The following is a 55,336-nucleotide window of genomic DNA, read 5'->3' as shown; positions in this document are numbered from 1 at the left end:
CGGATCCACGACGATCACCATGCGCGCATCGAGGTCGTTGGGCACCTTGGCGTAATACTGCACGGGCTGAAGCGTGTCGGGATCGCGGTAAAGGCCCAGGAAGCCCACGCGTGCCGCCGGGATCAGTTCCAGGATCCCGTCCAGCAGCCCGTTGCCCGCCCGCAGGATCGAGATCAGCGCGAGCTTCTTTCCTTCAAGCACGGGCGCGTCCATCTCGCACAGCGGCGTCTGGATGCGGGTGGTAGTCAGTTCAAGGTCGCGCGTGACCTCATAGGCCAGAAGCAGGCTGATCTCGCGCAGGAGGCGGCGGAAGCTGTTGGTCGAGGTCACGTGGTTGCGCATGATCGTCAGCTTGTGCTGCACCAGCGGGTGATCGACGATCGTGAGGTTGGGAAACTGGGTCATCGGAGGTCCGGAGTTCAGGGGCGGTTCAGTCTTTGGAAGGGATTTCATGCGATGACCATGGGGCATGGACGCGAATCAGCAGGCAGGAGGATGCAACAAGGTTCAACGGCGATCCCCCAGCCTTTCCGTCCTCAGCCCATATGGCCGACCTCGAAGCGACCCGGCAGCAGCTCGGCTACCGTTGTGGCCAGGGTCTCGCCGTCCACGGTCGCCAGCAGGACGGGGGTTTCGCCGCGGGCGAACTCGGCCAGCTTCTGGCGGCAGCCGCCGCAGGGGGGCGTCGGGCGGGCGCTGCCGGCGATCACGCAGACCTCGGTGATCTCGGTTTCGCCCGCCGCCACCATGGCCGCGATGGCGCCGGCCTCGGCGCAGGTGCCCTCGGGATAGGCCACGTTCTCGACGTTGCAGCCGGCGTAGATCGCGCCCGAGGCGCCGCGCACCGCCGCGCCGACCTTGAAGCCGGAATAAGGGGCATAGGCGGCCTCTCGCACGCGGCGGGCGGCGTCGATCAGGGACATGGGGCACCTTCGGGCAGTTTGCGGCATAATCCGCCCCGCGGCGGACCTGCGCAACCCTGCGCTTTTCGTCAGGCGCAAAGCTTGAGGACCGCCGCTTGTGACGCCGCGTCGCCGCGACTAGGACGAAAGGGCGAACTTACGGGAGGCAGGGCATGGAAGATCGGCGGCAGGACAATGCGCGGCAGGCGGCGCTGCGGTATCACGAGCTTCCGCGGCCCGGCAAGCTCGAGATCCGGGCAACGAAGCCCCTGGCGAACGGACGCGACCTCAGCCTCGCCTATTCGCCGGGCGTGGCCGAGGCCTGCCTCGAGATCCAGGCCGATCCGGCCTGCGCGGCGCGCTATACGGCACGCGGCAACTTGGTGGCGGTCGTGTCGAACGGGACGGCGGTGCTGGGTCTGGGCAACATCGGCGCACGCGCCTCCAAGCCGGTGATGGAGGGCAAGGCGGTCCTTTTCAAGAAGTTCGCCAACATCGACTGCTTCGACATCGAGGTGGACGAGACCGATCCGGTGAAGCTGGCCGCCATCGTCCGCGCACTGGAACCCACCTTCGGCGCGATCAACCTTGAGGACATCAAGGCCCCTGAGTGTTTCGTGGTGGAAAAGCTCTGCCGCGAATCGATGAACATCCCCGTCTTCCACGACGACCAGCACGGCACCGCCATCGTCGTGGGCGCGGCCGCCACCAACGCGCTGCGGGTGACGGGCCGGCGGTTCGAGGACATCAAGGTCGTGTCCACCGGCGGGGGCGCGGCAGGCATCGCCTGCCTCAACATGCTGCTGAAGCTGGGCGTCAGGCGCGAGAACATCTGGCTCTGCGACATCCACGGGCTGGTCCACGAGGGCCGCAACGAGGACATGAATCCGCAGAAGGCCGCCTTTGCGCAGGCCACCGACCTGCGGACACTCGGCGAAGTGATCGACGGAGCGGACCTGTTCCTCGGCCTGTCCGGCCCCGGCGTGCTGAAACCCGAGATGGTGGCGCGCATGGCCCGCCGCCCCATCGTCTTCGCGCTGGCGAACCCCACGCCCGAGATCCTGCCCGAGGAGGTGCGCGAAGCCGCGCCCGACGCGCTGATCGCCACGGGGCGCAGCGACTATCCCAACCAGGTCAACAACGTCCTCTGCTTCCCCTTCATCTTCCGCGGGGCGCTGGACGTGGGCGCGACCGAGATCAACGACGCCATGCAGCTGGCCTGCATCGAGGGGATCGCGGCGCTCGCCCGCGCCACCACCAGCGCCGAGGCCGCCGCCGCCTATCGCGGCGAGACGCTGACCTTCGGGCCGAACTACCTGATCCCCAAGCCCTTCGACCCGCGCCTGATGGGGGTGGTCGCCACCGCCGTCGCCCGCGCCGCGATGGAATCGGGCGTGGCGACCCGGCCGCTGGCCGACATCCATGCCTACAAGCGGCACCTCGACGGCTCGGTCTTCCGCTCGGCCCTCATCATGCGCCCGGTCTTCGAGGCCTCGGCCACCGCCGCGCGCCGCATCGTCTTCGCCGAAGGCGAGGACGAGCGCGTCCTGCGCGCCGCGAACGCCATGCTGGAGGACACCAACGACGTGCCGATCCTCATCGGCCGCCCCGAGGTGATCGAGATGCGGGCCGAACGGGCGGGCCTGCCCATCCGCCCGAACGTCGATTTCGAGATCGTGAACCCCGAGGACGATCCCCGCTACCGCGAGTATTGGGAAACCTACCACTCGCTGATGGCGCGGCGCGGCGTGACGCCCGACATCGCCCGCGCGATCATGCGCACCAACACCACCGCCATCGGCGCGGTGATGGTCCATCGGAACGAGGCCGACAGCCTGATCTGCGGCTGCTTCGGGCAGTACACGTGGCACCTGCGCTATGTGCGCGAGATCCTGGCGCGGGGCGGGCTGCACCCGGTGGGCGCCCTGTCCATGATGATCCAGGAAGAAGGCCCCCTGTTCATCGCGGACACCCAGGTCCACCACGACCCGACGCCGGCCGAGGTCGCGGAAACCGCCCTGGGCTGCGCGCGCCATGTCCGCCGCTTCGGCCTCGTGCCGCGCATCGCGCTTTGCAGCCATTCCCAGTTCGGCAACCTCGACACCGACTCGGGCCGCAAGATGCGCCAGGCGATGGACATCCTGGCCGAGCGCGAGGTCGATTTCGTCTACGACGGCGAGATGCACGTGGACGCCGCCCTGGACCCTGCGGTGCGCGCCCGGCTGATGCCCCGGTCCCGCCTGGGGGACGAACCCGCGAACGTGCTGGTCTTCGCGGGCACCGACGCGGCCTCGGCGGTGCGCAACATCCTCAAGACCCGCGCACAGGGGCTTGAGGTCGGGCCGATCCTGATGGGGATGGGCAACAAGGCGCATATCGTCACGCCCTCGATCACGGCGCGCGGTCTGCTGAACATCAGCGCACTGGCCGGGACGCCCGTCACCCATTACGGCTGAGGCGATTCGCCCCGTGCCGGGTGGGTTTTTGCAAAGATCGGCGGGCCTTGCACGGCCCGCCGCAAAAGCTGCCGGAGGTTTGCAAAGCCCGAGGCTCCTTGGCTGAGGCAATCCGCCACATGAGCGGGGCCTTCCGGCCAATCCTGTTGATCTGCCCGTGCCCTCGCTTCTAGGAGTTACGCAGAACGTCGAGGGGGAGAGACGGGCATGGGCTACCAGGACATCTACGCCGCGTGGAAGAACGATCCCGAGGGCTTCTGGATGAAGGCCGCTCAGGACATCGATTGGGTCAAACCTCCCAGCCGGGCCTATTTCGACCAGGGCCCCGCAGGCGAGTGGTTCGCCGACGCTCTGGTCAACGCCTGCTGGAACGCCGTGGACCGCCATGTCGAGGCGGGCCGGGGCGATCAGTTGGCCATCATCCATGACAGCCCTATCACCCATTCCTATCGCGGCATCACCTATCGCGAGTTGCGCGACCGGGTGGCCCGCCTTGCCGGCGCCCTGCGCGACAAGGGCGTCGGCAAGGGCGACCGCGTCATCATCTACATGCCGATGGTGCCCGAGGCGCTGGAGGCGATGCTGGCCTGCTCGCGCCTGGGCGCAATCCACTCGGTCGTCTTCGGCGGCTTCGCCGCGCACGAACTGGCGGTCCGCATCGACGACTGCACCCCCAAGGCGATCATCGCGGCCTCCTGCGGTCTGGAGCCGGGCCGCGTGGTCCACTACAAGCCGCTGCTGGACCGCGCGATCGAGGAAGCGACGCACAAGCCCGAGTTCTGCGTGATCTTCCAGCGCGAGCAGGAGGTGGCCGAGCTGATCGAGGGCCGCGACTACGCCTGGCACAGCTTCCAGTATGGCGTGGAACCGGCGGACTGCGTCCCGGTCGAGGGCAACCACCCGCATTACATCCTGTATACCTCGGGCACGACCGGCCAGCCCAAGGGCGTCATCCGCCACACGGCGGGCCATATCGTCGCGTTGAACTGGACGATGAAGAACATCTACGGGATCAACGCGGGGGATGTCTTCTGGGCGGCGTCCGACGTGGGCTGGGTCGTGGGCCACAGCTACATCTGCTACGGTCCCCTGCTGGCGGGCGCGACGACCATCGTCTTCGAGGGCAAGCCCGTGGGCACCCCCGACCCCGGCATCTTCGGCCGCATCATCCAGAACCACAAGGTCAAGGTCTTCTTCACCGCGCCGACGGCCATCCGCGCCGTCAAGCGCGAGGACCCGGCCTGCCTGTATATCCGCGACTACAGCCTCAAGTCGCTGCGGGCCGTGTTCCTTGCGGGCGAACGGGCGGACCCCGACACGGTGCAATGGGTGGAACAGAACCTCAACGTGCCTGTCATCGACCACTGGTGGCAGACGGAAACGGGCTGGGCCATCGCCGCGAACCCCTTCGGGATCGAGAGCCTGCTGGTCAAATACGGCAGCCCCTCGGTGCCGATGCCCGGCTACGACGTGCAGGTTCTGGACGAGGCGGGCCATCCCGTGCCGCCCGGCACGCTGGGCGCGGTTGCGGTCAAGCTGCCCCTGCCCCCCGGCACGCTGCCGACGCTGTGGAAGGCGGACGAGCGGTTCCGCAAGTCCTACCTGACGAACTTCCCCGGCTATTATGAAACCGGCGACGCGGGCTACATCGACGAGGACGGATACCTTTACATCATGGCCCGCACCGACGACGTCATCAACGTCGCGGGGCACCGCCTGTCCACCGGCGCGATGGAGGAGGTGCTGTCCTCGCACCCCGCCGTCGCGGAATGCGCCGTGATCGGCGTGGCGGACCCGCTGAAGGGCCAGACCCCGCTGGGGTTCCTGTGCCTGAAGAAAGGCGTCGAGATCGGTCCCGAGCAGATCGGCCGCGAGGTCGTGCAGATGGTCCGCGACCGCATCGGCCCGGTTGCCGCCTTCCGCAACACGGTCGTGGTGGACCGCCTGCCCAAGACCCGATCCGGTAAGATCCTGCGCGCGACCATGGCCAAGATCGCGGATGGCGAGGAGTTCAAGATGCCCGCCACCATCGACGACCCCGCGATCCTGGACGAGATCCGCGAGGCGCTGCACAAGGCCGGCCACATGGCGGCGACCGCCTGAGTTGACAGGCGAAGGGGCCGCCCCTTGCCGCGGCGGCCCCGCGGCTTTCGGGCGAATGGCGCCCGAAAACCGGCAGGCGCTCGGACTTCAGCCGATCCGTGCGCCCAGCCGCGTCATCAGCGGCACGAAGTCCGGGAAGCTCGTCGCGATCGGTCCCGCGTCATCCACGCTGATCGGCTGGTCCGAGGCAAGGCCCGCGACCAGGAAGGACATGGCGATGCGGTGATCGAGATGCGTGGCGCAGGCCGCCCCGCCTGCAAGCCCGCCCGTGCCGTGGACCGTCAGGCTGTCGCGCGTTTCCTCGACGCGGGCGCCGTTCGCTTCCAGTCCCCGCGCCATCGCGTCGATGCGGTCGCTTTCCTTGACGCGCAACTCGGCCACACCGTTCATCACGGTGGTCCCTTCCGCAAAGGCGGCGACGACGGACAGGATCGGGAACTCGTCGATCATGCTGGCGGCGCGCTCGGCGGGAACGGTCACGCCGCGCAGGGGGCCATGGCGCACGATCAGGTCGGCCACCGGCTCGCCACCCTCCTCGCGCTGGTTTTCCCAAGTCAGGTCGGCGCCCATCTCCTCGAGCGTGACATAAAGCCCGTTGCGGGTCGGGTTGCGGCTGACGCCGGGCACGCGGATCTCGGACCCCGGCACGATCAGGGCAGCGGCGACCGGGAAGGCGGCCGAGCTTGGGTCGCGCGGCACGGCGACCGCGCAGGGACGCAGCTCGGGCCGGCCGGTCAGGGTGATGACGCGGCCCTCGGCGGTCACCTCGGTGGTCACGGTCGCCCCGAAGCCCGCGAGCATCCGCTCGGTATGGTCGCGGGTCGGCTCGGACTCGATCACCACCGTCTGGCCCGGCGCATTGAGGCCCGCCAGCAGCACCGCCGACTTGATCTGGGCGCTGGCCACGGGGGTGCGATAAAGCACCGGCACCGGGTCCGCCGCGCCCCGGATCGTCACGGGCAGCAGCCCGCCCTCGCGCGCGGTGACCTGCGCGCCGAACAGCTCCAGCGGGTCTGTGATGCGCCGCATGGGACGGCGCGACAGGCTCGGATCGCCGGTGAAGGTCGCGGTGACGGGCGTCGTCGCCATCGCGCCCATGATCAGGCGGACGCCCGTGCCCGAGTTGCCGCAGTCGATCACGCCCTCGGGCTCGGCAAAGCCGCCGACGCCCACACCATGGACGATCCACTCGCCCTCGCTCACGCGCTGCACCTGCGCGCCGAAGGCCTGCATCGCCTTGGCCGTGTCCAGCACGTCCTGCCCTTCCAGCAGGCCCGTGATGCGCGTCTCGCCCACGGCCAGCGCGCCCAGGATCAGCGCGCGGTGGCTGACGGACTTGTCGCCGGGCACCTGCGCCTCGCCCTTCAGCGGGCCCGAGCGTCGGGCGGACATCGGCAGGGGTTCGGCGCTGTGCGACATGGGGCTCTCCTTCAACCGGGCGGGACCTTAGCGCGGGGTGCGCGGCCCTGCCATCTTCTGTGCGAAAATATCCCCGCCCGAGGCGCGGACGGCGTCAGCGTCGGAAGGTGGCGTAATGCGGCACGCGGCCCTCGCGCAGGGCCTTCTGCTCGTAGCGGGTGGAGTGCCAGTCGTCCCACGGCTCCGGCCCCTCGTGGACAAGGGTGAAGCCGGCCTTCGGGACCTCCTCCAGTGCCTGGCGCATGTAGTCGGGGATGTCGGTCGCGACGCGGAACTCGGCGCCGGGGGCCATGATGCGGTGCAGCGGGATCAGATGCTCGGGGGTGACGAAGCGGCGGCGGTGGTGGCGCGCCTTGGGCCAGGGATCGGGATAGTTGAGAAAGGCCTTGCTGATCGAGGCGTCGGGCAGCACGTCCATGAGGTCGCGCGCGTCGCCCGGATGGACGCTGAGGTTGGACACGCCCGCCGCCCGGATCTTGCCCAGCAGCATGGCGACGCCGTTGATGAAGGGCTCGCAGCCGATGATGCCGATCCCGGGGTAACGGGCCGCCATGGCGACCATGTGCTCGCCGCCGCCGAAGCCGACCTCGAGCCAGACGAGACGGGCGTCGCCGAAGATCGCGGCGGGGTCGATCGGGGAGCGGTCCGGGTTCTCCTCGACCGTGATGCCACGCGGGCGCAGGCTGCCCAGGTCCTCGGACAGGTAGCCCTTCTGGCTTTGGCGCAGGGTCTTGCCGTGGCGCCGGCCGTAGAAGTTGCGGTGCGTGGGTGCGGGATCGAACTCGGTCATGCGAGGGCGATGCCAAGGCGGCGTCGGAAGGTCAAGCGGCAAGGCCGGACGGGGGCGCTGCCCCCGCCGCGCTGCGCGCGCCCCCGGGATATTTTCCCGAAGAAGAAGACAGGGCGCCGGGATGCGGCGCCCTGCTGTCAATCGGCGGCTAGGCGGCTGATGATGACCTTGACCTCGGGCTTCTTGCCGATCTCCTCCATCGAGACTTGGCGGACGATGCGGCGGATGCCTTCGTCCAGCTTCTTGTCGTCCATCACCGTGGCGTCGTCCACGCGGTCGAGGTAGTCGGCAAGTTCGCTTTCGATGTGGCGCGAAAGCGGCACGCCGGCGCGGCCATGCGCGGCCAGGCCCATGGTTTCCACCCAGGCGTCCGGCAGGACCTCGTCGTTCTCGTCCACGATGACGGACACGGTCGCGTGGCCGTTCAGCGCCATGCGGATGCGGTCGCGCACCACGCCGTCCATCGCCCCGATCAGCACGTTGCCATCCAGGTAGATGCGGCCGGTCTCAACCTCGTCCACCACGCGGGGACGGTCGCCGGCCAGGTCGATCATGGTGCCGTTCGTCACGATCTCGGAGATCATGCCCTTGGCCTTGGCCAGCTTGGCGTGTTCGCGCAGGTGCATGTGCTCGCCATGCATGGGGATCACGATACGGGGCTTGAGCAGGTCATGGACCGCTTCCAGGTCGGGGCGGTTGGCGTGGCCCGAGACGTGATAAAGGCCCGCGTCGGCATCGAACACGTTCACGCCCAGGCGGCTGAGGTTGTTCATGATGCGTCCGACCGGGCGCTCGTTCCCCGGGATCGTGCGGCTGGAGAAAAGGAAGCTGTCGCCTTCCTTCAGCTGGATGCCCAGATAGCGGCCCATCGAAAGCTGCATGGACGCCGCGCGGCGTTCGCCCTGGCTGCCGGTGACGATCAGCAACACCTTGTCGCGCGGCAGGTCGGCGGCTTCCTCGGGTCCGATCACGCGGGGGAAGTCGCGCAGGATGCCGGTTTCCACGGCGGCCGTCACCATCTTGCGCATGGCCCGGCCCAGCAGGCAGACCTGCCGCCCGGCCGCCGTCCCGGCATCCGCCAGGGTCTTGAGCCGCGCGATGTTGGAGGCGAAGGTCGTCGCCACCACCATCTGCTTCTGCGTCACGACCCAGTCCAGCAGCGGGTTCGCCAGCACGGCCTCGGACCGGCCGGGATGGGTACTGAAGACGTTGGTCGAATCGCACATCAGCGCCGTGATCGGTGTTTCGCCCGCGATCTCGTGCCACAGGATCGGATCGAAGGCCTCGCCCACGACGGGGGTGCCGTCCAGCTTGAAGTCGCCGGAATGGACGATACGGCCCGCGGGCGTGTCGATGATCAGCGCCGCGCTTTCGGGGATCGAGTGGCTCACGGGCACGAACTGGACGCGGAAGGGTCCGGCCTCGACCACCTCGGGGCGGGCGCTCACGATGCGCAGCTTGTCGACGGGCTGGCCCGCTTCCTCCATCTTCATGCGCGCGAGCGCACCCGTGAAGCGGCGGGTATAGACCGGCGCGCGCAGGCGGTTCCACAACAGGCCCAGGGCGCTGACGTGATCCTCGTGCCCGTGGGTGATGAAGATGGCCTCCAGCCTGTCTCGGTTGTCCTCCAGCCAGCGGACATCGGGCATGATGAGGTCGATGCCCGGCGCGCTGTCCATGTCGCCGAAGGTCACGCCCAGGTCGACAAGGATCAGGCGTTCCCGACCCGGCTGGCCATAGCCGTAAACATAGGCGTTCATGCCGATTTCGCCCGCGCCGCCCAGCGGCAGATAGATCAGGCGTTCAGACATTGCCCATCTCCTTGTTGTAATCGTGGATGAGCCGCAGCCCGTGCATTGTCAGATCGTCGTCCCAGCGGTCGAACAGATCCTCGATCTGGTCGAACAGCGCGGCCAGCCCTCCGGTTGCAATCACCTTCATCGGACGGCCGCGTTCGGCGGCGATGCGCGCGCAGATCTCGCGCACGAGACCCGCGTAGCCCCAGAAGACGCCGGACTGGATGCATTCGACGGTGTTCGTGCCGATGACCTGCGCGGGCCGGGAAATGTCGACATGCGGCAGCGAGGCCGCGCCCATGTGCAGGGCTTCCAGCGACAGGTTCACGCCGGGCGAGATCACGCCGCCGACATAGGCGCCGTCATCGCCGACCACGTCGAAGGTCGTGGCGGTGCCGAAATCGACCACCACGAGGTCCGGGCCGTAGCGGTCGAAGGCCGCCCAGGTGTTCACGATGCGGTCGGGCCCGACCACGGTGCCGGCATCGACCCGCGGGGGGGCGGGCAGCAGGCAGTCGGGTTTGCCCACGACCAGCGGCCGGGTGTCGAAATAGCGGTTGCAGAGGACGCGCAGGTTGAACACCACGCGCGGCACGGTCGAGCTGATGATGCAGCCGTCCACCGCGACGTCGAGCTTGCTCAGCGACATCAGCGAGCGCAGCCAGACGAAATATTCGTCGGCGGTGCGGCGATGGTCGGTGGCGATGCGCCAGTGGGACAGGAAGCGCTCGCCGTCCCAGATCGAGAACAGCGTGTTGGTGTTGCCGGTGTCGATGCAGAGCAGCATCAGGCGACCTCGTCGAAGAAGACCTCGGCAGCGGGGATGACCTCGCGTCCGGCGGCGGTGGTCAGGAGAAGGGCGCCGGTGTCGTCGATCCCCTCGAACCGCCCGGTGCGGCTGGCGGTCCCGGTCCGCGCCGTGATCGTCTGGCCCAGCCGCGCGGCGCGGGCCGTCCAGGCCGTGCGGATCGGGCCGAAGCCGAAGGTGGCAAGCTGCTGCTGCCAGCGCGCGAAGGCGGGGGCGAGCAGGTCCAGGAACTCCTCGGGCGCAACGGCATGGCCGGTTTCGCCCAGGACCGAGACGGGCGGCACCGCGCCGGATTCCAGCGCGGCGGGATCGGGGGCCGCGGCAAGGTTGACGCCGATGCCCACGGCCAGCAGGGTCACGTCGCGCCCCTGCCCCGCGCTTTCCAGCAGGATGCCCGCGACCTTGCCGCCGTTCAGCAGGACATCGTTCGGCCACTTGATCGCAAGCCGGGCGGCGGGACCGCAGACGGCCGACAGCGCCTCGTGCAGCGCAAGGGCCGCGACAAAGCTGTAAAGGGACACGTCGGCAGGCGAGCCCTGCGGGCGCAGCGACAGGGTGGCGGCGAAGTTGCCCGGGGGCATGGACCAGGACCGGCCACGGCGACCGCGTCCGGCGTCCTGCCGGTGCGTCATGATCCAGACGGGCCCTGCCAGCGACGTGCCGAGGCGGACCGCCTCGGCATTCGTGCTGTCGGTCTGCTCAAGGATCAGGCGGCCCACGCCCTGCGGCCAGGACGCCGACGGCGGCAGGCTGGACTCAGTCAACGGGTGCAGTCGCGACGGCGACCGGGTCCGGGATGACGACGGAGTTCTCGCCGACCAGCGACAGCGCCGCGCGCTCGGCCGCGGCCTCGGTGCCGAACAGGGTGAAGGCCCCGATGATCATCGCGGCGGCCGAGCCCATCAGCGCAAGCCACTGCGCGCCGCCCATCCGGCTTTCGACCGGGGTGTCGCGCTGAGTGCCGAAGTACATGTAGTAGACGATCCGCAGGTAATAATAGGCGCCGATCACCGAGGCGATCACGCCCAGCACGGACAGCCAGCCCATCTGCACGTCCACGGCGGCCTTCAGGACGCCGAACTTGGCGAAGAAGCCCAGCATCGGCGGCACGCCCGTCAGGCTGAACAGCAGCACGGTCATGGCCAGCGCCTTCAGCGGCTCGGCCCGCGCCAGCAGGTTCAGGTCGTCGATGGCGGTGACCGGACGGCCGTTGCGTTCCATCGACAGGATGAAGGCAAAGGTGCCGACGTTCATGACCGCATAGACGGCCATGTAGATCAGCGTGGACTGGACGCCGAAGACGGTGCCCGCCGCAAGCCCGATCAGGGCGAAGCCGACATGGGCGATCGAGGAATAGGCCATCAGGCGCTTGATGTCGCGCTGCCCGATCCCGGCGATCGAGCCCAGGAACATCGACAGCACCGCCATCACCGCGATCACCTGCGTCCACTCGCCCGGCACGCCGCCGAAGGCGCCCCACATCAGCCGGGCGATCATCGCCATGGCGGCCACCTTGGGGGCGGTGGCGAAGAAGGCCGTCACCGGGGTGGGTGAACCCTCGTAAACGTCGGGCGTCCACATGTGGAAGGGCACCGCCGAGACCTTGAAGGCCAGACCCACCAGCAGGAACACGAGGCCGAAGAGCAGGCCGACCGACAGCCGGTCGGTCGTGATCGCCTGCATCACCGCCGCGAGGTTGGTCGTCCCGGCATAGCCATAGACCAGCGAGGCGCCGTAAAGCAGCATCCCCGAGCTGAGCGAGCCGAGCACGAAGTACTTCAGCCCCGCCTCGGACGAGCGCGCGCTTTCGCGCCGCATGGCCGCGACCACGTAAAGCGCCATCGATTGCAGCTCGAGCCCCATGTAGAGCGTCAGCAGGTCGCCGGCCGAGACCATGACCATCATGCCGATCACCGCCAGCACCACCAGCACCGGCAGCTCGAAGCGCATCAGTCCGTGACGGGTCAGGTAGGCCGCGCTCATGGCGAGGACGGCGGCGGCGGACAGCAGGATCGTCACCTTGGCGAAGCGGGCGAAGGCATCGTCGATGAACATGCCGAAGAAGGCCTGCGAATCCGCGCGCACGCCCCAGCCGATGGCGACGGCCGCAGCCAGCAGGGCGATCACCGACAGCCACAGCACGGGGCCGGCCACCCGGTCCTTGCCGAAGAAGGCGCCGAACATCAGCGCGACCAGCGCAAAGATCGACAGCGCCACCTCGGGCATGAGGGTGTAAAGGTCCAGAGACGTCATCATGACGGAATGCCCCTTAGTGGCCGTCTGCGGGCGCGGCAGCGACCTGGGTCGCGGCGTCAGCGGCAGGCAGGCTGGCGTGATAGTCGTTCAGAAGGGCGGCAACCGAGGGCCCGGTGATGTCGGTGACGGCCCGCGGATAGACGCCCAAGAGGATCGTCATGGCGATCAGAGGCACGAAGATCCAGCGCTCGCGCGGGGTCATCTCGGTGATGGACCGCAAGCCGGCGCGGACCAGCTGCCCCAGCGTGACGCGGCGGTACAGCCACAGCGCATAGGCGGCCGAAAGGATCACGCCCGAGGTCGCGACAAAGGCCACCCAGGTGTTGACGCGGAAGGCGGCCATGAGCGTCAGGAACTCGCCCACGAAGCCCGAGGTGCCGGGCAGGCCCACGTTCGCCATGGTGAAGAACAGGAAGATCAGGGCGTAGATCGGCATCCGGTTCACGAGGCCGCCATAGGCGTCGATCTCGCGCGTGTGCATCCGGTCGTAGATCACGCCGACCAGAAGGAACAGCGCGCCCGAGATGAAGCCGTGCGACAGCATCTGGAAGATCGCGCCCTGCACGCCCTGCTCGCTGGCCGCGAAGGTGCCAAGCGTCACGAAGCCCATGTGCGCGACCGAGGAATAGGCGATCAGCTTCTTCATGTCGGACTGCGCCAGCGCGACAAGGCTGGTGTAGACGATGGCGATGGCCGACAGCCAGAAGATCGGGCCCTGCGCGATGGCCGAGGCTTCGGGGAACATCGGCAGCGAGAAGCGCAGGAAGCCGTAGCCCCCCATCTTCAGCAGCACCGCCGCCAGCAGCACCGAGGCCGCGGTCGGCGCCTGCACGTGCGCATCGGGCAGCCAGGTGTGGACCGGCCACATCGGCATCTTGACCGCGAAGCTGGCGAAGAAGGCGAGGAACAGCAGCATCTGCGTGCCGCCCGCCAGGCTCCACCCGAAGATGGTGAACGGATCGCTCGGGAAGTCGAAGCCCAGCAGCGTCGGGATGTCGGTGGTGCCCGCCATGCGGTACATCACGATCATCGCGATCAGCATGAAGACCGACCCGAGGAAGGTATAAAGGAAGAACTTGAAGGCCGCGTAGATGCGGTCCTTGCCGCCCCAGATCCCGATGATCAGGAACATGGGGATCAGCCCTGCCTCGAAGAACAGGTAGAACAGCACCAGGTCCAGCGCGACGAAGACGCCGATCATCAGCCCTTCCAGCACCAGGAAGGCGATCATGTAGTCCTTGGCGCGGTCGGTCATCTCCCAGGTGGAGAGGATCACCAGCGGCATCAGGAAGGTCGTCAGCATCACGAAAAGGATCGAGATGCCGTCCACGCCCAGCTTGTAGCGCAGGCCCATGATCCAGGGCTGGTCTTCCACGAACTGGAAGGCCGTGTTCTGCGGGTCGAAGCCCGCCAGCACCACGCAGGAGACCGCGAAGGTGGCCACAGTTGCCACCACCGCCAGCCACTTGGCGTTGCGGGCCGCGCCCTCGTCCTCGCCACGCAGGAACAGCGCGAGGATCAGCGCCGCGACGATCGGCAGGAAGGTGATGATCGAAAGAAGCGGATAGGTCGTCATCTCAGCTCATGCTCCGCGCCATCACCCAGATCAGCAGGGCGACGAGGCCCAGCACCATCCCGAAGGCGTAGTGGAAAAGGTAGCCCGACTGCACGCGGCCGGCGAAGCGGGTCATGCGCGGGATCAGGCCCATCGCCAAGCCGTTGATCGCGCCGTCGATGGTGCGGCGGTCGCCCCCCTGCCACAGCGCGCGGCCGATCCAGCGGGCGGGACGCACGAAGACCGCGTCATACAGCTCGTCGAAATACCACTTGTTCAGCAGGAAGCGGTACAGCGGGCGCTGCGTCTCGGCCAGACGGGCGGGCGCGGCCGGGTTGCGGATGTACATCGCCCAGGCAAGGCCGAGGCCGATCAGCATGGCGATGAAGGGCGAGACCTTCACCCAGGCGGGCGAGTGGTGCGCCTCGTCCATCACGTGGTTGTCGGGGTGCATGTAGATCGCGCCTCCGACCGGGGCGGCGACGGCGGCATGGGCCTCGCCCTCGCCCTCTGCGGCGGCGGGTGCCGGGGCGTGATCGGCGGGCTCGGCCGTCTCGGCGGGCGCGGTGGCGTGGTCGGCCGGTTCCGTGCCGTGGTCCGCCGCGGCGGCCACATGGGGCATGTGGAAGAACTGGCTGACGCGGTCGTGGTCGCCGAAGAAGGGCGCATACCAGATCATGCCCGCGAAGATCGCGCCGAGGCCCAGCACCCCCAGGGGCACCAGCATCACGGACGGGCTTTCATGCGCGTGCTCGTAGGCGTGCAAGCCGTCGTGGTGATCATGGCCGTGATGGCCGTGGCCGTGGTGGTCATGGTCGCCGTGGCCATGCGCGACCGGCTCGGCGGCGGCGGCGGTCTGGATCTCTTCCTCTTCCTTGATGGCGGGATCCCAGACCTTCTGCGGGCGCGGCTCGCCCCAGAAGGTCAGGAACATCAGCCGCCAGGAATAGAAGCTGGTGAAGCAGGCGGCGATGACCAGCAGCCAGAAGGCATAAGCGTTGCCCGAGGCATAGGCGCTTTCGATCACGGCGTCCTTGGACAGGAAGCCCGCGAAGCCGATGGTGGTCAGCGGGATGCCGACGCCGGTGATGGCCAGGGTGCCGACCAGCATGGCGTAGAAGGTGTAGGGGATCTTCTTCCGCAGCCCGCCGTAGTTCCGCAGATCCTGCTCATGGTGCATCGCGTGGATGACCGAGCCCGCGCCGAGGAACAGCATGGCCTTGAAGAAGGCATGCGTGAACAGGTGGAACATCGCCACCGAATAGACGCCGACGCCCGCCGCCACGAACATGTAGCCCAGCTGCGAACAGGTCGAATAGGCGATCACGCGCTTGATGTCGTTCTGCACCAGGCCCACGGTCGCCGCAAAGAAGGCGGTGGCCGAGCCGATCAGCACGATGAACTGCTTGGCCTCGGGCGCGAACTCATACAGCGGCGACATCCGGCAGACGAGGAACACGCCCGCCGTCACCATGGTCGCGGCATGGATCAGGGCGGACACCGGCGTCGGACCCTCCATCGCGTCGGGCAGCCAGGTGTGCAGGCCGAGCTGCGCGGACTTGCCCATCGCACCGATGAACAGCAGCACGCCTAGCAGGTTCGCGGCGTTCCACGAGGTCCAGAGGAACGGCACCTCGGTCGTGGCGAGGGTCGGAACCTGTGCGAAGATCTCGTCGAAGCGGATCGAGCCGGTCAGCCACCAGAGCCCGAAGATCCCCAGCAGGAAGCCGAAGTCGCCCACGCGGTTGACGATGAAGGCCTTCATCTGCGCGTCCAAGGCGCTCGGTTTCTTGTAGTAGAAGCCGATCAGCAGGTACGAGGCGAGGCCCACACCCTCCCACCCGAAGAACATCTGCAGCAGGTTGTCGGCCGTCACCAGCGCTAGCATGGTGAAGGTGAAGAAGGACAGATAGGCGAAGAAGCGCGCCTTGTAGGGCTCGTCCTCGGTCCAGTTGTCGTCATGGGCCATGTAGCCCATCGAATACAGGTGCACGAGCGCAGAAACGGTCGTCACCACGATCAGCATGATCAGCGTCAGCCGGTCGATGCGGATCGCCCATTCGGCGGCAAAGTCGCCCGCCGTGATCCAGTCCATCAGGTGGACCTTGTAGGGCTGCCCGTCGAAGCCGAAGAACAGCGTCCAGCTGAGCGCGGCGCAGATGAACAGGACGCCCGTGGTCAGGATCTGCGCGCCGCGTTCGGAAATCACCCGCCAGCCGAAACCCGCGACGATCGCGGCAACCAGGGGGGCAAGAAGGATGAACTGTTCCATTGTCGCCTCAGCCCTTCATCACGTTGGCGTCTTCGACCTCGATGGTGCCGCGGTTGCGGAAGAACACCACGAGGATGGCCAGGCCGATCGCCGCCTCGGCCGCGGCGACCGTCAGCACGAACATGGTGAAGACCTGCCCCGCGAGATCGCCCAGATGCGCCGAGAAGGCGACGAAGTTGATGTTGGCCGACAACAGGATCAGCTCGATCGACATCAGGATGACGATGACGTTCTTGCGGTTCACGAAGATGCCGAACACGCCGGTGACGAACAGGATCGCCCCCACGACCAGGTAATGTGTCAGTCCGATCATCTGCCTTCGTCCCTTCCGGTTCGTGGGTCCGGTCTTCTTGCGCGCGACTCTCTCGCGCTGCTGTTTAGATCACGCGCGCGCGAGTGAACAGCGCCCGCGCGTGTGGAATGGCCGGCGCCCCTGCACCGGCCCCGTGCCTTACTGCAGCCCCTGCCCCGGCTTGGGGTTCGTCATCCGCATGGCCTTGGCCGGATCGCGCCACATCTGCTGCAGCACGTCCTGGCGCTTGATGTCGCGGCGGTGGCGCAGGGTCAGAAGGATCGCGCCGATCATGGCGACCAGCAGGATCAGCCCGGCCAGCTGGAAGGGCAGCAGGTAGCGGTCGTAAAGGATCAGCCCCAGCGCATGGGTGTTCAGCGTGTTTTCCACGATGGGCGCGACGCGGGCAGCCTCGGCCGTCGCGGCGGATTCCCAGATTCCGAAGGCGATGCCCAGCTGCGCCATCATCACCAGCGCGATCAACAGCCCCAGCGGAAGATAGCGCGCGAGTTCCCCCTTGAGCGCGGCGAAGTCGATGTCGAGCATCATGACCACGAACAGGAACAGCACGGCCACGGCGCCGACATAGACGATCACCAGCAGCATGGCGACGAACTCGGCGCCTTGCAGGACGAACAGTCCCGCGGCCGAGATGAAGGCCAGGATCAGCCACAGCACCGAATGGACGGGGTTGCGCGAGATCACGACCATGAAGCCCGAGACCACGACGCTCAGCGCGAACAGGTAGAAGGCGAAGGTCATCATTTCTCGTCTTCCTCCTCGGCAAAGACCGACTGCGCCAATTCCAGCGCCTTCTGCATGGCGGGCAGGCCGCCGAACATGCTCATCTGCCAGATCGTTTCGGCGATCTCGCGCTGGGTGGCGCCGGCGGCGCGCGCGTGGCGGACGGCCAGGCGCAGCTGCGGCTCGGCGATGGCGCCCTGGACGGTCAGCGCGCCGATGGTCAGCAGCAGGCGGGTCTTGGCGTCCAGCCCTTCGCGGTTGAAGGTGCGGCCGAACCACATCTCCATCATGTCTGCGGACATGGTGGGGAACATCTTTTCCAGCGCCCGGGGATCGAACTTTTCCAGCGCCGGATTGAAGGCGCGCGCCATCTCCTGCCCCGACTGGAGCATCTGCTGGAACAGCTTGGTGAACCCGTCGCTCATCGGTAGGGCGCGTCCAGCTGGAGGTTGCGGGCGATCTCGGCCTCCCAGCGCTCGCCGTTCTCCAGCAGCTTGGCCTTGTCGTAAAGCAGTTCCTCGCGGGTCTCGACCGAGAACTCGAAGCTCGGCGTTTCCACGATGGCATCCACCGGGCAGGCTTCCTGGCAGAAGCCGCAGTAGATGCACTTGGTCATGTCGATGTCATAACGCGTGGTGCGGCGCGAGCCGTCCTCGCGCGGCTCGGCGTCGATGGTGATCGCCTGCGCCGGGCAGATCGCCTCGCACAGCTTGCAGGCGATGCAGCGTTCCTCGCCGCTGGGATAGCGGCGCAGCGCGTGCTCGCCCCGGAAGCGCGGCGACAGCGGGCCCTTTTCATGCGGGTAGTTGAGGGTGGGCTTCGGCGCGACGAAGTACTTCATCCCGAGGGCAAAGCCCTTGATGAAGTCCCACATCAGGAAATACTTCGTGGCGCGGACGATATCGATCGCCATTACAATGTCTCTCCGACAGCATCCACGCCGCCCTCGGGCGCGGCATAGCGATCCATCGCACCGACCAGGATGCGCTTGACCGAACCGTCCGGCGTGATCCCGTGAGGGGCCAGCGCATCCAGCAGGAACTGGGCGAATTCGGCCTTGTCGTTCTCGGTGGCGTCGCGCAGGGCGACCGCGATTTCATTCGTGATCAAGGCTTATCCTCCGACAACGGTTTGGCCGATGGGAACCAGGTGATCCCAGCGCGCCCAGGCACCGCCAAGCACCTGGTAACGGGCCAGGAAGGCGATTAGCACGACCCAGGCCAGCGACAGCGGCAGGAACACCTTCCAGCCGACCCGCATCAGCTGGTCATAGCGATAGCGCGGCACGATGGCCTTCACCATGGCGAACATGAAGAACCAGAAGACCATCTTCAGGAACATCCACAGCGCCCCGTCGGGGATGCCCGGGATGGGCGACAGCCAGCCGCCGAAGAAGAGGATCGAGATCAGCGCGCACATCAGCCAGATGGCGATGTATTCGCCGCCCATGAACAGCAGGTAGGGCGTCGAGGAATATTCGGTCATGTGCCCGGCGACCAGTTCCGATTCCGCCTCGGCCAGATCGAAGGGCGGGCGGTTCGTTTCGGCCAGGGCGCTGACGAAGAACAGCACCAGCATCGGCAGGTGGGGCAGCCAGTACCAGTTGAACAGGCCATAGGCGCCACGCTGGCTTTCGACGATGCCCGACAGGTTCATCGTCCCGGCCGAGATGATCACGCCGATGATGATGAGGCCCAGCGACACCTCGTAGGAGATCATCTGCGCGGCCGAACGCAGCGAGGCAAGGAACGGATATTTCGAGTTCGAGGCCCAGCCGCCCATGATCACGCCGTAAACCTCGAGCGAGGACACGGCGAAGATGAACAGCACGCCCACGTTGAGGTTCGCCATCACCCAGCCCGGCGCGAAGGGAATGGCCACCCAGGCGAACAGCGCCAGCATCATGCTGAGGAAGGGCGCCAGGAAGAAGACGAACTTGTCGGCCCCCGAGGGCACGACGATTTCCTTGAGCACGTACTTGATCGCGTCCGCGAAGGTCTGCAGCAGGCCCCAGGGACCGACCACGTTGGGCCCGCGCCGCATCTGGACGGCCGCCCAGATCTTGCGGTCGCCATAGACCAGCCAGATCAGCGACAACATCACGAAGGCGATCAGCGCCAGCCCCTGCGCCAGCAGGATCACCGTATAGCCAAGGGGGGACGCCCAGAATTCAGCCATGTGTTCGTTTCCCCCTTGTCATGCGGCCGGAATGCCGCGGTCCTTGCAGCTTCGCAAGGTGTCATCGGTTTCCATGACCCTCAGCCCCATCGGCTTCGAGTCGGACAGCGTGAAGACCGAGCCGACCATCAGCTTGCCCCGCTTCTTGTCTTGCACGGTGCGGATGTGCCGGCCGAAGTCCTTGCCCTGGTTCTTGGCCCAGCCCGCCAGCGCGCAGGTGGCATAGGCGAAGGCGAGTTCGGCGTCCACCCCCGCGCGCAGGTTCGCGGTCACCTCGACCAGCTCGCCCTTGCGGTCGCCGGCCACGGGATCGACCCGCGCGGCGATGAAGTCCTCGGGATCGGCCACGAAACCCGCGGGAAGCGCGGGAAACGCGGGCTGGGTGCGGGCCGCGAACTCCTCCAGCGCCTTCTGCTGGGCGGTGGGCAGGCGGCGCGGCTCGGGCGAGACGATGTCGAAATTGGCGATATCCGCCGCCGACAGGTCCAGCCCGAGGTTGACCTCGAGTTCGGCAAGCTCGGATTCGGTGACCTCGAAGGCGTCGCGTCCGGCGGGGCTGTCCAGCGACACCTCGGTCACGGAGCCGTCGGGTTCCAGGATCAGGATGTCGCCCGACTTTGTCGAGACCCGCGCGCGGCTGAGCCGGGTGCCTGCCGCGCTGCGGTCGACGATCTTGACGCCCACCGCCTCGGGCTTGGACTTCGGCGGGGTCGCCAGGCCCAGGCCCTCCGGCTCGGGCGAGCAGGCGGCAAGCCCCGCCAGGGCCGTTGCGGCGATCAGTGCGGTGATCGCGGGGCGCATCCTGTCACTCCGCCGCAAGCGCGGGCGCGCGCCGCGCCGAGGCCATGGCCGAAAGCTCGGCCATCAGCCCCGAAGAGCGCGCGATCGGGTTGGTCAGGTAGAAGTCCCGGATCGCGTTGCGGAAGGTCGCGCGGCCCAGCGCGGCTGCTTCGACCGGCTGCCAGGCATTCGCCGGCACCTCGTCGATCTGCGCCAGGTGCGGGACCGCCTCGATCAGCGCGCGGCGCAGGCCCGCGAGATCATTCCACGGCTGCGTCCGGCCCAGTTCGGCCGAAAGGGCGCGCAGGATCGCCCAGTTCTCCTTGGCCTCGCCCGGGGCGAAGTTCGCCCGCATCGCCAGTTGCGGGCGGCCCTCGGTGTTCACGAAAAGGCCGCTTTCCTCGGTGTAGCAGGCGGCGGGCAGGATCAGGTCGGCGCGATGCGCGCCCCGGTCGCCGTGGCTGCCCTGATAGATCACGAAGGGCCCGCCCTGGTCGCGAGGAGTGATCTCCACCTCGTCGGCGCCCAGGCTGTAGATCACCTCGGCGCCCTCGATGGCGGCGGCCAGCCCGCCCTCGGTCACGGCGCCCACGTCCATGGCGCCCACGCGCGAGGCCGCCGTGTGCAGGACCAGCAGCTTGCAGTCGCCCTGCTCGCAGATGCGCATGGCGTGGGCCAGAACCGCCGCCCCGTCCGCCTCGCGCAGGGCGCCCTGCCCCACGATGACGATGCCGGGCGTGCCGTCCCTGTTCGCCAGATCCTCGTTCAGCACGCCCGCCAGGGCGTCGCGGTCGGTGCCGAAATGGTGGTAGTCATAGGTCAGGTCCGCCGCCTCGCCCACCAGCGCCACTTGCGCGCCATGCAGCCAGGCCTTGCGGATGCGGGCGTTCAGCACCGGCGCTTCGATGCGGGGGTTGGTCCCGATCAGCAGGATGCGCTTGGCGCCGTCGATATCCGTGATCGACGCCGTGCCGACGTAAGCAGAGCGGTTGCCCGCAGGCAGACGCGCGCCGTCCGTGCGGCATTCGACCTTGCCGCCCAAGCCCTCGACCAGCTGCTTCAGCGAAAAGGCTGCCTCGACCGGGGCCAGGTCGCCGACAAGGCCGGTGACCTTGCGGCCCCGCATGGCCGAGGCCGCGGCTTCCAGAGCCTCGGACCAGGTGGCCGGGCGCAGGCGGCCGTTCTGGCGGAGATAGGGCTTGTCCAGCCGCTGGCGGCGCAGCCCGTCCCAGACGAAGCGGGTCTTGTCGCTGATCCACTCCTCGTTCACGTCGTCGTGGTTGCGCGGCAGGATGCGCATGACCTCGCGCCCGCGGGTGTCGATGCGGATGTTCGACCCCACCGCGTCCATGACGTCGATCGACTCGGTCTTGCGCAGTTCCCACGGACGGGCGGTGAAGGCATAGGGCTTCGAGACCAGCGCGCCCACGGGGCACAGGTCGATGATGTTGCCCTGCAGGTTCGAATCGAGCGTCAGCCCCAGGTAGGAGGTGATCTCGGAGTCCTCGCCCCGGCCGGTCTGGCCCATCTGCTCGATCCCCGCGACCTCGGTCGTGAAGCGCACGCAGCGGGTGCAGGAAATGCAGCGCGTCATGTGCGTCTCGACCAGCGGGCCGAGGTCCAGGTCCTCAGACGCGCGCTTCGGCTCGCGGTAGCGGCTGAAGTCCACGCCATAGGCCATCGCCTGGTCCTGCAGGTCGCATTCGCCGCCCTGGTCGCAGATCGGGCAGTCCAGCGGATGGTTGATCAGCAGGAACTCCATCACCCCTTCGCGGGCCTTGCGGACCATGGGGCTGTTGGTGCGCACCTCGGACGGCGCGCCTTCCGGGCCGGGCCGCAGGTCCTTGATCTGCATCGCGCAGGAGGCCACGGGCTTGGGCGGCCCCCCCACGACCTCGACCAGGCACATGCGGCAGTTGCCGGCGATCGACAGCCGCTCGTGATAGCAGAAGCGCGGCACCTCGATGCCGGCCAGCTCGCAGGCCTGGATCAGCGTCAGGTTCGGATCGACCTCGATCAGCTGGTCGTCAATCTTGATGGTGCGAAGATTGCTCATCTTGCTGTGCCTTGCGCTTGTGCCTCAGTCCAGCCGGACAAAGGTCTTGTGCTGATACTCGGTCCATTGGGCAGCGTCGACAATGGTCATCGTCGCCGCACGGTCAGGACGATAGAGGACCGTGCCATAAATGGTGCTTGCCCGCCTGTAGGGAGCGGAGTGCTGCGCCGTCGCCTGCCAGCGCACACCCTGCGCGTCGGTGCAGATGATGGTCGCCGCGCGGGGATTGCCCCAGATGCGGATCAGGGGATGTCCCACCAGGTCCCGTTCCTTGCGGACGTCGGAACCGGGCGCATCCACCACGCAGTCGATGCCGCCGGGCGACAGCACGTCGAACCGCATGACATAGATGTCCACGGGCGTCCCCGGCTGCCGGCCAACGGGCGCGGCCAGCGCGACATCGGCCAGCAGCATCGTCGCGGCGGCGGCCACGGTGATGCCGATGCCGATCCAGCGCACCGCCCGCTTCATTTCGCCACCAGCAGCGAGCCCGTCACCGTCCTGTTCGCGATTTCCTGCCGGCCCAGGCGGCAATAGCTTTCCGGGTCGCCCTTCTTCACGCCGTTGCGGGCCATGTAGTCGTCGGCCACGGCATAGATGCGCTTGCGCTCGGCCTTGTCGTCGAGAAAGGCATTCACCTGCTGGCGCGTGTAGCCCTTGTCCAGGGCATAGCGCTCGAGCGCGCGGGCCTGGCTATAGGCATACAGCATGCGCGCATCCAGCGTCGGGCATTCGCGGCGGATGCGGTCGGCGATGCGCGCGGCGATCAGGCGGTCGTTGATGTAGCGTTCCTGGCTCAACGGCTCCAGCGCGGCGGCGGGGGCCAGCGTGCCCAGGGTCATCAGCCCGGCGGTCAGGGCGGCAACAATCTTTCCCGAAGTCATGGCGATCCCCTTGTTGCAGATGCCTGCAACATAGGAACGGACCCCGTCATTTGCGCGACCCGGGCCGGTCAGGCCGCCGTGATCCGCGGGATCGTGCCGGGCGGCCATCAGAACCACTCCTTCCGGCGGATCTCGTAGGTTTCATGGAACTGCTCGTCCGAGCGCGTCATGTAGATGATCGCCTCGATGAAGGCGATCACGCCCACGATCATGGTCGGCAGGAAGAAGGCGACCCAGCCCAGCAGGGTGCAGCCCAGCATGATCAGCCCGGCCCTGTTGAAGCCGAGGTAGAACTTGTGGACGCCGAACGAGCCGAGAAAAAGCGCCAGCAGCCCGGCGACGAACTTGTTCTTCTCGCCATAGGCCGCGGCATGGGGGCTGTTGGGGTCGGGATAAACCTCGACCGCGGTGTCTCCTCGCGTCTGGAAATCGACCCACACGCCCGCGCGGGCGATCTGGCCGCTGCCCAGAAGGTCAGCCTCGCCGAAGGTATAGCGGCGGCCGTCGGCGCCGGTGATCACACCGTCGCCCGACTGCGCGTCGATATGGAGGATCTGACCCTTCACGCTTCAGCCTCACTCCGCCGCCATCGCGCCCATGCGGCCGGTGCGCTTGGCCTTGATGCGGTCCTCGATTTCCTCGCGGTAATGCCGGATCAGGCCCTGGATCGGCCAGGCGGCGGCATCGCCAAGGGCGCAGATCGTGTGGCCCTCGACCTGCTTGGTGACGTCCAGCAGCATGTCGATCTCCTCGACCTCCGCCTCGCCGCGCACCAGCCGGTCCATGACGCGCATCATCCAGCCCGTGCCCTCGCGGCAGGGCGTGCACTGGCCGCAGCTTTCATGCTTGAAGAAGGCCGACAGGCGCCAGATCGCCTTCACGATGTCCACGGACTGATCCATGACGATCATGCAGGCCGTGCCGAAGGACGACTTCAGCTCGCGCATCCCGTCGAAGTCCATGATCGCGTCCTCGCACAGATGCGCGGGGATCACGGGGCAGGATGCGCCGCCGGGGATGATCGCCTTGAGGTTCTTCCAGCCACCCCGGATGCCGCCGCCGTGCTTTTCGATCAGCTCGCGCATCGGGATCGACATGGCCTCCTCGACCACGCAGGGCGTGTTGACGTGCCCGGTCAGGCCGAACAGCTTGACGCCCGCGTTGTTCGGGCGGCCGAAGCTGGCGAACCACTCGGCGCCGCGCCGCAGGATGGTGGGGACGACGGCGATGGATTCGACGTTGTTCACCGTGGTCGGGCAGCCGTAAAGGCCCGCGCCCGCCGGGAACGGCGGCTTCATGCGCGGCATCCCCTTCTTGCCCTCGAGGCTTTCCAGCAGCGCCGTTTCCTCGCCGCAGATATAGGCGCCCGCGCCGTGGTGCAGGAACAGGTCGAAGTCCCAGCCCGATTTCGCCGCGTTCCTGCCCAGAAGCCCCGCGTCATAGCATTCGTCGATGGCGGCCTGCAGTGCCTCGCGCTCGCGGATGTATTCGCCGCGCAGGTAGATATAGGCCGTGTGCGCCCCCATCGCGAACGAGGCGATCAGCGCGCCCTCGATCAGCGTGTGCGGATCGTGGCGCATGATCTCGCGGTCCTTGCAGGTCGCGGGCTCGGATTCGTCGGCGTTGATGACCAGATAGGACGGGCGGCCGTCGCTTTCCTTGGGCATGAAGGACCACTTCATGCCCGTGGGGAAGCCCGCCCCGCCCCGGCCGCGCAGGCCGGATTTCTTCATCTCGTCGATGATCCCGTCACGGCCGCGCGCGATGATCTCGGCGGTGCCGTCCCAATGGCCGCGCGCCCGCGCGCCCTTCAGCGTGCGGTCGCCCATCCCGTAAAGGTTGGTGAAGATCCGGTCCTGATCGCTCAGCATCGCGTGTGTCGTCCTATCGTTCGCGCGGCGCGCCGTCGCGCCGCCGCCAGATCCGCCAGGTCACCAGCAGCGACCAGACCAATGCCCCGATCGCCGCAAGATCGGCGAGAAAGGCGTATTCCACAGGCCAGCCATAATGCCCGCCCGCCCAGTTTGCGGCCAGCCAGGCCAGCATGGCCACGGCGATCACCCCGCCCACCAGCCGCATCTGGCCCGTGTCGTCAGGGGAACGCCGGGGCCCGGTCATAACGATTCACCGGTCCCCACCGAACCGGAATGCGCCGTCTGGGGCGTTTCGGCAAGCGCCGCCTTCCCCTTGCCACGCCGCTTCATCCGGCCCGCGTCCGTCGTCTCGGCCGTGGAAGCCTCGGCCGCCGTAAAGGTCACCGCCTGCAGGGGGTCGAGTGCTGCGCCCTGCGGCGCGCCCTCCATCCCCTGTGGGCGCTGGGGGCGCGCGACCGGAACATGCGCGATCGCGCCATCGTCCCGCCTGATCGAGCGGCGGGGAAGCGCGTCAGGGTCCTTGGCGCTTTCCACCGGGTTCTGCCATTCCTCGGCATCCTCGGCGCCCTGGCAGAACAGGATCACCAGCAGCGCACCCAGCAGCCCGGCGGTCACGAGGCCAAGGAACAGCCCCGGCAGCACCCCGATGCCGCCGACACCCGCCGTCAGGGCGAAGACGACCAGCCCCATCACGGCGGCAAAGATCCAGCATTGGCGTGCGCAGGTGCTCATGGGCGTCGTTCCTGTCCCTGGGGCCTCAGTTCACTCGGTGTCCTTCGCGTCGGCGGGCTGGCCCGCCGGCTCCCGCTTGGACGGGGGCCGCGCGGCCGAGGTCCCGGCCGCCTCCTGCACCGTCACGCCGGTCTTGTCCACGGGACGCCCCTCGCCGGGATGGGGATCGTATTCCCCTTCGCCCCCGGCCTCCTCGGGCTGGCGCACCCAGGGGGTCAGCAGCGGCACCTCGGTCCCGTCGATGCGCTTGACCGTGTCGCGCTGCCTGACTGCCAGCGTGGCTGAGGCGTTCATCTTCTCGGCGCGCTCGACCGAGGCCAGCGCCACCGGCCCACCCAGGGGCTCGGACGAAAAACGGCCGTTCTGCGGCCCCGGCACCGGCACCTGGCCCTCCGCCAGCGCATCGATCAGCGCCGAAAGCTTCTCGGCCGTCAGGTCCTCGTAGTAATCCTTGCCGATCTGGACCATCGGCGCGTTCGAGCAGGCCCCGAGGCATTCGACCTCTTCCCACGAGAAGTTGCCGTCGGCCGAGACCACATGCGGGCTGGCGGCGATCTTCTCGCGGCAGACGCGGATCAGGTCGCCCGCGCCGCAGATCATGCAGGTCGTGGTGCCGCAGATCTGGATATGGGCAATCTTCCCAACCGGCTGCAGCTGGAACATGAAGTAGAAGGTCGCCACCTCCAGCGCCCGGATGTAGGACATGCCCAACATCTCGGCCACGTATTCGATGGCGGGCCGCGTCAGCCAGCCTTCCTGTTCCTGCGCCCTCCACAGCAGCGGGATGATGGCCGACATCTGCCGGCCTTCGGGGAACTTGGTCATCTGCGCGCGCGCCCATGTCAGGTTCGCGGGCGTGAACTCGAACGAGTCGGGCTGGACGGGGGCAAGGCGGCGCAGCATCAGGCGGGCACTCCGGTAACGGCGGGGGTCGCCGGACGCGGCGACGGGTTCATCACGGACAGGCTCACCGGTCCACCTCGCCGAACACGACATCCGAGGTGGCGATCAGAGCGGTCACGTCGGCCAGCATGTGGCCCTTGGCCATCCAGTCCATCGACTGGAGGTGGCAGAAGCCGGGCGCGCGCAGCTTGGCGCGGTAAGGCTTGTTGGTGCCGTCGCTGACCAGATAGACGCCGAACTCGCCCTTGGGCGCCTCGACGGCGGCATAAACCTCACCCGCAGGGACCTTGAAGCCTTCGGTGTAAAGCTTGAAGTGGTGGATCAGGCTTTCCATGTCGCGCTTCATGTCCAGCCGGCGCGGCGGCGTCAGCTTGCCGCGCGCCAGCACGTCGCCTGCCGGTTCCGCCTTCAGCTTGGCCACGGCCTGGCGGATGATGCGGACCGACTGGCGCATCTCCTCCATCCGCAGCAGGTAGCGGTCGTAGCAGTCGCCGTTGGTGCCGACAGGAACCTCGAAGTCGAACTCGTCGTAGCATTCATAGGGCTGCGAGCGGCGCAGGTCCCAGGCAAGGCCAGAACCGCGCGCCATGATCCCCGACCAGCCCCAGTCCAGGATGTCCTGTTCCTTGGCGATGCCGATGTCCACGGTGCGCTGCTTGAAGATCCGGTTTTCCGTGATCAGCGTGTCGAGGTCGTCCACGACCTTGGGGAAGTGGACCGCCCAGTCGTCGATGTCGTCGATCAGGTCGGGCGGCAGGTCCTGGTGGACGCCGCCGGGGCGGAAATAGGCGGCGTGCAGCCGCGCGCCCGAGGCCCGCTCGTAGAAGATCATCAGCTTCTCGCGTTCCTCGAAGCCCCACAGCGGCGGGGTCAGCGCCCCAACGTCCATGGCGCCCGTGGTCACGTTCAGCAGGTGGTTCAGGATGCGCGTGATTTCCGAGAACAGCACCCGGATCAGGCTGGCGCGGCGCGGGATCTCAACGCCGGTCAGGCGCTCGATCGCCAGGCACCAGGCATGCTCCATGCACATGGGCGACACGTAGTCGAGCCGGTCCATGTAGGGCAGGTTTTGCAGATAGGTGCGGTCCTCCATCAGCTTCTCGGTCCCGCGGTGCAGCAGGCCGATATGGGGGTCCACGCGCTCGACGATCTCGCCGTCCAGCTCGATCACCATGCGCAGCACGCCGTGCGCCGCCGGGTGCTGAGGCCCGAAGTTGATGTTGAAGTTGCGGATGCGCTGTTCGCCGGTCAGCACGTCGAAGCTGCCGTCGTCATACGTGTTGCTGCGGATGTCGCCGTCCATCGGCCTACCCCCTTGCTGCGGCATGGACCCTTCCGGCCAGCCGCTCGGCAGATTTCGTCATCACCGGCCCGGAACGCTCGCCGTTCTCAGGCCCGGACCTCATTTCTTGCCATCCGCCGTCACGCCGATGGTCGCCGGAGCCTTCTCGTCGCCCGGCAGCAGCTGGTGCGTGCCCTCCCAGGGCGACAGGAAGTCGAACTTGCGGTATTCCTGGGTCAGGTTCACCGGCTCGTAGACGACGCGCTTCTCGATGTCGTCATAGCGGACCTCGACATAGCCCGTCGTCGGGAAGTCCTTGCGCAGCGGATAGCCCTTGAAGCCGTAGTCGGTCAGGATGCGGCGCAGGTCCGGGTGGCCCGAGAACAAGATCCCGAACATGTCGAAGACCTCGCGCTCGAACCAGTTGGCCGTCGGGATCAGGCCGGTGATCGAGGGCACCAGCTCGTCCTCGCGGATCGCGGCCTTCAGGCGGATGCGCTGGTTCGTGTACATCGACAGGAAGTGCCAGACGACGTCGAAACGAGCCGGCCGCTCGGGGTAATCGACGGCCGTGATGTCCACCAGCGTCGAGAAGCGGCAGGCCGGATCGTCGCGCAGCGCCTGCACCAGCCCGACGATCGCGCCGGCATGGACCGTCAGCGTCAGCTCGCCGAAGGCCACCTTGTAGTCCAGCACGTCGTTCGGACGGCGGGCGGCGATCATCTCGCCCAGTTCGGCCAGCGCCTGGGGATCGGGATAGATGGCCATCGCTTACCTCACCAGGGTGCCGGTGCGGCGGATCTTCCGCTGCAGTTGCAGGATGCCATACAGCAGCGCCTCGGCCGTGGGCGGACAGCCCGGGACATAGACGTCCACCGGCACGATCCGGTCGCAGCCGCGCACGACGGAATAGCTGTAATGGTAATAGCCGCCGCCGTTCGCGCAGGACCCCATAGAGATCACGTAGCGCGGCTCGGGCATCTGGTCGTAGACCTTGCGCAGCGCGGGCGCCATCTTGTTGGTCAGCGTGCCCGCGACGATCATCAGGTCCGACTGGCGCGGGCTGGCGCGCGGCGCGGTCCCGAAGCGTTCGAGGTCGTAGCGGGGCATCGAGGTGTGCATCATCTCGACCGCGCAGCAGGCCAGACCGAAGGTCATCCAGTGCATCGAGCCGTTGCGGGCCCAGTTGATGATGTCCTCGGTCGTGGTCAGCAGGAAGCCCTTGTCCTGCAACTCGCGGCTGAGCGCCTGGGTCGCGACCTCGCGGTCGGGCCCGGCGGTGTTCAGGCCGGTCTGCACGCCTTCGGGAAAGATCAGCCCCGACTTGACATGGGTGGGGTGGCCGCCGTGATGCGCGGGGCCCGCCCCCGTGCCGATGGCCGATCCGATGTTGCCGCCGGTGTCGCCGGCCGCGCCCGCGTCCGTGCGCATGTCGTCCGTCACGCCCATTCGAGGGCCCCTTTCCGCCATTCATAGGCAAAGCCGATGGTCAGCACCGCCAGGAAGACCATCATCGACCAGAAGGCCACGTCGCTCATCGTCGAGATGTTCAGCGCCCAGGGGAACAGAAACGCCACCTCGAGGTCGAAGATGATGAACAGGATCGAGACGAGATAGAAGCGGACGTCGAATTTCATCCGCGCGTCGTCGAAGGCGTTGAAGCCGCATTCATAGGCGCTGGTCTTTTCCGGGTCCGGGTTGCGGACCGCGATGATCCAGGCGGCCAGAACGAGGATGATCACCAGCGCCGAGGCCATGCCCAGGAAAACAAGGACCGGCAGATATTCGGATAGCAGATAGTCCACGAGGCGGGCTCCCCTGACGGCGCGGCGCCCGGGGGCGCGGCGTGGCTTGGCTAGGGCCTCATTTAGACGCGGCGGCCCCGGGGGTCAATGCGACCCGCCCGTCTTCCGGCCCGTTCAGATCGCGGTATAGCCGCCATCGACCAGGTGGTAGCTGCCGGTGATGAAGCTGGCGCGGTCCGACAGCAGGAACAGGGTCAGGGCGGACACCTCCTCGGACGTGCCCAGGCGGCCGGGGGCGTGGCGCGCGGCCAGTCCCTGCAAGGCGGCCTCGTCCATGGTGTCCTGGATCAGCGGCGTCAGGATGAAGCCCGGGCCGACCGCGTTCACGCGGATGCCGCGGGGGCCGTATTCCCATGCGGCGGTCTTGGTCATCCCGACCACGCCGTGCTTGGCCGCGACATAGGCGCTGGACCCGGCAAAGCCCACGCTGCCCAGGATCGAGGCCATGTTGACGATCGACCCCTTGGTCCCCGCCGCGGCCATGGCGGCAAGCTGCGCGCGCATCCCGTAAAGGACGCCGTTCAGGTTGATGTCGATGACGCGCTGCCAGCCGTCCAGCGGATAATCCCCGGCGTCCGCATGAGGGCCGCCGATGCCCGCGTTGTTGACGGCCATCGACAGCGTTCCGGGCAGGCTTTCCGCCGCCCGCACCAGGGCGTCGGCATTGGCAGGATCGGCCACGTCGCCCCCGACGGCCACGGCCTTGCCGCCCGCCGCCTCGATCTCGGCCACGACCTTGTCGGCCACCTCCTGCTTGAGGTCGCCCAGGACGACGCCGGCCCCGGATTGCGCCAACTCAAGGGCGATGGCGCGCCCGATGCCCGATCCCGCGCCGGTGACGATGGCGACGCGGCCCGAGAAGTCGAACGTGATGTCGGATGCGGACATGGGAACCTCCTTCGATCGCAGCCTGCCGGTGGAACGAACCGGCCGCCGAAGTGGTTGCCCCTGCCCCGCAGCCGCGGCGTCACTGCGGCATCACGCCGCCGAAACGCGCGCCTTCCGCCGGGGCGCCTCTTCCGCCGGACGCCGCCGCGCCGCCGTTTCCAGCATCGGCGCCAGATAGCGGCCGGTGTGGCTTTCGGCGACCTGCGCCACGTCCTCGGGCGTGCCTTCCGCCACGATCCGCCCGCCGCCGTCGCCGCCCTCGGGCCCGATGTCGATGATCCAGTCGGCGGTCTTGATGACGTCGAGGTTGTGCTCGATCACCACAACCGTGTTGCCCTGATCGACCAGCCGCTGCAGCACCTCGAGCAGCTTGCGCGTGTCGTCGAAATGCAGGCCCGTCGTGGGCTCGTCGAGGATATACAGCGTCTTGCCGGTGGAGGCCCGCGAAAGCTCCTTGGCCAGCTTCACCCGCTGCGCCTCGCCGCCCGACAGGGTCGTCGCCTGCTGGCCGACCTTGACATAGCCCAGCCCCACCTGGACCAGCGCGTCCATCTTGGACCGGATCGAGGGCACGGCCTTGAAGAACTCCTGCGCGTCCTCGATGGTCATGTCCAGCACGTCGGCGATGGACTTGCCCTTGAACTCGACCTCGAGCGTCTCGCGGTTGTAGCGCTTGCCCTTGCAGGTTTCGCAGGTGACGTAGACGTCGGGCAGGAAGTGCATCTCGATCTTGATGACGCCGTCGCCCTGGCAGGCCTCGCAGCGCCCGCCCTTGACGTTGAACGAGAAGCGGCCGGGGCCGTAGCCGCGGGCCTTCGCCTCGGGCAGGCGGGCGAACCAGTCGCGGATATGGGTGTAGGCGCCGGTATAGGTCGCCGGGTTCGACCGGGGGGTGCGCCCGATGGGGCGCTGGTCAATGTCGATGACCTTGTCGAGATGTTCCAGCCCCTTGACCGCACGCGCGGGCGCGGGCGTCTGCCGCGCCCCGTTCAGCCGCATGGATGCGGTCTTGAACAGCGTCTCGATGGTCAGCGTGGACTTTCCGCCGCCGGAAACACCCGTCACGCAGACGAAGCGGCCCAGCGGGAAATCGACGGTAACGTCGTGCAGGTTGTTCCCCGTCGCGCCCTCGACGGTCACGGCCTTGCCGTTGCCGGGGCGGCGTTCGGCCGGAACCTCGATGGCCCGCGCACCGGACAGATACTGCCCGGTCAGGCTGTCGGGGTTCGCCTCGATCTCGGCAGGCGTGCCCTTGGCGACCACCTGCCCGCCGTGCACCCCTGCCCCCGGCCCCATGTCGAAGACATAGTCGGCGTGGCGGATCGCGTCCTCGTCATGTTCCACGACGATGACCGAGTTGCCCTGGTCCCGCAGCCCCTTCAGCGCGTCCAGCAGCCGGTCGTTGTCGCGCTGGTGCAGACCGATGGAGGGCTCGTCCAGCACGTAAAGCACGCCCGTCAGGCCGCTGCCGATCTGGGACGCGAGCCGGATGCGCTGGCTTTCCCCGCCCGACAGCGTGCCCGCCGCGCGGGAAAGCGTCAGGTAGTCGAGACCCACGTTCACGAGGAAGCCCAGACGCTCGCGGATTTCCTTCAGGATCGGCGCGGCGATCTCGGCCTTCTGGCGCGACAGCGTGGGCGCGACCTCGCCCATGGTGTCCAAGGCCTCGCGGATGGACAGGTCGGTGACCTGGCCGATGTGGCGGCCCGCGATCTTCACCGCCAGCGCCTCGGGCTTCAGGCGGTTGCCGTTGCAGACATGGCAGGGGCGGCTGTTCTGGTAACGCTCGAGCTCCTCGCGCGACCAGGCCGAGTCCGTCTCGCGGTAACGGCGCTCGATGTTGGGGATGACGCCCTCGAAGGTGCGGCTGACCTCATAGACGCGGCCCGCGTCGTCGAAGCGGAAGCGGATCTCGTCGCTGCCCGACCCGTGCATCAGGACGTGGCGGACGTGATCCGGCAGGTCGCGCCACGGGGTCTTGCGGTCAAAGCCGTAATGCGCGGCCAGCGCGTTGATCGTCTGGGTCAGATAGGCCGACTTGGACTTGGCCCAGGGCGCGATGGCCCCCTGCGCGACCGACAGGCCGGTGTCGGGAACCACCAGACGCTCGTCGAAGAACAATTCGACCCCCAAACCGTCGCAGGCCGGACAGGCGCCCAGCGGGGCGTTGAAGGAAAACAGCCGTGGCTCGATTTCCGGGATGGTGAAGCCCGAAACCGGACAGGCGAAGTTTTCCGAGAAGGTGATCCGCTCGGGCTCGCCCTCGGCCGGGGCGGTTTCGAGGATAGCGATGCCTTCCGCCAGGTCCAGCGCGGTGCGGAGGCTGTCGGCAAGGCGCGTTTCCAGCCCCTCGCGCACGACAATGCGGTCCACCACCACGTCGATGTCGTGGCGGAACTTCTTGTCCAGCGTGGGCGGGGTATCAAGCTCGTGGAACGCCCCGTCGATCTTGACCCGCTGGAAGCCGCGCTTGCGCAGGTCCAGCAGCTCCTTTTCGTAGGCGCCCTTGCGGTCGCGGACGATGGGGGCCAGCAGATAGGCGCGCGTCCCCTCGGGCAGCGCCATCACGCGGTCCACCATGTCCTGCACCTGCTGCGCCTCGATGGGCAGGCCGGTCGCCGGGCTGTAAGGCGTGCCGGCGCGGGCGAACAGCAGCCGCAGGTAGTCGTAGATTTCCGTCACCGTTCCCACGGTGGACCGCGGGTTCTTCGAGGTCGTCTTCTGCTCGATGGAAATCGCCGGCGACAGGCCCGAGATGTGGTCCACGTCGGGCTTGCCCATCATGTCAAGGAACTGCCGGGCATAGGCCGACAGGCTTTCGACATAGCGCCGCTGGCCTTCCGCATAGATAGTGTCAAAGGCAAGGCTGGACTTGCCCGACCCCGACAGGCCGGTGATCACCACCAGCGAGTCGCGCGGGATGTCCATGTCCACGCCCTTGAGATTATGCTCGCGCGCGCCGCGCACCTCGATGAACTTCTGTTCCATGCGGACCTCTCGGGGGGACAAGGGCAACAGATAGGCAGGCCGCGCCGGAACGCAAGCGCCTTGGAACATCATGCGAACATCTGCGCTGAACCCCGCTTGTCACACGGGCGTGCCGCTGGCAGGCTGAACCCGACCCCCTTTCGGAGCCCGCCATGATCCGCCTGCTTCTGTCCTCGGCCGCCATGCTGGGCTTCGCCAGCGCCGCGCAGGCCGACTATGTGCTGCATGTCCTGCACACCAACGATTTCCACAGCCGGATCGAGCCGATCAACGCCTTCGATTCGACCTGCGACGCCGAGACGCTGGCCAAGGCCGAGTGCTTCGGGGGCGTCGCGCGGCTGAAAGCCGCGATCGACGCGCGACGCGATGCAATCCGTGCCGAGGGCGGCAACGTGATCGTGCTGGACGCGGGCGACCAGTACCAGGGCAGCCTGTTCTACACGACCTACAAGGGCCGGGACACGGTCGAGTTCATGAACGCCATCGGCTATGATGCCATGAGCCTCGGCAATCACGAATTCGACGATGGCCCCGAGGGCGCGGCGGTGCTGCTGGACGGCGTGAAGTTCCCGGTCATGTCGGGCAACCTCGACGTGTCGCGGTCGAACGTGCTGGCGGGCAAGCTGCGCCATACCGTCACGCTCGATGTGGGGGGCGAGAAGATCGGCCTTGTGTCGGCGCTTGCGATGGACACGCCCGAGACGGCCTCGCCCGGCCCCTCGGTGATCTTCCAGGACGACATGGAAAGCCTCAAGGCCGGGGTGCAGGCGCTCGAGGACGAGGGCGTGGACAAGATCATCGCCCTCACCCACGTCGGCTATCCCCGCGACCTGGAGTTCGCCGCAGGGGTGCCCGGCCTCGACGCCATCATCGGCGGCCACAGCCACACCCAGCTGGGCGACATGGAGGGCGCGGCCGGCCCCTATCCGACCCGCGCCAGGGGTTCGGACGGCGCCGAGGTTCCCGTCGCAACCGCCTATGCCTACGGCAAATACCTGGGTGAGCTGAAACTGACCTTCGACGATGCGGGCCGCCTGACCGCCGCCGAGGGTGCGCCGATCCTGCTGGACGCCAGCCAGCCCGAGGACAAGGCCCTCGCCGCCCGCGTGACCGAGATGGCCAGGCCGCTGGACGAACTGCGCCAGAAGCAGGTGGCCGAGATCGCCGTTCCGCTTGGTGCCGACCGGACCGACTGCCGGGCGCGCGAATGCGTCATGGGCAGCGTCGTGGCCGACGCGATGCTGGCGCGGGTGGCGGCTCAGGGCATCGACATCGCGATCCAGAACGGCGGCGGGTTGCGCGCCTCGATCGACGCGGGCCCGGTGACCATGGGCGAGGTTTATGACGTCCTGCCCTTCCAGAACTCGCTGTCCACCTTCCGGGCCAAGGGCTCGACCGTGCTGGCCGCGCTGGAAAACGGTGCAAGCCAGGTTGAGGAGGGCGCGGGCCGCTTCGCCCAAGTCGCCGGTCTGCGCTACGCGCTTGATCCCGCCGCCCCTGCGGGCAGCCGGATCAGCGACGTGCAGGTGAAGGCCGCCGAGGGCTGGGCGCCGATCGACCCCGAGGCAAGCTATGGCATCGTCACCAACAACTACCTGCGTGGTGGCGGCGACGGCTATGCGATGTTCGCGACCGAGGCCACGGACGCCTATGACTTCGGCCCCGACCTCGCCGAGGTCCTCGCCGACCACCTGTCGCGGCAGGGACCCGGCTACGCCCCGGCGCTCGACCGCCGCATCACCGTGAAATGAGGAGGCCGGGATGGCCACGCAGCATTACGCCGGAAGCTGCCAGTGCGGCGCCATCGCCTTCGAGGTCGATGCCGACCTGGACGAGACCTTCACCTGCAACTGCTCTCGCTGCCGGCGCATGGGCTGGACGCTGGCCTTCCTGCCCGAGACCGCCTTCACGCTGACCCTGGACGGACCGACGACGGAATACCTGTTCAACACGCACCGGATCTCGCACCGCTTCTGCCCGACCTGCGGGATCGAGCCTTTCGCCTACGCCGAAAAGGACGGGCAGAGGATGGTGGGCGTGAACGTCAACTGCCTTGACGGGGTGGACGCACGGGCGCTGAATAGCAAGGCGGTGGACGGCGCGAGCTTCTGAGCGGCCCGCGAGGCTGCCGCATCATGGCCGGCAGCCGTTCCCCCGCAGGTGGCGGAAACCGCACGGACCGTCAGGAAAAAGGAGGGGGCTTCAGCCGCCCGTGTGGCTCATGTGCCGGGTCATCTGGCCCGCGACCCCGCGCGAATAGTCGAAGTCGTGGCCCTTGGGCTTGCGGGAGATGGCGGCGCGGATCGCATCCTTCAGGGCCTCGTCGCCGGGGCTGGCGCGCAGCGGGGCGCGCAGGTCGGCGCGGTCCTCCTGCCCGAGGCACATGAACAGCTCGCCCGTGCAGGTGACGCGCACGCGGTTGCAGCTTTCACAGAAGTTATGCGTCAGGGGCGTGATGAACCCGATCTTCTGGCCCGTTTCCTCAAGCCGGACATAGCGCGCGGGGCCGCCCGTCCGCTCGGCCAGAGGCGTCAGGGTGAAGCGGGACTCGAGCCTCCGGCGCAGGTCGCTGAGCGCCCAGTACTGGTCCAGCCGCGTCTCCTCGCCCATGTCGCCCATGGGCATGACCTCGATGAAGGTCAGGTCGTGCCCCTGTTCGCCGCACCAGTCGATCAGGGGGAAAAGCTCGTCCTCGTTGAAGCCTTTCAGCGCCACCGTATTGATCTTGACGCGCAATCCGGCGGCCTTGGCGGCGGCGACGCCGTCCATGACCTGGGCCAGGCGGCCCCAGCGGGTGATCGCGGCGAACTTGTCGGCGTTCAGCGTGTCCAGCGAGACGTTGATGCGCCTGACCCCGCAATCCGCCAGTTCATCGGCAAAGCGCGCAAGCTGGCTGCCGTTGGTGGTCAGGGTCAGCTCGTCCAGTCCCTGCCCCAGGCGATCCGACATGGCGCGGAAGAAGGACATGATGTTGCGGCGCACCAGGGGCTCGCCGCCCGTGATCCGCAGCTTGCGCACGCCGAGGTCGACAAAGGCGTTCGACAGGCGCCCCAGCTCCTCGAGCGTCAGCAGCTCGGCCTTGGGCAGGAACTGCATGTGCTCGGCCATGCAGTAGGTGCAGCGGAAATCGCAGCGATCGGTGACCGACACCCGCAGATAGGTGATCGGGCGGGCGAAAGGGTCGATCAGCGGGGCAGCGGACATGGACGTTACATAGGTCCGTGTCGTCCGGGGCACAAGAATGGGCGCCTTGCCGCCGAGCGGCGGCCCGGGCGTGGACAGCGGCACGGGAAGGAGCGCAATCTCGGCGTGCAAGCGATGCACAGCCGATGCACGGATCATGCACGAGGGATATGACATGACGACCCGCCCGACCCTGCGCCTTTGCGCGCTGGCTCTGCCGCTGATGGCGCTGGCCGCCTGCGACATGGGCATGGACACGAGCCCCGCAGCCCCGCCCCGCACCCCGGCCGGAACGGTGACCGCCGCCCCGGCGACCGGCGGATCGGCGGCAGCCGCTGCGGCCGCCGAGGCCCGCACCGGGGTGGTCGAGGGCACGCTGCAGCGCCCCGCCGGCTCGCGCAGCGTTTCGCAGCTGGACGCCTCGGCCGCCGAGAAGGCCGCCGCGACCCGCCCGACCGCGACCGGCGGGCGGCTCGGCACCACCATCGCGTCGCTGGGCGATGCGACCGAGGGCGGGTTCTGGATCAAGACGCCGCTGGTCCAGGCCCCCGGCAAGGGGCGGATCGTCGATCCGTCCAGCGGTCGCTCGGTCAACGTGGACCTGATCCCCCTGTCCGGCCCGGCCTCGGGCGGCAGCCAGGTGTCGCTGCCCGCCCTGACGACGCTGGGCGCCGACCTGACGGACCTGCCCGAGGTCGAGGTGTACCGCAGCTGAGGCGGCCCGGTCCGGCACGGGCAAGACCCGCCGGATCGCCCGTCCTCGACAGAACCGCCCGCAGGCGCGGCATCCCCGCGCCCGCAAGCGCCACAAGGCGGCCGCGCGCAAGGGCTTCCGCCCGCGCCGGCACTCGCCGGAGGGCCTGCCGCTGCCAGGGGGCCGAAGGGCCTGCCGTGTCAGGCGGCAGGCATCCGCGCCTCGATCATGCCTGCATACCAGCTTGATCCCGCGGGGATCACGTCGTCGTCGAAGTCATAAGCGGGATGGTGAAGCCGGGCCGTGTCGCCGTTGCCCACGAAGATATAGGCGCCGGGGCGTTCCAGCAGCATGTAGCTGAAATCCTCGCCCGCCATCAGGGGCAACATCTCGAGATCCACGTCGCCCGCGACCTGCCGCGCGACCTCGGCGGCATGGACGGTCGCCTCGGGGTGGTTCATCGTTACGGGATAGCCGCGCTGGTAATCGACCCTGGCCGAGCCGCCCATCGCCGCGGCGATGCCGGTGGCGACCTGGTGCAGCCGTTGCTCGACATGGTCGCGGACGGCGGGATCGAGGCTGCGGGCCGTGCCACGCAGGCGCACGGTCTCGGGGATGATGTTGTGGGCGCGCGAGCCCGTTTCCACCACGCAGACCGACACCACGGCGCTTTGCAGCGGGCTGACGTTGCGGGCCACGATCGACTGGAGCGCCACGATCACCTGCGCCGCCATCAGCGTGGTGTCCACCGCCTCATGCGGCATGGCCGCATGGCCGCCCTTGCCGGTCAGAAGGATCTCGAACTGGTCGGCGGCAGCCATCATCGCGCCCTCGCGGATGGCGAACTGGCCGGCCGGCAGGCCGGGCATGTTGTGCATCCCGTAGAATTCCTGAATGTTCCAGCGGTCCACGAGGCCGTCCTGCACCATCGCCTGCCCGCCCCCGCCGCCTTCCTCGGCTGGCTGGAAGATCACAACCGCCGTGCCGTCGAAGTTGCGCGTCTCGGCCAGGTATTTCGCCGCGCCCAGCAGCATGGCGGTGTGGCCGTCATGGCCGCAGGCGTGCATGGCGCCGGGGGTCTTCGAGGCATATTCGGCGCCCGTCGCCTCGGTGATCGGCAGGGCGTCCATGTCGGCGCGCAATCCCACGACGCGGCCCCTGGTGTCGGTGCGGCCCCTGATGACGCCGACGACGCCGGTGCGGCCCACGCCCTCGGTCACCTCGTCGCAGCCGAACTCGCGCAGCAGGTCCGCCACGCGTCCGGCGGTGCGATGGACGTCATAGTCGAGCTCGGGGTTCTCGTGGAAATCCCGTCGCCAGGCGGCGATCTCGGGCTGAAGCTCGGCGAAACGGTTCTTGACGGGCATGATGCTCTCCTTCGCCGCAAGGCTAGCGTGCGGCGTCCCGCGCGCAAGGGGAAGGAAGAAGGGGCGTTGCCCCTCGGCCCGTGCCGGGCCTCACCCCAGGATATTTGCACGAAGAAGAAGGACGCTGCGGGGGGGACGGTCAGGCGCGGACCGCCCGGATGGCGGCGGCCGCCTGTTCACGGGGCAGGATGACGATGCAGGGGCCGTCCAGCGCCAGCTCGGCGGGGCCGGTCGTCGCATTCGAGGTGCCGGTGCGATGCGCAGGGTCGAGCGTCAGCCCGTCGATGGGCCAGCGCAGGCCCCGGCTGCTGCCCGTGACGGGTCCCAGGGGGCAAAGGGACAGGCGCGTGCCGGGGGGCAGGTCGAGGCGCAGGCGGGCGGGGGCGGCGAAGGCCACGTCCTCGCCGCCCAGCAGCAGGCAGGGCGGGCGGCGCAGGCGGACCAGCGCGGTGAGGGCGGCCAGCAGGTGGTCGCTGCGCGGGCCGGAAAAGCCCACGCCCAGCACGAAGGGGGCGGAGATGCGGAGGAGCACCTTCTCGAAGTCGGTCGTTTCCTGCTCGGCGACGAGATGCAGGCGCTCGGGCGGGATCGCCGCGCGGCCCGCGGGCGAGAGGGAATCTAGGTCGCCGATGACGGCCTGCGGGACGAGGCCCGCGGCCAGCGCCCGGTCGGCGCCGCTGTCGGCAGCGGCCACCACCGGGGCGAGGGCCAGCGCCTGGGCGAGATCGGCGGCCGTGACCTCGCCCCCGCCGATCAGCGTCACGCCGAGGGGCGAGGTCAGGACGGGGATCATTCGCCCCGACCGACGCCCCGGAAGACGCGGCGGAAGGGCAGCACCCAGACAAAGGCCAGGAAGACATACATCGGCACCTCGGCCCAGATGGGCATCCGGCCGAAGCGGGCGTCGATCCAGTTCACCAGCGTCACCGCGATCACGACCCAGACCGGCATCCAGACCAGCAGCAGCACCAGCGACCAGCGCTTGCGCTGCTTCAGGCTCATCCCTTCCTTTTCGGGACCGGCCATCGGGTCAGTCCGCGAAGGGATCGGTGACGAGGATGGTGTCGTCGCGTTCCGGGCTGGTGGACAGCAGCGCGACGGGACACTGGATCAGCTCCTCGATGCGGCGGACATACTTGATCGCGGCGGCGGGCAGGTCGGCCCAAGACCGCGCGCCTTCGGTCGATTCCGTCCAGCCCTCGATTTCCTCGTAGACCGGCACGGCCTTGGCCTGCAGCGCGGCGGCCGTCGGCAGGTAGTCGTAATGCTGGCCGTCCACGGTGTAGCCGGTGCAGATCTTCAGCGTCTCGAAGCCGTCCAGCACGTCCAGCTTGGTCAGCGCGATGCCGTTCACGCCCGAGATGGCGCAGGTCTGGCGCACCAGCGCGGCGTCGAACCAGCCGCAGCGCCGCTTGCGGCCGGTGACGGTGCCGAACTCGTGCCCCCGCTCGCCCAGGCGCTGGCCGATCTCATCGGTCAGTTCCGTCGGAAATGGACCGGAGCCGACGCGGGTGGTGTAGGCCTTGACGATCCCGAGGACGTAGCCGATCGCGCCCGGCCCCATGCCGGTGCCCGAGGCGGCCATGCCGGACATGGTCGTGGACGAGGTCACATAAGGATAGGTGCCGAAGTCGATGTCCAGCAGCGAGCCCTGCGCGCCCTCGAACAGGATGCGCTTTCCGGACTTGCGGGCGTCGGCCATGATCTTCCAGACCGGCTGCGCATAGGGCAGCAGCTTCGGCGCGATTTCCAGCAGCTTCGCCTTCAGTTCCGCGCGGTCGATGGGAGAGGCCCCCAGCCCCTGGCGCAGCGGATCGTGGTGCGCCAGCAGGCGGTCGAGGCGGCTGTCCAGCGTTTCCTCGTCGCCCAGGTCCGCGACGCGGATGGTGCGACGGCCGACCTTGTCCTCATACGCCGGGCCGATGCCGCGGCCGGTAGTGCCGATCTTCGAAGCGCCGGCGGCTTCCTCGCGCAGGCGGTCGAGGTCCTGGTGCAACGGCAGGATCAGCGGGGTGTTTTCCGCGATCATCAGGTTCTCGGTCGAGATGGCGACGCCCTGCCCCGCCAACTTCTCGATTTCCGAGAACAGCGCCCAGGGGTCCAGCACGACGCCGTTGCCAATCACGGCCAGCTTGTTCTTGCGCACGATCCCCGAGGGCAGCAGCGACAGCTTGAAGACCTGGTTGCCGATGACCAGCGTGTGGCCCGCGTTGTGGCCGCCCTGGAAGCGGGCGATCACGTCGGCGCGCTCGGAGAGCCAGTCGACGATCTTGCCCTTGCCCTCGTCGCCCCACTGGGCGCCGACCACCACCACGTTCGCCATTCCATCAACCCTTTCGTCGGTCCGCGAGGGCTATAGCGCCGATGCCCGGCCCGCGAAAGCCGCAATTCCTGCGCGGGAGCCTTGAAGCGCATGGGGCCAGCGAACGCCCCAGCCCGGGGCCTTGCCGGACCGGGGCGTGCCGCGCGGGGCACATGGGCTGCTTCCGGGCAGTCTGCGCGGAGAGGAAGGAGGACGATCAGGGCATATCTATTGCAGGGGATACTGCAAGACGGTCCCCGCAGAGGGGACGGATGCTTGGTCGGGGCGAGAGGATTCGAACCTCCGGCCTACGGTACCCAAAACCGTCGCGCTACCAGGCTGCGCCACGCCCCGGACCGCCGCCCTTCTAGACCGGCCGCGCGGCCGGGGAAAGCCGAAAGCGGTCAGTCGCAGGGTCGGGCGGCGCCGTTCTGCGGAACGGCCGGGTGGGCCAGTGCGGTGCCGGGCACCAGGCCGAGGCGCGCGGCCTTTCCTCCGGCGAGTTCAAGGATGAACATCCGGTTCGGATCGGGATCACCGGGCGCCGCGCCGGGCACCGGAGTCAGGTCCAGCGGCCGCGCCATGGGATGGACGTGGCGCAGCAGGCCGTGCTTGTCGAAGAACAGCATGTCCAGCGGGATCAGCGTGTTCTTCATCCAGAAGCTGGCGGGCTGCGGGCGCTGGTAGACGAACAGCATTCCGTGATTCGGGGGCAGAGAGCTGCGGTTCATCAGCCCCAAGGCTCGCTCGGCCGGCTCGTCGGCGATTTCGACCGTGACACGCTGTTCCCGGCCGTCGGGCGTCAGCAGGAGCGCCACGTCCGGTGCGCAGTCCCGCGCCTGCGCCGCGCCGCCGCAGATGGCCAGCACCAGCGCCAGCGTGGCGGCGGGCCTCATCGCGGAGCCTTGCTGTTCAGCGTCAGCCGGGCCCTTGGGGCAGAAAGCGTCCTCATCCTGTCCAGGATGCCGCTTTCGCCCTTGTCTTCGTCGGTGCGGCCGACGGCAGGAGGCGCGCTTCCCGTGCCCGGCTCGCTTTCCGACACCGCCTTCTCCCATGCGACGATCTGGGCGGCGATCATGCCGCGCGCGGCCGTGAAGACGCGCAGGCCGACCGCCTCTCCGGGCACGAGATCGGCAAAGCCGCCGCGGCGCAGCACCTCGAGATGCAGGAAGACGTCGCCCTTGCGGCCGAACAGATTGGCGAAGCCGAAGCCCTTGTTGCGGTCGAACCACTTGACCCGTGCCGGAAGCAGGGGAAGCGCGCGCACCTCCTCCTCGCCCAGTTCCTCCAACTCGGCGATGGGCGGACCCGATTCGCTGGGCGCGGGCGCGATCGACAGCACCTCGGCCGCCTGGCGGCCGCGCGCGGTCTGGATCGCGCGCACCTCGACCAGGGCGCCTTCCACGACCGAGCTCTGGCCGAAGTTCCGCAGGACGTTCGCGTGCAGCAGGACGTCAGGCCCGCCGCCCGTGTCCGCCAGAAAGCCGAAGCCCTTGGCGGGATCGAACCACTTGATCTGCCCCTTCACAAGTTGTCCCAGCGTGGGGTCTTCGCCGTTCATCACGCCCAGCCTCATGTGTGCCCCAGGTCGAGCCGGCCAGGCATCACGTCCAAATTGCAGATTGGCGCCGCGAAGCGAACGCAGTGGTCAACGTAGCACAACCAGACCGAGAGGAAACCCCTACTCAGGCACCAGTTCGGCAGAATCTTTACAAACTGTTTCAAAGAAATCCCGCCTTATGGTTGCAGGCGGACAACATCCCAACGCCGCTCCGCGGTCAGGGTCCAACGGAATCGATCATGCAGGCGGAATGCGCCATCGGCCCAGAACTCGATCTGCACGGGCGCGATGCGGAAACCGCCCCAGAAGAGCGGGCGGGCGGGGTTCAGCCCGTGGCGAAGGCCCTGGCGCGCGACCTCGGCCATCAGTGCGCCCCGGCTTTCCAGCGGCTGGCTCTGCCGGCTGGACCAGGCGCCGATGCGGGATTCCAGCGCCCGGCTGGCGTAATAGGCGTCGGCCTTGGCCCCCTCTTCGCGCGTGACCGTGCCGCGCACGCGCAACTGGCGGCGCAGCGACTTCCAGTGAAGGACAAAGGCCGCCTTGCCGGTCTCGGCGATCTGGACGCCCTTGGCGCTGTCGTAGTTCGTGTAGAAGACGAAGGCGCCGTCGGGGCCCGGCTCGATCTCCTTCAGCAGCACCATGCGGACATCGGGCAGCCCTTCGGCATCCACGGTCGCCAGCGCCATGGCGTTGGGGTCGTTGGGCTCGGTCCGGCTCGCCTCCTCCAGCCACCGCCGGGCGATGGCAAAGGGGTCGTCGCCTTCGAAGATGCCGGTGCGGTCGCTCATCTTGATGCCCCTCTGGCTTTGCCCTAATCCTCACCAAAGGTTGAAAACGCGAGGGACGACCCATGTCAAGCGAAGCCCCGGCAGCGGGTCTGATGGCGGGAAAGCGCGGCCTCATCATGGGGCTGGCCAACGACAAGTCGATCGCGTGGGGCATCGCCCGCGCGCTGGCCGAGCACGGGGCGGAACTCGCCTTTTCCTATCAGGGCGAGGCGCTGAAGAAGCGGGTCGAGCCGCTGGCTAGGCAGCTGGGGTCCGACATCGTGCTGCCCTGCGACGTGGCCGACATGGAGTCCGTCGACGCGCTGTTCGCCTCGCTGAAGGACCGCTGGGGGCAGATGGACTTCCTTGTCCACGCCATCGGCTTTTCCGACAAGGAGGAACTGCGCGGCCGGTATGTGGACACCACGCGCGACAACTTCCTGATGACGATGGACATTTCGGTCTATTCCTTCACGGCCGTGACGCAGCGCGCGGTGGCGATGATGCCGCGCGGCGGATCGGTCCTGACGATGACCTATTACGGGGCCGAGCGGGTGATGCCGCATTACAACGTCATGGGCGTGGCCAAGGCGGCGCTCGAGGCGTCGGTCCGCTACCTGGCCGAGGACCTGGGCAAGGACGGCATCCGCGTGAACGCGATCTCGGCGGGTCCGATCAAGACGCTGGCGGCCTCGGGGATCGGGGACTTCCGCTACATCCTCAAGTGGAACGAGCTCAACTCGCCCCTGCGCCGGAACGTCACCACCGAGGACGTGGGCAAGTCGGCGCTGTACCTGCTGTCGGACCTCGGGTCGGGCGTCACCGGCGAAACGCATCACGTCGACGCGGGCTATCACGTCGTCGGCATGAAGGCGGTGGACGCGCCCGACATCGACGCCGTGACGGGGCGAAAGGCCGCGGAATGACGGGGCGCCGATGAGTGCGATCACCCTGCCCGCGCTGGGACTGTTCGTCACGACGCTGGGTGTGGCGATCCTGTCGCCCGGCCCCGCGATCATCGCGGCCAGCCGCTCGGCCGCCGCGCGCGGCCGGCAGGCGTCCATGCCCTATGCGATGGGGCTGGCGATCGGCGCATCCTTCTGGTGCCTGTTCGCGCTGTTCGGCCTGACGGTGCTGTTCCGGATCGTGCCGCAATCCTATGCGGTGCTGCGCTTCCTCGGCGGCGCCTATCTGATCTGGGTGGCCTTCCAGATGTGGCGCCACGCCGCCGACCCGCTGTCGATGGAGGGCGAGTCGGTCGCCGGCCCCGGCTTCCGGCAGGGGCTGGCGCTGAACCTGTCGAACCCCAAGCCCGCGCTGTTCTACGCGGGCGTCATCATGACGATCTTCCCTGCCCTTTCGACGGCGGGCGCGGCCGTCATTTATCTGGTGGCGCTGTCCGTCGAGGTCTGCTTTTACGCCGCCGTGACGGTTCTGATGGCGACCAATCCCATGCGGCGCGGCTATCGTGCCGCCAAGACGGCGATCGACCGCATCGCCGGCACCCTGATCGGAGCGCTTGGCCTGACGCTGATCCTCCGCCACTGAAAAGGAGTTCGCCCATGTCCCGCCCCGAGGGCCGACCGGATCGCCTGCCGCATGAACGCGGCTTTCATGTCAGCTGGGACCAGATGCACCGCGATGCGCGGGCGCTGGCCTGGCGGTTGCAGGACAAGGCCCCGCTGGGCGGCGGCGACTGGCGCGCGGTGGTGGCGATCACCCGCGGCGGCATGGTCCCCGCGATGATCGTCGCGCGGGAACTCGACATCCGCACCATCGACACCATCAGCGTGAAATCCTACCGCAAGGGCGAGCAGGGCGAGCTTCAGGTCCTGAAGGCCCCCGACCCCGCGATGATGGGCGACGGCGAGGGCGTGCTGGTCGTGGACGATCTCGTGGACAGCGGCCGCACGCTGGAACTGGTGCGCCAGATGTATCCCAAGGCGCATTTCGCCACCGTCTATGCCAAGCCCAAGGGCCAGCCGATGGTCCAGACCTACATCACCGAGGTCAGCCAGGACACCTGGATCTTCTTCCCCTGGGACCTGGCGCTGCAATATGTCGAGCCCTATCGCGGCACCGACTGAGCAAAAGGCCGGGGGGTTCCCCGGCCTTCTTCGCCTGCCTCAGCCCGCGGCCTTGCCGCTGTCGGCGGGGGGCACGTTGCCCTCTTTCGCCTGCGGGTCGCGGATGGCGGCCTCCTGCTCGGTCTGCTGGCGCTTCATGCGCTCGGCATTGTCCCGGCTCACGTCCTCGGTGCGCTGGTAGCGGACGTTCTCGGCGTCGAGGTTGCCCATGTCACTCTCCTTCTCGGTTCAGGCGCCGATGTCGTCGGGGCCACGTGCTTCGGTCGGCTGGGTGCCGTTCGCGGGGATGCCGTCGCGGACGGCCTCGCCCGTGTATTCGTTCTGCAGCGACGGGGCGGGCACGTCGGCGGATTCGCCCCGCTTGACATCGCTGAGCGCGTTGTGCGGCTCGGTCGGATTTTCGGGATCGGGCATGATCGTCTCCGTTGTCATGCGTACAGAACCGGCACAACGTGGGGGTGGTTCCCCGGAACCGCGAAACGCCTCAGACGTTTGTCTGATCCACCATGCAGGGGAGGAAGGCATGGCAAAGGAAATCCGCCGCTACGAACTGGCGCTGGACACCGACGAGGAGGAAGCCGGCCTGATGAAGGCCCGGATGCGGGTCGAGGGAGCCCAGCGCATCCGCCGCGAGCATGAGGACGCGGCATCTCCGCAGAAGGCGGACATCACCGGGACCGTCCGCGCAGGCTGACCGTCAGGGCGGAAGCGCAGACCGGAATGACATCGCCGCCGCCCCGGCAATCCGGAGCGGCGGGCTTCTTCTTGCCGCAAACGGCCCCGCTGCCGAAGCGGCAGGCCCGTTTTTCTTTGTTCAGATATTCCGGAGCCCCGGTCCCGGTCCGGCGGCCTGTCCCGACGCCGTGCTATCCATTCCCGCGGACGAAGCGCCCCGCGCCCTCGGCCGCGCGGACCATGGCGCGCGACTTGTGGACGCATTCCATGAACTCGGCCTCGGGGTCGCTGTCATAGACGACCCCGCCGCCCGACTGGACGTAGAGCGTGCCGTCCTTGACCACTCCGGTGCGCAGGGCGATGCACATGTCCATCTCGCCGTTGGCCGCGAAGTAACCGATGGCGCCGCCGTAGATGCCGCGCTTCTCGGGCTCCAGCTCGTCGATGATCTCCATCGCGCGGACCTTGGGCGCGCCGCTGACGGTGCCTGCAGGCAGACCGGCCAGCAGGGCGGACAGTGCGTCCTCATCCTCGCGCAGCTCGCCCACGACGTTCGAGACGATGTGCATGACGTGGGAATAGCGCTCGATGATGAATTCCTCGGTCGGGTGGACAGTGCCGACCTTCGCCACTCGCCCCACGTCGTTGCGGCCGAGGTCCAGCAGCATCAGGTGCTCGGCCAGTTCCTTTTCGTCGGCCAGCAGGCTCGCCTCGTTGGCGCGGTCCTCGTCGGGTGTCGCGCCACGCGGGCGCGTGCCCGCGATGGGGCGGATCGTGACCTCGCCGTCGCGCACGCGGACAAGGATCTCGGGCGAGGCGCCCACGATCTGGAAGCCCCCCATGTTGAGGAAGAACATGAAGGGCGAAGGGTTCGTCCGCCGCAGGCTGCGATACAGCGCAAAGGACGGCAGCGGGAAGTCGATCGCCCAGCGCTGCGAGGGCACGCATTGGAAGATGTCGCCCGCGCGGATGTAGTCCTTGGCCTTTTCAACGGCCGCGACATAGCCCTCGCGCGTGAAGTTCGACCGGGGCTCGCCGATGGCGCCGGTCTGGCCCAGCGCGCGGGGTTCGGCGGGCTGGCGGTCGAGCGAGCGCAGCGCCTCCATCACCCGCTCGGCGGCCTGCGCATAGGCGGCGCGCGCGGGGACGCCCGCGTCGTGCCAGGCCGGGGCGCAAAGCAGCACCTCGCCCTTGACCCCGTCCAGCACCGCCACGACCGACGGGCGCATCAGCATGGCGTCGGGAACGCCGATGGGGTCCGGGTTGACGTGCGGCAGGTGCTCGACCAGCCGGATCATGTCATAGCCGAGATAGCCGAAAAGGCCCGCCCCGCTGGCGGGCACGCCTTCGGGCATCTCGATCCGGCTTTCGGCGATCAGCGCGCGCAGACTTTCCAGCGGCGGGCGCGGGTCGTCCTCGAAGCTGTCGGAATAGCGGGCCTGCCGGTTGATGCGGGCCTTTGTCCCCCGGCATTCCCAGATCAGGTCGGGTTTCATGCCGACAATGGAATAGCGGCCCCGCACCTCTCCGCCCGTCACGCTTTCCAGCATGAAGGACAGGGGCGCGGCCTCGGCCAGCTTCAGCATCAGGCTGACCGGCGTGTCGAGGTCGGCCGCCAGCCGGATGGTCACAAGCTGGTTGCGGCCCTCGGCCCAGGCGCGCTCGAAGGCGGGGAAGTCGGGCGTCAGGTCCATCACTGGATCCGCGCGTCGGCGGCGGCCAGCGCCCCGTCGTTCAGGGTGATCCCGTGCTGGGCCTGCAGCGCGCGGGCATAGGCCTGGAACAGGTCGGACTGCAGCGACTCGGTCAGGCGCTGGTCCACGCCGTTGACGACCGGCGCGGCCTCCTCGGCCGAAAGATCGGCGGGTTTGATCCCGTCCAGCCGGATCAGGAAGACGCGGCCCTCGGCCTCGACCACCGAGACCTCGCCCGGCTCGGCCAGGCGGAAGCCTTGGGCGACCACGGCCTGCGGCACGCCCTCGATTCCCGTGTCGCGCTCCACGTCCGTGGCGGTCCGGAAGGCCGCGGCGGGCGCGGGCGCGGTGCCCTCGGCGGGCGGAGGAAGATCACCGCTTGCGGCGGATTCCACCAGCAGCTTGCGTTCCTCGGCGCGGGCCTTCAGCTCGCGCCGGGTCTCGGCGGCGGTCCAGTCGGCCAGCACCTCGTCGCGGACCTCCTCGAAGGGGATCAGCGCGGGGGCCACGACCTCGTCCAGCCGCAGGGCGAAGACGCCACCATCGTCAAGCTGGAAGATCTGCGGGAAGTCGGTGGGCGTCACCGCGCGGGCACGCTCGCGGAAGCTCTGGTAGGCGGCGATGCCTTCCGAGGGCGTTTCGGCGGAAAAATCGATGCTGCCCAGTTCCATGTCGGTGGCCTCGGCCAGGTCTTCCAGCGTGGCGCCGCCGGCGATGCGGTCTTCAAGGTCCGCGGCCTGCTCCTCGATCACCCGGCGGGCACGGTCGGCTGCGGCTTCGGCGCGCAGGTCCACGACCGCCTGCTCGAAGGGGATGTTCACGGGTTCCAGGATGGCGTTCATGGACATCAGCGCCGGACCCAGGTCGGTCTGGACCGGACCCACGACGCCCGGCTGCGCCAGCGCGAAGACGGCGGACCCCGCCGCGCCCAGGTCGGCCTCGGACACCTCGCCCAGGTCGATGTCCGACAGCGTCAGGCCCCGCTCGGCGGCCAGCTGTTCAAAGGTGGCCTGTCCGGCGTCCAGCCTCGCCTTTGCGGCGGCGACGGCCTCCTCGCTTTCGTAAACCAGCCGCTCGACCATCCGGCGCTCGGGCTGCTGGAATTCACCGATGCGGCCTTGATACAGGTCGCGCAGCGCGGCTTCGTCCAGTTGCACCGTGTCGGCCAGCATCTCGGGCGTCAGCCAGGCATAGGTGATCCGCCGCACCTCGGGCGAAGTGAAGCGGTCGGCATTGGCCTTGTGCCAGGCGGTCAGCGTCTCGTCGTCCGGGGCGGCGACCGGCGCGGCCAGATCCTCGGCCGTCAGCTCGTCCCAGGAAAAATCGCGCTTTTCCAGAATCCAGGCGGCCGTGCCCTCGCGCAGCGTCGGCGGCACGGTCACGCCGCCGATCACCGCGCGCTGCAGGATCAGGCGGGCGGCGTCCATGCGGACGTCTTCCTCGAACTCGGCCGGGCGCAGGCCCTCCTGGCGCAGCACCTCCTGGTAGCGGACGGGGTCGAACTCGCTGCCCGTGGTCTGGAAGCCCGGGGCGGCGGTCAGGTCGCGCAGCACCGTCTCGTCGCCCACGGACAGGCCGATGCGGCGGGCCTCCTCTTCCAGCGCGGCGGCGGTGAACAGGCGGGCCTGCACCGTCTGCGGGATGCCGAAGGTCCGGGCCTGCTCGGGCGTCAGGTTCTGGCCGGTCTGCGCGGCGAAGCCCTGCATCTCCGAGCGGATGCCCCGCAGATAGTCGTCGGCCGTGATCTCGGTGTCGCCCACGGCACCGATCGCGGCGGTGCTGGTGCCCGAGAAGTTGGTGATCCCGAAGCCGCCGAGTCCCAGCAGCACCATCCCCATCAGCAGCCAGACCACAGTGGATTTGCCCTTGGTCCGCAAGCTGGTCATCGGCTGTTCCTTTGTCTGGTGCAGTTTCGGCCCGGCGTGTTTAGGGCCGGGCCTGCCATCCGGCAAGGCGATCGTCAGGGGCGCAGCGCGGCCAGGCGATCGGCCAGCGCGGCGATGCCCTCCCCGTTCACGTTGGCGAAGGCGATGCGGACATGGCGCGGGCCGTCGGCGTCACCCTCGGGCATGAACATGGTGCCGGGCAGCAGAAGCACGCCCGCCTCGCGCACGAGGCGCGGCGCCAGCGTGGCCGAGCTTTCCGTAAAGGGATGTTCCGCCCAGGCGAAATAGGCGCCGCAGCCCTTCAGCCGCCAGCCGTCCAGCCCCGCCATGGCGCGGGTCATGGCCTCCCGGCGGCGCAGGATCTCGGCCCGCTCGCCCGCAAGCCAGTCGCCAAGGTTGCCCATCCCCCACAAGGCGCCGATCTGGCCAAGCTGCGAGGCGCAGATGGCCAGCGTGTCCAGCACCTTTTCCACCTCGACCTGCCGCTCGACCCCGGCCACCAGCGCGCCGACGCGGTGGCCCGTCAGGCGATAGGCCTTGGAGAACGAGTAAAGCTGGATCAGCGTGTCGCCCCAGTCCGGGTCCGCGAACAGGTCATGCGGCGCGCCGTCCCGCGAATCGAAGTCGCGGTAGGTTTCGTCGAGGATCAGGGCCAGTCCATGCTGGCGGGCGAGGTCGAAGAAGCCGCGCACCACCTCGGCCGGGTATTCCGCACCCGAGGGGTTGTTGGGGCTGACCAGCACCAGCGCGCGGGTGCGCGGCGTGATCAGCGCGGCGGCGGCCTGCGGGTCAGGCACCATCCCCTGCCCGCAGGACAGCGGCACCGCCCCGATGCCCTGCATGTCCAGCCACATCTTGTGATTGAAGTACCACGGCACGGGAATGATGACCTCGTCCCCCGCCCGCGCGACCGAGGCGATGGCCGCGCAGAAGGCCTGGTTGCAGCCCTGGGTGATGGCGACGTTCCCGGCCGTCAGGCTCGCCCCGTAGGCGCGGTTCCATTCGGCGGCGACCGCCTCGCGCAGTTCGCCGTTGCCCAGCACGGGGCCGTAAAGATGCGCCTCGGGCCGGTCCAGCGCGGCCTCGGCGATGGCGCGGCGCAGCCCCTCGGGCGGGGGATCGACGGGGGCGGCCTGGCTGACGTTGATCAGCGGACGGTCCGGGTTCGGGGCGAGCCCCTGAAGCCAGCGCCGCGCCTCCATCACCGGGGGGCGGAAGGTGGCGGCGAGGTCGGGGTTCAGGGGCAGCATCAGCGGGAGGCTCCGGGTTTCAGGTCGGACAGGTCGGGCGCGGGCGGCGTCGCGGCGGCGGGCTGGGGAAGCGCCGGGGCCGCGCGCGAGGGCCGGGGAAGGGCAAAGGCCTGGGGGATCGTGAGGTCGGGCGCGGGACGCGGGGCCCGGTCCGCCGATGCCGTGGACGAAACGCTTCGGTCCGCCGCAAGGGCGGCCTGCTGGCCGATCACGGCCGGGCGGTCGTCCTGCGCCCCCGACGGCTGTTGCGGCGCCTCGGTGCCGAAGGGTGCAGCCGCGGTTGCCCCGGTCGCGGGCGACGGATCAGCCGCAAGGGGGACGGGACCGGCAGATGTCCCGCGCGGCCCGGTGCCCTCCGGGTCCTCTGCCAGGCGTTCCGCCGGTTCAGTCGGCGCTTCAGGAGCAGGACCCCCGTCCTCTGCGGCCGGGGAATCGGCAGGAGCGGTTTCGGTCGGCATGGAGGCCGAGGCATTGCCTGCATCCAGTGAGGCAAGGGCGACCGTCGAGTTCCGGGCCTCGTCCGCCGCTGCGGGTTGCGCGGGCTCGGGCCTGCTTGGCCGCGGCAGCGCGTCGGGCGCCACACCGGCGACGCGGCCGGGCTGGCCGGGCGTGACCGGAGCTTCCATCTGCGGCCGGTCGAGCGGCTCGGGCTCTGCCGGAAGGCCGATCCCGGCAGGGGCGGCGGGCGCGATCAGGACGCGCGGACCTTCGGCCGGGATCGCGGCAGGCAGGGGGGCGGCTTCCGTTCCCACGGCCAGGCTGCGCGGCGCGGCGCCCTGCGCGGGCGCGGGCGAGGCGTCAGGCGCGCGCGGCGGATCGTCCGAGCCGCGCCGGAAGTCCGAGCCGATGGGGTCGGGCAGCGGCTCAAGCGCGGGGCGGGCATCCTGCGGGCCACCCTCGCCTTCCGGCAAGGAGCCGCTTGCCGCAGCTTGCGTCCCCGGGCCCGATCCAACGCGCGGAAGGTCCGGTGCAGGACGCGCGGCGGTCATGCCGCTCGGGGCGGCGGGCGGCGGCGCGTCAGCCGCCTCGACGCCGGCTGCCCTGCCGGAAGCTGGAAGACCGGCCATGGCCGAGGATGCCTGATCCCGCGCATCCGGGCCGGACAGCTTCCCCGGTGACACGGGTGCGGGCGCAGCGTCTGCACCCGGGCCGCGATCTTCCCCGGCGTCGCGCGGAAAGGCCAGCGACAGCGCGGCCAGCGTGGCCGCGCACATCAGCGTGCCGTGAACCAGCCCGGTCCAGAAACCCGCCATCGCCCTGCCCTCTGCCTTGCCCTGTGGTTCCGTTGCGCGGCCTCGTGACCGCGCGGCGCACCCGGCGGGCTTGACCCTCCGCGCGGCTTGGGAGCATCTATAGCCTACCGCCGCCGGCGGGCCAGCCCCTTCCGGCGGCGGCCGGCGATCCCGTCCCTGCCCCCTTCCTGCGAGGCGCCGATGACCCCCACGGCTATTGTCCGGCCCCATGTTCCGCCGTCCCCCGGCGCCCGGCCCTCGATCCTGATGATCGACAACTACGACAGCTTCACCTGGAACCTCGTCCATTACCTGGGCGAGGCCGGGGCCGAGGTCGAGGTGATCCGCAACGACGCCCTGACGGTGGATGACGCGCTGGCCCGCCGTCCCGCGGGCATCCTGGTCTCGCCCGGCCCCTGCGCGCCGGCGCAGGCGGGGATCATCGTGCCCCTGATCCGCGCCGCGGCAGAGGCGGGCGTGCCGCTGATGGGCGTGTGCCTGGGCCACCAGGCGATCGGCGAAGCCTTCGGCGGTCGCGTCGTGCGCGCCGCCCGCATCGTCCACGGCAAGACGGACGAGATCGCCCACGACGCCACCGGCGTCTTCGCGGGCCTGCCCTCGCCCCTGCGGGCCACGCGCTATCATTCGCTGACGGTCGAGCCCGAGACCCTGCCCGACTGCCTGCGCGTGACCGCCACGGCTGGCGACGGCACGATCATGGGGCTGGCGCATCGTAGCCTGCCCATCGAGGGCGTGCAGTTCCACCCCGAAAGCATCCGGTCCGAGCATGGGCACGAGATGATCGGCAACTTCCTGCGCCGCTGCTCGAACGCGGCGGGGGTGGCGGCATGAGCGCGGCCACCGACATCCGCCCGCTGATCGGCGTTGCCGCCGCGCGCCCCCTGACGGGCGAGGAGGCCGAGGCCGCATTCGGCGCGCTGTTCGACGGCAAGGCCACGCCCGCGCAGATCGGCGGGCTGCTGATGGCCATGCGCGTGCGCGGCGAGACGGTGGACGAGATCGCCGCCGCCGTCCGCGCCATGCGCGCCCGCATGAACCGCATCACCGCGCCGGACGGGGCCATCGACATCGTGGGCACCGGGGGGGACGGCAAGGGCACGCTGAACATCTCGACCGCGACTGCCTTCGTGGTGGCGGGCGCGGGCGTGCCGGTCGCCAAGCACGGCAACCGCAACCTGTCGTCGAAGTCGGGCTCGGCCGACGCGCTGACGCACCTGGGGTTGGACGTGATGGGCGGCCCGGCGCTGGCGCAAGCCGCGCTGGACGACTGCGGCATCTGCTTCATGATGGCGCCGACCTATCATCCCGCCATGCGCCACGTCGGCCCGGCGCGGCACGAACTGGGAACGCGCACGATCTTCAACCTGCTGGGGCCGATGACGAACCCGGCGGGGGTCACGGCGCAGCTGACGGGCGCCTTTTCCGCCGACTGGCTGCGGCCGATGGCGGAAACGCTGCGGGAACTGGGGTCCACCTCGGCCTGGCTGGTCCATGGGGGCGACGGCACGGACGAGCTGTCCATCGCCGAGCCCAGCCGCGTGGCGCAACTGAAGGACGGCGAGGTGACCGAGTTCGAGGTCTCGCCCGAGGACGCGGGCCTGCCGGTCCATCCCTTTGACGAGATCGTGGGCGGCGAGCCTGCCCAGAACGCCGCCGCCCTGCGCGCGCTGCTGGACGGCGTGCAGGGGGCCTATCGCGACGCCGTGCTGCTGAACGCGGCGGGCGCGCTGGTGGTGGCGGGTCGTGCCGCCGACCTGCGCGAAGGGGTCGAGATCGCCCGCGAGTCGATCGACTCGGGCGCCGCGAAGCAACGCCTCGCGCGGCTGGCCGCCGTCACCGGCGCGCCAGAGGCGCCCTAGCCGCATGTCCTCTTCTGTCCCCGGATATCCCCACCGGAGGCTTTGGCCGTGACCGAGCCGGTCCCTCCGCAAGCCTGGGCGCATCTGCCCTTCTTCGCCGAGGCCTGGCCCGCCATCCGCGACCGCCTGCGGGACCGCGACTGGCTGCCCGGTCCCGGCCGGGTCTTCGCCGCGCTCGAGGCGCTGGCTCCGGCCGAGGTCCGGGTCGTGATCCTGGGGCAGGACCCCTATCCGACGCCCGGCCATGCCAACGGGCTCGCCTTCTCGGTCAACCCCGGCGTGCCGCTGCCCCGGTCGCTGGCCAACATCTTCAAGGAACTTCAGGCCGACACCGGCGCGCGCCCCGCCTCGGGCGACCTCACCCCCTGGGCCCGGCAGGGCGTTCTGCTGCTGAACACCGCGCTGTCCGTGGAACCCGGCCAGGCGGGCGCCCACGCCCGCTGGGGGTGGGAGCGTCTCGCCCGCGAAGCGATCGCCGAGGCGCAGCGCCACCGTCCGCTGGCCTTCGTCCTCTGGGGCGCCCATGCGGCGAAGGTGGCGGAGGGACTGCCCCGCGACGGGGACCTGGTGGTGCAGAGCGCCCATCCCTCGCCCCTGTCGGCCAAGCGGGGGTTCTTCGGCTCACGGCCCTTCAGCCGGGTGAACGACTGGCTGGCGGGCCGGGGCGAGCCCGAGATCGACTGGTCGGGCGAAACGGCCTGAGCCGCGGGGGCATTGCGCCCCCTCGCACCACCGCAGGGCCTTCACCTGAAGAAGAACGTCCATTTGCCCGGGCCCTGAGGTTGGCCCGTTGCCACCATGGCCTGTCAGGGGCTAACTGCCCGCATGGACATTCTGGAACGCATCAAGAGCTACAAGCTCGAGGAAATCGCCGCCGCCAAGGCCGCCCGGCCCCTTTCGGACGTCGAGGCCGCCGCGCGCAGCGCCCCGCCCGTCCGGGGCTTTGCCCGCGCGCTGACCGGCAAGGCCGCGACCGGCCCGGCGCTGATTGCCGA

At 68.8% G+C, this 55,336-nt stretch carries 58 protein-coding genes and 1 tRNA gene (2 of these 59 cut by a window edge); 13 read left to right on the top strand and 46 right to left on the bottom strand.

What is annotated here, in order from left to right; genetic code table 11:
* Both upp and CK240_RS05560 read right to left on the bottom strand, forming a co-directional pair.
* Nucleotides 1–405 carry the 5' portion of a uracil phosphoribosyltransferase gene (upp, locus tag CK240_RS05565; RefSeq protein WP_095639349.1) on the bottom strand. It extends 234 nt beyond the left edge of the window, so only the first 405 of its 639 coding nucleotides appear in the window; it begins with the start codon at nt 403–405; the stop codon falls past the left edge of the window.
* 131 nt (nt 406–536) lie between these two features.
* Entirely contained in the window at nt 537–923 is a 387-nt protein-coding gene (locus tag CK240_RS05560; protein ID WP_167649973.1) for a cytidine deaminase, read from the bottom strand.
* A gap of 152 nt (nt 924–1,075) precedes the next feature.
* Between CK240_RS05560 and CK240_RS05555 the strand changes: the two genes are divergently transcribed.
* Both CK240_RS05555 and CK240_RS05550 read left to right on the top strand, forming a co-directional pair.
* Nucleotides 1,076–3,358, top strand: coding sequence for an NADP-dependent malic enzyme (locus tag CK240_RS05555; protein ID WP_095639347.1), 2,283 nt, complete (start codon nt 1,076–1,078; stop codon nt 3,356–3,358).
* Nucleotides 3,359–3,565: 207 nt separating this feature from the next.
* The gene (locus CK240_RS05550) at nt 3,566–5,461 is read left to right on the top strand and encodes a propionyl-CoA synthetase (RefSeq protein ID WP_095639346.1); all 1,896 of its coding nucleotides are present in this window, start codon (nt 3,566–3,568) and stop codon (nt 5,459–5,461) included.
* A gap of 87 nt (nt 5,462–5,548) precedes the next feature.
* Here the strand turns inward: CK240_RS05550 and aroA are convergent, their stop codons facing one another.
* The 29 genes from aroA to uvrA all read right to left on the bottom strand — a co-directional run bounded on the left by aroA (nt 5,549) and on the right by uvrA (nt 33,763).
* Nucleotides 5,549–6,880 carry a 3-phosphoshikimate 1-carboxyvinyltransferase gene (gene aroA / locus CK240_RS05545; RefSeq protein ID WP_095639345.1) on the bottom strand — a complete coding sequence of 444 codons (1,332 nt, stop codon included), beginning with the start codon at nt 6,878–6,880 and terminating at the stop codon, nt 5,549–5,551.
* Between the two features lie 94 nt (nt 6,881–6,974).
* Nucleotides 6,975–7,670: a tRNA (guanine(46)-N(7))-methyltransferase TrmB gene (gene trmB / locus CK240_RS05540; RefSeq protein WP_095639344.1), complete on the bottom strand. Its 696-nt coding sequence runs from the start codon at nt 7,668–7,670 to the stop codon at nt 6,975–6,977.
* Between the two features lie 137 nt (nt 7,671–7,807).
* Nucleotides 7,808–9,481 (bottom strand): ribonuclease J, encoded by a 1,674-nt coding sequence (locus tag CK240_RS05535; RefSeq protein WP_095639343.1) that lies wholly within the window; start codon nt 9,479–9,481, stop codon nt 7,808–7,810.
* Complete coding sequence (locus CK240_RS05530; RefSeq protein WP_095639342.1) at nt 9,474–10,253, bottom strand: type III pantothenate kinase; 780 nt, start codon at nt 10,251–10,253, stop codon at nt 9,474–9,476. The genes CK240_RS05535 and CK240_RS05530 overlap by 8 nt, the downstream gene beginning before the upstream one ends.
* Complete coding sequence (locus tag CK240_RS05525; RefSeq protein ID WP_240517301.1) at nt 10,253–10,993, bottom strand: biotin--[acetyl-CoA-carboxylase] ligase; 741 nt, start codon at nt 10,991–10,993, stop codon at nt 10,253–10,255. The genes CK240_RS05530 and CK240_RS05525 overlap by 1 nt, the downstream gene beginning before the upstream one ends.
* 37 nt (nt 10,994–11,030) lie before the next feature.
* Nucleotides 11,031–12,527, bottom strand: coding sequence for an NADH-quinone oxidoreductase subunit NuoN (gene nuoN / locus CK240_RS05520; RefSeq protein WP_095639508.1), 1,497 nt, complete (start codon nt 12,525–12,527; stop codon nt 11,031–11,033).
* Nucleotides 12,528–12,543: 16 nt separating this feature from the next.
* Nucleotides 12,544–14,106, bottom strand: a complete 1,563-nt coding sequence (locus CK240_RS05515) for an NADH-quinone oxidoreductase subunit M (RefSeq protein ID WP_095639341.1) — start codon at nt 14,104–14,106, stop codon at nt 12,544–12,546.
* 1 nt (nt 14,107) lies between these two features.
* Entirely contained in the window at nt 14,108–16,357 is a 2,250-nt protein-coding gene (gene nuoL / locus CK240_RS05510) for an NADH-quinone oxidoreductase subunit L (RefSeq protein WP_095639340.1), read from the bottom strand.
* Nucleotides 16,358–16,364: 7 nt separating this feature from the next.
* Entirely contained in the window at nt 16,365–16,670 is a 306-nt protein-coding gene (gene nuoK / locus CK240_RS05505; protein WP_090755614.1) for an NADH-quinone oxidoreductase subunit NuoK, read from the bottom strand.
* A gap of 138 nt (nt 16,671–16,808) precedes the next feature.
* Nucleotides 16,809–17,414 carry an NADH-quinone oxidoreductase subunit J gene (locus tag CK240_RS05500; RefSeq protein WP_095639339.1) on the bottom strand — a complete coding sequence of 202 codons (606 nt, stop codon included), beginning with the start codon at nt 17,412–17,414 and terminating at the stop codon, nt 16,809–16,811.
* Nucleotides 17,411–17,818 (bottom strand): carboxymuconolactone decarboxylase family protein, encoded by a 408-nt coding sequence (locus tag CK240_RS05495; protein ID WP_095639338.1) that lies wholly within the window; start codon nt 17,816–17,818, stop codon nt 17,411–17,413. Before CK240_RS05495 ends, CK240_RS05500 begins: the two co-directional genes overlap by 4 nt.
* Nucleotides 17,815–18,306 (bottom strand): NADH-quinone oxidoreductase subunit NuoI, encoded by a 492-nt coding sequence (gene nuoI, locus CK240_RS05490; RefSeq protein WP_095639337.1) that lies wholly within the window; start codon nt 18,304–18,306, stop codon nt 17,815–17,817. The genes CK240_RS05495 and nuoI overlap by 4 nt, the downstream gene beginning before the upstream one ends.
* The gene (locus CK240_RS05485; RefSeq protein WP_095639336.1) at nt 18,306–18,503 is read right to left on the bottom strand and encodes a hypothetical protein; all 198 of its coding nucleotides are present in this window, start codon (nt 18,501–18,503) and stop codon (nt 18,306–18,308) included. Before CK240_RS05485 ends, nuoI begins: the two co-directional genes overlap by 1 nt.
* Before the next feature lie 3 nt (nt 18,504–18,506).
* Nucleotides 18,507–19,571 carry an NADH-quinone oxidoreductase subunit NuoH gene (gene nuoH, locus CK240_RS05480; protein ID WP_095639335.1) on the bottom strand — a complete coding sequence of 355 codons (1,065 nt, stop codon included), beginning with the start codon at nt 19,569–19,571 and terminating at the stop codon, nt 18,507–18,509.
* Nucleotides 19,572–19,589: 18 nt separating this feature from the next.
* The gene (locus tag CK240_RS05475) at nt 19,590–20,372 is read right to left on the bottom strand and encodes a hypothetical protein (RefSeq protein WP_095639334.1); all 783 of its coding nucleotides are present in this window, start codon (nt 20,370–20,372) and stop codon (nt 19,590–19,592) included.
* A gap of 4 nt (nt 20,373–20,376) precedes the next feature.
* Nucleotides 20,377–22,407 (bottom strand): NADH-quinone oxidoreductase subunit NuoG, encoded by a 2,031-nt coding sequence (nuoG, locus tag CK240_RS05470; protein ID WP_095639333.1) that lies wholly within the window; start codon nt 22,405–22,407, stop codon nt 20,377–20,379.
* Nucleotides 22,408–22,431: 24 nt separating this feature from the next.
* Complete coding sequence (locus CK240_RS05465; protein ID WP_095639332.1) at nt 22,432–22,878, bottom strand: hypothetical protein; 447 nt, start codon at nt 22,876–22,878, stop codon at nt 22,432–22,434.
* Nucleotides 22,875–23,291 carry a DUF5333 domain-containing protein gene (locus tag CK240_RS05460; RefSeq protein WP_240517300.1) on the bottom strand — a complete coding sequence of 139 codons (417 nt, stop codon included), beginning with the start codon at nt 23,289–23,291 and terminating at the stop codon, nt 22,875–22,877. The genes CK240_RS05465 and CK240_RS05460 overlap by 4 nt, the downstream gene beginning before the upstream one ends.
* 107 nt (nt 23,292–23,398) lie before the next feature.
* Nucleotides 23,399–23,857, bottom strand: a complete 459-nt coding sequence (locus CK240_RS05455; RefSeq protein ID WP_095639331.1) for a TM2 domain-containing protein — start codon at nt 23,855–23,857, stop codon at nt 23,399–23,401.
* A gap of 9 nt (nt 23,858–23,866) precedes the next feature.
* Nucleotides 23,867–25,162 carry an NADH-quinone oxidoreductase subunit NuoF gene (gene nuoF / locus CK240_RS05450; protein WP_095639330.1) on the bottom strand — a complete coding sequence of 432 codons (1,296 nt, stop codon included), beginning with the start codon at nt 25,160–25,162 and terminating at the stop codon, nt 23,867–23,869.
* Nucleotides 25,163–25,175: 13 nt separating this feature from the next.
* Nucleotides 25,176–25,409, bottom strand: coding sequence for a DUF5337 domain-containing protein (locus CK240_RS05445; RefSeq protein ID WP_095639329.1), 234 nt, complete (start codon nt 25,407–25,409; stop codon nt 25,176–25,178).
* Entirely contained in the window at nt 25,406–25,897 is a 492-nt protein-coding gene (locus CK240_RS05440) for a hypothetical protein (protein WP_095639328.1), read from the bottom strand. Before CK240_RS05440 ends, CK240_RS05445 begins: the two co-directional genes overlap by 4 nt.
* Nucleotides 25,898–25,927: 30 nt before the next feature.
* Nucleotides 25,928–26,800 (bottom strand): NADH-quinone oxidoreductase subunit NuoE, encoded by an 873-nt coding sequence (gene nuoE, locus CK240_RS05435; RefSeq protein ID WP_095639327.1) that lies wholly within the window; start codon nt 26,798–26,800, stop codon nt 25,928–25,930.
* Nucleotides 26,801–26,864: 64 nt separating this feature from the next.
* On the bottom strand, nt 26,865–28,103 hold the full coding sequence (locus CK240_RS05430) for an NADH-quinone oxidoreductase subunit D (RefSeq protein WP_095639326.1): 1,239 nt from the start codon (nt 28,101–28,103) through the stop codon (nt 26,865–26,867).
* Nucleotides 28,104–28,202: 99 nt separating this feature from the next.
* Nucleotides 28,203–28,850 (bottom strand): NADH-quinone oxidoreductase subunit C, encoded by a 648-nt coding sequence (locus CK240_RS05425; protein WP_095639325.1) that lies wholly within the window; start codon nt 28,848–28,850, stop codon nt 28,203–28,205.
* 3 nt (nt 28,851–28,853) lie between these two features.
* Nucleotides 28,854–29,381: a NuoB/complex I 20 kDa subunit family protein gene (locus tag CK240_RS05420; RefSeq protein WP_090755707.1), complete on the bottom strand. Its 528-nt coding sequence runs from the start codon at nt 29,379–29,381 to the stop codon at nt 28,854–28,856.
* A gap of 140 nt (nt 29,382–29,521) precedes the next feature.
* The gene (locus tag CK240_RS05415) at nt 29,522–29,887 is read right to left on the bottom strand and encodes an NADH-quinone oxidoreductase subunit A (protein ID WP_095639324.1); all 366 of its coding nucleotides are present in this window, start codon (nt 29,885–29,887) and stop codon (nt 29,522–29,524) included.
* Nucleotides 29,888–30,001: 114 nt separating this feature from the next.
* On the bottom strand, nt 30,002–30,775 hold the full coding sequence (locus CK240_RS05410; RefSeq protein ID WP_095639323.1) for an SDR family NAD(P)-dependent oxidoreductase: 774 nt from the start codon (nt 30,773–30,775) through the stop codon (nt 30,002–30,004).
* A 90-nt stretch (nt 30,776–30,865) separates the two neighbouring features.
* Nucleotides 30,866–33,763 (bottom strand): excinuclease ABC subunit UvrA, encoded by a 2,898-nt coding sequence (gene uvrA / locus CK240_RS05405; RefSeq protein WP_095639322.1) that lies wholly within the window; start codon nt 33,761–33,763, stop codon nt 30,866–30,868.
* 152 nt (nt 33,764–33,915) lie between these two features.
* Between uvrA and CK240_RS05400 the strand changes: the two genes are divergently transcribed.
* Nucleotides 33,916–35,514 (top strand): bifunctional metallophosphatase/5'-nucleotidase, encoded by a 1,599-nt coding sequence (locus CK240_RS05400; protein ID WP_095639321.1) that lies wholly within the window; start codon nt 33,916–33,918, stop codon nt 35,512–35,514.
* A gap of 10 nt (nt 35,515–35,524) precedes the next feature.
* Nucleotides 35,525–35,875 (top strand): GFA family protein, encoded by a 351-nt coding sequence (locus CK240_RS05395; protein WP_095639320.1) that lies wholly within the window; start codon nt 35,525–35,527, stop codon nt 35,873–35,875.
* A 90-nt stretch (nt 35,876–35,965) separates the two neighbouring features.
* On the opposite strand, the gene moaA is transcribed toward CK240_RS05395, so the two are convergent.
* Nucleotides 35,966–36,967, bottom strand: coding sequence for a GTP 3',8-cyclase MoaA (moaA, locus tag CK240_RS05390; RefSeq protein ID WP_095639506.1), 1,002 nt, complete (start codon nt 36,965–36,967; stop codon nt 35,966–35,968).
* 154 nt (nt 36,968–37,121) lie between these two features.
* Between moaA and CK240_RS05385 the strand changes: the two genes are divergently transcribed.
* The gene (locus CK240_RS05385; protein ID WP_240517299.1) at nt 37,122–37,661 is read left to right on the top strand and encodes a hypothetical protein; all 540 of its coding nucleotides are present in this window, start codon (nt 37,122–37,124) and stop codon (nt 37,659–37,661) included.
* A gap of 179 nt (nt 37,662–37,840) precedes the next feature.
* Here the strand turns inward: CK240_RS05385 and CK240_RS05380 are convergent, their stop codons facing one another.
* From CK240_RS05380 to pdxH, 8 genes are all read right to left on the bottom strand, one after another.
* A complete protein-coding gene (locus CK240_RS05380) occupies nt 37,841–39,007 on the bottom strand; it encodes a M20 aminoacylase family protein (protein WP_095639319.1) in 1,167 nt (388 codons plus the stop codon).
* Nucleotides 39,008–39,146: 139 nt separating this feature from the next.
* Nucleotides 39,147–39,800, bottom strand: a complete 654-nt coding sequence (locus tag CK240_RS05375; protein WP_095639318.1) for a thiamine pyrophosphokinase — start codon at nt 39,798–39,800, stop codon at nt 39,147–39,149.
* Nucleotides 39,797–40,009, bottom strand: coding sequence for a DUF2842 domain-containing protein (locus CK240_RS05370; protein WP_240517298.1), 213 nt, complete (start codon nt 40,007–40,009; stop codon nt 39,797–39,799). Before CK240_RS05370 ends, CK240_RS05375 begins: the two co-directional genes overlap by 4 nt.
* A 28-nt stretch (nt 40,010–40,037) precedes the next feature.
* Entirely contained in the window at nt 40,038–41,330 is a 1,293-nt protein-coding gene (locus tag CK240_RS05365; protein ID WP_095639316.1) for an adenylosuccinate synthase, read from the bottom strand.
* A 256-nt stretch (nt 41,331–41,586) separates the two neighbouring features.
* Nucleotides 41,587–41,663, bottom strand: a tRNA-Pro gene (locus CK240_RS05360).
* Nucleotides 41,664–41,713: 50 nt separating this feature from the next.
* Nucleotides 41,714–42,205, bottom strand: a complete 492-nt coding sequence (locus tag CK240_RS05355) for a DUF192 domain-containing protein (protein ID WP_095639315.1) — start codon at nt 42,203–42,205, stop codon at nt 41,714–41,716.
* Entirely contained in the window at nt 42,202–42,885 is a 684-nt protein-coding gene (locus tag CK240_RS05350) for a cold-shock protein (protein ID WP_338048945.1), read from the bottom strand. The genes CK240_RS05355 and CK240_RS05350 overlap by 4 nt, the downstream gene beginning before the upstream one ends.
* A 161-nt stretch (nt 42,886–43,046) precedes the next feature.
* Entirely contained in the window at nt 43,047–43,658 is a 612-nt protein-coding gene (gene pdxH, locus CK240_RS05345; RefSeq protein ID WP_095639313.1) for a pyridoxamine 5'-phosphate oxidase, read from the bottom strand.
* 62 nt (nt 43,659–43,720) lie between these two features.
* Between pdxH and fabI the strand changes: the two genes are divergently transcribed.
* Genes fabI through gpt form a run of 3 tightly spaced genes read left to right on the top strand, consistent with a single transcriptional unit; the run spans nt 43,721 to nt 45,724 of the window.
* On the top strand, nt 43,721–44,563 hold the full coding sequence (fabI, locus tag CK240_RS05340) for an enoyl-ACP reductase FabI (RefSeq protein WP_095639312.1): 843 nt from the start codon (nt 43,721–43,723) through the stop codon (nt 44,561–44,563).
* A 10-nt stretch (nt 44,564–44,573) separates the two neighbouring features.
* A complete protein-coding gene (locus CK240_RS05335) occupies nt 44,574–45,185 on the top strand; it encodes a LysE family translocator (RefSeq protein ID WP_095639311.1) in 612 nt (203 codons plus the stop codon).
* A 14-nt stretch (nt 45,186–45,199) separates the two neighbouring features.
* A complete protein-coding gene (gene gpt / locus CK240_RS05330) occupies nt 45,200–45,724 on the top strand; it encodes a xanthine phosphoribosyltransferase (RefSeq protein WP_095639310.1) in 525 nt (174 codons plus the stop codon).
* Nucleotides 45,725–45,763: 39 nt separating this feature from the next.
* Here the strand turns inward: gpt and CK240_RS18620 are convergent, their stop codons facing one another.
* Nucleotides 45,764–45,934: a hypothetical protein gene (locus CK240_RS18620; RefSeq protein WP_167649972.1), complete on the bottom strand. Its 171-nt coding sequence runs from the start codon at nt 45,932–45,934 to the stop codon at nt 45,764–45,766.
* An 18-nt stretch (nt 45,935–45,952) separates the two neighbouring features.
* On the bottom strand, nt 45,953–46,138 hold the full coding sequence (locus tag CK240_RS05325) for a hypothetical protein (protein WP_095639309.1): 186 nt from the start codon (nt 46,136–46,138) through the stop codon (nt 45,953–45,955).
* 109 nt (nt 46,139–46,247) lie between these two features.
* Here CK240_RS05325 and CK240_RS18615 point away from each other — a divergent pair, with 109 nt between their 5' ends.
* Nucleotides 46,248–46,418: a hypothetical protein gene (locus tag CK240_RS18615; RefSeq protein ID WP_167649971.1), complete on the top strand. Its 171-nt coding sequence runs from the start codon at nt 46,248–46,250 to the stop codon at nt 46,416–46,418.
* 172 nt (nt 46,419–46,590) lie between these two features.
* Here CK240_RS18615 and trpE read toward each other — a convergent pair whose 3' ends face one another.
* The 4 genes from trpE to CK240_RS05305 form a co-directional block, all read right to left on the bottom strand.
* A complete protein-coding gene (gene trpE / locus CK240_RS05320) occupies nt 46,591–48,093 on the bottom strand; it encodes an anthranilate synthase component I (protein WP_095639308.1) in 1,503 nt (500 codons plus the stop codon).
* Nucleotides 48,093–49,979, bottom strand: a complete 1,887-nt coding sequence (locus tag CK240_RS05315; protein WP_240517297.1) for a SurA N-terminal domain-containing protein — start codon at nt 49,977–49,979, stop codon at nt 48,093–48,095. Before CK240_RS05315 ends, trpE begins: the two co-directional genes overlap by 1 nt.
* 74 nt (nt 49,980–50,053) lie before the next feature.
* Complete coding sequence (locus tag CK240_RS05310; RefSeq protein ID WP_167649980.1) at nt 50,054–51,232, bottom strand: aminotransferase; 1,179 nt, start codon at nt 51,230–51,232, stop codon at nt 50,054–50,056.
* Nucleotides 51,229–52,482: a hypothetical protein gene (locus CK240_RS05305; RefSeq protein WP_095639306.1), complete on the bottom strand. Its 1,254-nt coding sequence runs from the start codon at nt 52,480–52,482 to the stop codon at nt 51,229–51,231. The genes CK240_RS05310 and CK240_RS05305 overlap by 4 nt, the downstream gene beginning before the upstream one ends.
* Nucleotides 52,483–52,662: 180 nt before the next feature.
* Here CK240_RS05305 and CK240_RS05300 point away from each other — a divergent pair, with 180 nt between their 5' ends.
* The 4 genes from CK240_RS05300 to trpC form a co-directional block, all read left to right on the top strand.
* Nucleotides 52,663–53,313, top strand: coding sequence for an anthranilate synthase component II (locus CK240_RS05300; protein WP_095639305.1), 651 nt, complete (start codon nt 52,663–52,665; stop codon nt 53,311–53,313).
* Complete coding sequence (gene trpD / locus CK240_RS05295; RefSeq protein ID WP_095639304.1) at nt 53,310–54,341, top strand: anthranilate phosphoribosyltransferase; 1,032 nt, start codon at nt 53,310–53,312, stop codon at nt 54,339–54,341. The genes CK240_RS05300 and trpD overlap by 4 nt, the downstream gene beginning before the upstream one ends.
* 48 nt (nt 54,342–54,389) lie before the next feature.
* Entirely contained in the window at nt 54,390–55,043 is a 654-nt protein-coding gene (locus CK240_RS05290) for a uracil-DNA glycosylase (protein ID WP_095639503.1), read from the top strand.
* Between the two features lie 123 nt (nt 55,044–55,166).
* Nucleotides 55,167–55,336, top strand: partial view of an indole-3-glycerol phosphate synthase TrpC gene (gene trpC / locus CK240_RS05285; RefSeq protein ID WP_095639303.1) — the start only. Its footprint extends 619 nt past the window's final position; 170 of the gene's 789 nt are visible here — the first part of the coding sequence; its start codon is at nt 55,167–55,169; its stop codon lies off the right edge, out of view.

It is taken from the genome of Paracoccus salipaludis (assembly GCF_002287065.1).
Lineage (GTDB): Bacteria > Pseudomonadota > Alphaproteobacteria > Rhodobacterales > Rhodobacteraceae > Paracoccus > Paracoccus salipaludis.
This window is presented reverse-complemented; position numbering and strand designations above follow the sequence as displayed.

Bases quoted from the DNA above. Each gene is read 5' to 3' on its own strand.
- nuoI (WP_095639337.1), bottom strand. From the start codon at position 18,306: ATGGCGATCGATATCGTCCGCGCCACGAAGTATTTCCTGATGTGGGAC.
- nuoH (WP_095639335.1), bottom strand. From the start codon at position 19,571: ATGGCTGAATTCTGGGCGTCCCCCCTTGGCTATACGGTGATCCTGCTG.
- nuoG (WP_095639333.1), bottom strand. From the start codon at position 22,407: ATGAGCAATCTTCGCACCATCAAGATTGACGACCAGCTGATCGAGGTC.
- nuoF (WP_095639330.1), bottom strand. From the start codon at position 25,162: ATGCTGAGCGATCAGGACCGGATCTTCACCAACCTTTACGGGATGGGC.
- CK240_RS05355 (WP_095639315.1), bottom strand. From the start codon at position 42,205: ATGAGGCCCGCCGCCACGCTGGCGCTGGTGCTGGCCATCTGCGGCGGC.
- nuoL (WP_095639340.1), bottom strand. From the start codon at position 16,357: ATGGAACAGTTCATCCTTCTTGCCCCCCTGGTTGCCGCGATCGTCGCG.
- CK240_RS05430 (WP_095639326.1), bottom strand. From the start codon at position 28,103: ATGGACGGCGACATCCGCAGCAACACGTATGACGACGGCAGCTTCGAC.
- CK240_RS05305 (WP_095639306.1), bottom strand. From the start codon at position 52,482: ATGGCGGGTTTCTGGACCGGGCTGGTTCACGGCACGCTGATGTGCGCG.
- CK240_RS18615 (WP_167649971.1), top strand. From the start codon at position 46,248: ATGGCAAAGGAAATCCGCCGCTACGAACTGGCGCTGGACACCGACGAG.
- CK240_RS05460 (WP_240517300.1), bottom strand. From the start codon at position 23,291: ATGACTTCGGGAAAGATTGTTGCCGCCCTGACCGCCGGGCTGATGACC.
- CK240_RS05365 (WP_095639316.1), bottom strand. From the start codon at position 41,330: ATGGCGAACGTGGTGGTGGTCGGCGCCCAGTGGGGCGACGAGGGCAAG.
- CK240_RS05550 (WP_095639346.1), top strand. From the start codon at position 3,566: ATGGGCTACCAGGACATCTACGCCGCGTGGAAGAACGATCCCGAGGGC.
- CK240_RS05350 (WP_338048945.1), bottom strand. From the start codon at position 42,885: ATGAGGCTGGGCGTGATGAACGGCGAAGACCCCACGCTGGGACAACTT.
- CK240_RS18620 (WP_167649972.1), bottom strand. From the start codon at position 45,934: ATGGGCAACCTCGACGCCGAGAACGTCCGCTACCAGCGCACCGAGGAC.
- CK240_RS05535 (WP_095639343.1), bottom strand. From the start codon at position 9,481: ATGTCTGAACGCCTGATCTATCTGCCGCTGGGCGGCGCGGGCGAAATC.
- CK240_RS05500 (WP_095639339.1), bottom strand. From the start codon at position 17,414: ATGATGACCTTCGCCTTCTACCTGTTCGCGCTGAGCGTCGTGGTCTCG.
- CK240_RS05370 (WP_240517298.1), bottom strand. From the start codon at position 40,009: ATGAGCCTGAAGCAGCGCAAGCGCTGGTCGCTGGTGCTGCTGCTGGTC.
- fabI (WP_095639312.1), top strand. From the start codon at position 43,721: ATGTCAAGCGAAGCCCCGGCAGCGGGTCTGATGGCGGGAAAGCGCGGC.
- CK240_RS05410 (WP_095639323.1), bottom strand. From the start codon at position 30,775: ATGTCCGCATCCGACATCACGTTCGACTTCTCGGGCCGCGTCGCCATC.
- CK240_RS05400 (WP_095639321.1), top strand. From the start codon at position 33,916: ATGATCCGCCTGCTTCTGTCCTCGGCCGCCATGCTGGGCTTCGCCAGC.
- trpD (WP_095639304.1), top strand. From the start codon at position 53,310: ATGAGCGCGGCCACCGACATCCGCCCGCTGATCGGCGTTGCCGCCGCG.
- CK240_RS05465 (WP_095639332.1), bottom strand. From the start codon at position 22,878: ATGAAGCGGGCGGTGCGCTGGATCGGCATCGGCATCACCGTGGCCGCC.
- trmB (WP_095639344.1), bottom strand. From the start codon at position 7,670: ATGACCGAGTTCGATCCCGCACCCACGCACCGCAACTTCTACGGCCGG.
- CK240_RS05555 (WP_095639347.1), top strand. From the start codon at position 1,076: ATGGAAGATCGGCGGCAGGACAATGCGCGGCAGGCGGCGCTGCGGTAT.
- CK240_RS05440 (WP_095639328.1), bottom strand. From the start codon at position 25,897: ATGAGCACCTGCGCACGCCAATGCTGGATCTTTGCCGCCGTGATGGGG.
- nuoE (WP_095639327.1), bottom strand. From the start codon at position 26,800: ATGCTGCGCCGCCTTGCCCCCGTCCAGCCCGACTCGTTCGAGTTCACG.
- nuoK (WP_090755614.1), bottom strand. From the start codon at position 16,670: ATGATCGGACTGACACATTACCTGGTCGTGGGGGCGATCCTGTTCGTC.
- CK240_RS05560 (WP_167649973.1), bottom strand. From the start codon at position 923: ATGTCCCTGATCGACGCCGCCCGCCGCGTGCGAGAGGCCGCCTATGCC.
- uvrA (WP_095639322.1), bottom strand. From the start codon at position 33,763: ATGGAACAGAAGTTCATCGAGGTGCGCGGCGCGCGCGAGCATAATCTC.
- CK240_RS05515 (WP_095639341.1), bottom strand. From the start codon at position 14,106: ATGACGACCTATCCGCTTCTTTCGATCATCACCTTCCTGCCGATCGTC.
- nuoN (WP_095639508.1), bottom strand. From the start codon at position 12,527: ATGACGTCTCTGGACCTTTACACCCTCATGCCCGAGGTGGCGCTGTCG.
- trpE (WP_095639308.1), bottom strand. From the start codon at position 48,093: ATGGACCTGACGCCCGACTTCCCCGCCTTCGAGCGCGCCTGGGCCGAG.
- gpt (WP_095639310.1), top strand. From the start codon at position 45,200: ATGTCCCGCCCCGAGGGCCGACCGGATCGCCTGCCGCATGAACGCGGC.
- aroA (WP_095639345.1), bottom strand. From the start codon at position 6,880: ATGTCGCACAGCGCCGAACCCCTGCCGATGTCCGCCCGACGCTCGGGC.
- CK240_RS05495 (WP_095639338.1), bottom strand. From the start codon at position 17,818: ATGAGCGACGGGTTCACCAAGCTGTTCCAGCAGATGCTCCAGTCGGGG.
- CK240_RS05375 (WP_095639318.1), bottom strand. From the start codon at position 39,800: ATGATCCCCGTCCTGACCTCGCCCCTCGGCGTGACGCTGATCGGCGGG.
- CK240_RS05395 (WP_095639320.1), top strand. From the start codon at position 35,525: ATGGCCACGCAGCATTACGCCGGAAGCTGCCAGTGCGGCGCCATCGCC.
- CK240_RS05445 (WP_095639329.1), bottom strand. From the start codon at position 25,409: ATGACCGGGCCCCGGCGTTCCCCTGACGACACGGGCCAGATGCGGCTG.
- CK240_RS05385 (WP_240517299.1), top strand. From the start codon at position 37,122: ATGACGACCCGCCCGACCCTGCGCCTTTGCGCGCTGGCTCTGCCGCTG.
- moaA (WP_095639506.1), bottom strand. From the start codon at position 36,967: ATGTCCGCTGCCCCGCTGATCGACCCTTTCGCCCGCCCGATCACCTAT.
- CK240_RS05300 (WP_095639305.1), top strand. From the start codon at position 52,663: ATGACCCCCACGGCTATTGTCCGGCCCCATGTTCCGCCGTCCCCCGGC.
- CK240_RS05425 (WP_095639325.1), bottom strand. From the start codon at position 28,850: ATGGCCATCTATCCCGATCCCCAGGCGCTGGCCGAACTGGGCGAGATG.
- CK240_RS05530 (WP_095639342.1), bottom strand. From the start codon at position 10,253: ATGCTGCTCTGCATCGACACCGGCAACACCAACACGCTGTTCTCGATC.
- CK240_RS05325 (WP_095639309.1), bottom strand. From the start codon at position 46,138: ATGCCCGATCCCGAAAATCCGACCGAGCCGCACAACGCGCTCAGCGAT.
- CK240_RS05335 (WP_095639311.1), top strand. From the start codon at position 44,574: ATGAGTGCGATCACCCTGCCCGCGCTGGGACTGTTCGTCACGACGCTG.
- CK240_RS05380 (WP_095639319.1), bottom strand. From the start codon at position 39,007: ATGCCCGTCAAGAACCGTTTCGCCGAGCTTCAGCCCGAGATCGCCGCC.
- pdxH (WP_095639313.1), bottom strand. From the start codon at position 43,658: ATGAGCGACCGCACCGGCATCTTCGAAGGCGACGACCCCTTTGCCATC.
- CK240_RS05315 (WP_240517297.1), bottom strand. From the start codon at position 49,979: ATGACCAGCTTGCGGACCAAGGGCAAATCCACTGTGGTCTGGCTGCTG.
- CK240_RS05475 (WP_095639334.1), bottom strand. From the start codon at position 20,372: ATGCGCCCCGCGATCACCGCACTGATCGCCGCAACGGCCCTGGCGGGG.